Source organism: Geodermatophilus sp. SYSU D01119 (assembly GCF_054049975.1).
In genome coordinates this window covers 1-56628 of record NZ_JBJGYL010000019.1, presented here as the reverse complement: position 1 = coordinate 56628, position 56628 = coordinate 1, and the positions used below count along the sequence as shown (strand labels likewise).

Sequence of the window (56628 nt, the reverse complement as noted above, 5' to 3'; positions counted from 1 at the left end):
CGAACAGGGCACCCACCATGGCGCCGCCCACGGACCCCAGGCCGCCGATGACGATCATGACCAGGAAGTCGACCGAGACGGTGAGCGTGAAGACGTCGGGCGCCAGCCGGCCGTACGCCAGGGCGAGCAGGGCCCCGGCGAGGCCGGCGTAGCCGGAGGACACGACGAACGCCGAGGCCTTGTGCCGGGCCACCCCGATCCCCATGGCGGCGGCCGCCGTCTCGCTGTCGCGGACGTTCGCCCACGCCCGGCCGGTCCGGCTCGACCGCAGGTTGGCCGCCAGCCAGCAGGCCAGCAGGGTGAGGACGAGGAACAGGTACCAGAGCCGGTGCAGCCCCTCGAACTCCACGCCGGCGACGGCGAGGTAGTCCGGGTCGCGGTTGCTGAAGCTGAAGCCGCCGAGCGTGAAGGGTTCCACCGAGCGGCCGTTGAACCCGCCGGTCCAGGAGTCGAGGTTGAGCAGCAGGTGCCGGACCAGGAACACCAGGCCGAGGGTGGCCAGCCCGAGGTAGATGCCGCGCAGCCGGCTCGCGACCGGGGAGAACACGAACCCGACGAGCGCCGCCGCCGCGACGGCGAGCAGGAGCCCCACGACGGCGGGCAGCCCCGCGCCGGAGAGCGCGGGCGTGGACTCCGACGTGGCCCAGACGAAGACGTACGCACCGATCGCGGCGAACGCGGCGTGCCCGAGGGACAGCTGCCCGGCCACCCCGACCAGCAGGGTGAGGCCCACCGCCCCGACCATCGTGGCCATCACGAACAGGCCGAGCTGCAGCCAGAAGTCCTCGAGCACCAGGGGTAGGGCGACGGCTCCCAGGAGGAGGACGAGCCCGGCGATCCGGCGGGTCAGGTCAGACACGGACGGCCTCCCTGCTGCCGAGCAGGCCCTGGGGCCGCACCAGCAGGACCACGATCATCACCACGTAGGGCACGACGTCGCCGAAGCCCCTGCCGAGGAAGTGCAGGTCGTTCTCGTAGCCGACGGTGAGCGCGGTGACCAGGCCGATGACCAGGCCACCGAGCACGGCACCGGGGACCGAGTCGAAGCCACCCAGCACCCAGGCCGGGATGGCGAGGAAGGCCGACAGCGCCACCGGCGGCGCCACCCCGGGCGAGGGGAACGAGGTGAGGAAGATGCCGGCGAGCGCGGCCAGCACCCCCGCCAGCGCCCAGCCGGTCGCCCCGGTGCGGGAGAGCCGGATCCCCATCAGGGAGGCCGTGGGCCCGTCCGCGGCGGCGGCGCGCATCCCGATGCCGAGGCGGGTCCGGGCGAACAGGAACCAGAGCCCGGCGAACACCACGACCGCGACCCCGGCCGCGAGCACCCGGCCCGCGGGCAGGGCGATGCCGCCGAAGCGGACCACGTCGGCCCCCCACGGCGCCCCCAGCGGCAGCACCTGGTTGCCGATCCGGCGGGTCAGCTCGGTGAGCAGCAGGATGTCGACGCCCAGCATGAGGATCGCGGCCGTGCCGGGGTTGGGGTCGGCGAGGTTGCGCACCAGCAGCCCGTTGACGAGGACACCGACGACCGCGGCGCCGGCGATGCCGACGAGCACGGCGGGCCAGAAGCCGATGGTCGGCTGCGAGACGGCCACCAGGTAGGCGCCGAGCAGCACGACCGAGCCGTGGGCGAAGTTGAGCACCCCGGTCGAGGTGAACACGATCGCGAAGCCGGCCGCGATGAGGCTCAGCACCAGCCCGAAGGACAGGCCGTTGAGGACCTGGGTGAGGAAGTAGCTCATACGGCGGCCGCTCCCAGGTAGGCACGCAGCACCTCGGGGTCCTGCTGGACCTCCGCCGGGGTGCCCTCGGCGATCTTCTTGCCGAAGTCGAGGACGGTGACCCGCTCGGCGAGGCCCATGACGAAGGGCATGTCGTGCTCGACGAGCAGGATCGAGAGGCCGAGGTCGCGGCGGACCTGCCGGATCGTCTCGGCCATCTCCTGCGACTCCCCGTGCGTCATGCCGGCGACCGGCTCGTCCAGGAGGAGCAGTGAGGGCCGCGCGGCCAGCGCCCGCCCCATCTCGACGCGCTTGCGGTTGCCGTAGGACAGGCTGTGCACCGGCGCCCGGAGCAGCGGGGTCAGGCCGAGCAGCTCGGCGATGTCGCGGACGGTCCGCCGGTGCTGCCGCTCCTCCCGTCGCGCCCGCGGCGTCCGCAGGGCGCCGGTCAGCACACCGGAGCGCATCAGCCGGTGCCGGCCCACGAGCAGGTTGTCCTCGACGGTGTCCTCGAGGGCCAGGGAGATGTTCTGGAAGGTGCGCGCGACGCCCAGCCCGGCGGTCCGGTGCGCGGGCAGCGAGGTCAGGACGTCGTCGCCGTAGGTCACCCGGCCCTCGGTGGCCCGGTACGCCCCGCCGAGCACGTTGATGCAGGTGGACTTGCCGGCCCCGTTGGGCCCGATGAGGGCGTGCACCGTGCCGGGCTCGACGGTGAACGAGACCCCGGAGAGCGCCGCGATCCCGCCGAAGCGCACCGTCAGGTCCTCGACCGACAGCCGCTCCGGGCGCTCGGCGGTGGGGATCGCGGGCTCGGTCACCACCACGTCGGCCGCCCGGACCGGCACCGCCACGCCGAGGTAGCGCTCGCGGACGTCGTCGCTGGCCGCCAGCTCGTCGGCGCTGCCGGACGCCGTCACGCGCCCCACCTCGAGGACGTAGGCGCGGTCGGCGACCCGCAGACCCATGACCGCGTTCTGCTCGATCAGCAGGACGGCGGTCCCCTGCGCGTTGATCTGGGTGACGATGTCCCCGATCTGGTCGACCAGCAGCGGGGCCAGGCCCAGCGACGGCTCGTCGAGGAGCAGCAGCTCCGGGGAGGTCATCAGCGCCCGCCCCATCGCCAGCATCTGCTGCTGGCCGCCCGACAGCAGCCCGCCGAGCTGGGACCGCCGCTCGGCGAGCACCGGGAAGAGGTCGAAGACGCGGTCCCGGGCCTCGGTGCGGCTCCGGGCGTCGCGGACGGTGAAGCCGCCCGCCTGCAGGTTCTCCTCGACGGTCAGGTCGCGGAACACCCGCCGGCCCTCGGGCACCTGCACGACCCCCCGCCGGACCACCGCGGAGGCGTCCAGCCCGGCGAGGTCGGCGCCCCGGAAGCGGATCGTGCCGCCGGTCACCGCACCCCCGTAGGGGCCCAGCGCCCGGGAGATCGCGCGCAGCAGGGACGACTTGCCGGCGCCGTTGGACCCCAGGACGGCGACGACCTGTCCCGGCGCCACCTCCAGGGACACGTCCTCCAGCGCCGAGACGGCGCCGTCGTAGGACACGTCCAGGTGCTCCACGCTCAGCAGCGGTTGTGACATCGGCGTCCTCGAGGCTCGGCCGGTCGACCCGACGGGGTGATGACACGTGGTGCAGGTCACGGAGAAGCTAGAGGCGGCGTGGACGCACGTCAAGCAAGTGTCTAGCTTCTCCGGCATCCCACCCGCCTGTGCTGCAATCGGTGGCGGCGATCGAGGAGGCACATGAGCGCGCTGGAGGCCCTGGACGACGCGCCGGGACCCGGGCCGGCGTCGCCCGGCACGCACCGGCCGCAGTCGCTGCTGCTGAGCTTCTTCGGCGCCCTCGTCCTCGACGCGGGCCTCCCGCCGCTGCCCTCGGCGACCCTGCTCGACCTGATGGCGGACCTCGGGGTGGCCGAGGCCGCCGGCCGGGCCACCCTCAAGCGCATGACCCAGCGCGGCCTGCTCTCCCGCGGGCAGGTCGGCCGGACGGCGGAGTACACCCTCACGCCGCTCGCCGAGGACGTGCTGCGGGAGGCCACCGGCCGGGTCGACTCCCCCACGCCCTTCGAGCACCCCGAGGGCGAGTGGACGCTGCTGAGCTACTCGGTACCCGAGAGCCGGCGCGACCTGCGCCACCGCGTGCGCGCCCGGCTCACCTGGGCCGGCTTCGGCGGCCTCCGCGACGGGCTGTGGATCGCCCCGGGGAGGGTGGACGTCGCCGCCGTGCTCGGCCGGTCCGACCTCGCCGGGGTGACCGGACTCGCGGACGCCTTCGCCGCGCGCGCCCTCCCCGGCACCGACGTCGACCGCCTGGTGCACCGGGCGTGGGACGTGCCGGCCGTGCGCACGGCCCACCTGCGGTTCGTCGAGACGTGGAGCCGCCCGCCGGCGGTCGCCGGCTCCCTCGCCCAGCTCACCCTGCTCGGCGCCGACTGGCTCTCGCTCCTGCGTACCGACCCCGGGCTCCCGGCCGGGCAACTGGGTCCGGACTGGCCGGCCGCGACCAGCACGGCGACCTACCGGCGCGTCTCCACCGGCCTCGGACCCGCCGCCCGGGCCGCACTCGAGCGCAGCCTCCGCGCCAGCGGCCGCCTCGCCTGAGCCGACCGCCGCCGGCGATCAGCCGCCGGCCGTCCAGATCCGGGTCAGCATGTCCCGCAGCCGGTCGCGCTCCGCCGCGCCCAGCAGGCCCAGCGGGACCTCGACGGCGGCGTCGGCCGCCTCCCCGGCGGCCCCGAGGACGCGGCGGCCCTCCGCGGTCGGGACGACGAGGCGGGTGCGCCGGTCGCCCTCCGGGGACTGCCGCGCGACCAGGCCCGCGGCGACCAGCTCGTCGACCAGCAGCACCACCTGCGACGGGTCCAGCCCGAGCACCGCGGCCACCTCGCGCTGGCTGATCCCGTCCCCCGACTCGCAGGCGAGGGCCAGGACGGAGTACTGCCGCACCCGCAGACCGTGCGCCGCGAGGGCCGCGTTGGTGGCCCGGACGACCTGCCCGCTGGCGCGCGACAGGAGGAAGCCGAGGTCGTCGGCCAGGGGGTGGACCATGCACTCCTCCATCGTTGACAACCTCAATGATACCGACCTACGTTGCCCGCACTGACCCGTCCCAGGAGGAGAGCCCGTGGACCTGACCGGCAAGGTCGCCATCGTCACCGGCAGCGGGCGGGGCCTCGGCCTCGCCTACGCCACCGAGCTCGCCCGCTGCGGCGCCGCCGTCGTGGTCAACGACGTCGACGCCGCGGTCGCCGGGGCGGCCGTCGAGACCATCACCGGGTCCGGCGGCAGCGCCGTCGCCGAGGTCGTGCCCGTGGGCACCTCCGAGGCCGCGCAGGCGCTCGTCGACCGCGCGGTCAGCGAGTTCGGCCGGCTCGACGTGCTGGTCAACAACGCCGGCATCCTGCGCGACACGACGCTGTGGAAGATGACCGACGAGCAGTTCGACGCCGTCGTCACCACCCACCTGCGCGGCACGTTCACCTGCACCCGCGCCGCCGCGGTCCGGCTGCGCGAGCAGGGCGAGGGGGGCCGGGTCATCTGCGTGGGCTCCCCCACCGGGCAGGTCGGCAACTTCGGGCAGACCAACTACGCGGCGGCCAAGGCCGGCATCGTCGGCATGGTCCGCACCTGGGCGATGGAGCTGGCCCGCGCGGAGATCACCGTCAACGCGGTCGTGCCGGTGGCGGCCACCGCCATGACCGAGACCGTGCCCTTCCTGAAGCCCTACGTCGACGCGCTCGCCGCCGGCGAGCCGCTGCCCGCCTTCGCCCGCCAGCAGCTCGGCTTCGGTTCCCCGGAGGACGCCGCCGGCCTGGTCGCCTTCCTCGCCTCCGACGCCGCCGCCGGGATCACCGGGCAGGCCATCGGTATCGGCGGCGACCGCCTCGCCCTGTGGAGCCACCCCAGCGAGGTCGTCGTCGAGTTCGCCGACGGCACCGGCTGGTCCCCCGACGCCATCGCCGGCATCTGGCCGGAGCGGTTCGCCCCCTCCTCGCAGACGGTCGGCCAGCAGCTCCCGGAGCCCCCGAAGTGAACACCCCGACCGGGCTCGACCTCGACGCGCTCGTCGCGATCGACGTGCACACCCACGTGCACGCGGACACGCACGGCCACAAGGCGCTGGACGACGAGCTGGGCGCCGCGGCGGCGCAGTACTTCAAGGGCGACCCCTACGACCCCACCGTGCACGACATCGCCGCCGACTACCGCGAGAAGAAGATGGCGGCGGTCGTCTTCACCGTCGACGCCGAGGCGGCCACCGGCCAGATGACGCTGTCGAACGAGGAGATCGCCGAGGCCGCCGCGCAGCACCCCGACGTGCTCATCCCGTTCGGCTCGGTCGACCCCGCCCGGGGCCGTGCCGGCATCCGGCTGGCCCGCAGGCTGGTCGAGTCGCACGGCGTGCGGGGCTTCAAGTTCCACCCCAGCTTCCAGGACTTCGAGCCGAACGACCGCCGGCACTACCCGCTCTACGAGGAGCTGCAGAGCCTCGGCGTCCCGGCGCTGTTCCACACCGGGCAGACCGGGATCGGTGCCGGCCTGCCCGGCGGGCGCGGCATCAAGCTGCGCTACTCCGACCCGATGCTGCTCGACGACGTCGCCGCCGACTTCCCCGGCCTGACGATCATCATGGCCCACCCGTCGGTGCCCTGGCAGGACGCCGCCATCTCGGTCGCGACGCACAAGGCCAACGTCTACATCGACCTGTCGGGCTGGTCGCCGAAGTACTTCCCGCCGCAGCTGGTGCGGGCGGCCAACGGGCTGCTCAAGCGGAAGGTGCTCTTCGGCTCGGACTACCCGCTCATCCGCCCCGAGCGGTGGATCCGCGACTTCGAGGCCCTCGACGTCAAGGACGAGGTCCGGCCGCTGATCATGAAGGAGAACGCGATCCGCGCGTTGAACCTCGCCCCGGCCGCCCAGCGGTGAGGAACGCGGGCCTGGGCAGCTGGCCGGAGCGCCGGCTGCGCATCTCGCCGCAGAAGCCGGCGATCTGGTTCGAGGGGACCACGACGACCCACGGCGAGTTCGCGCACCGGGTGCGCCGGGCGGCCGCGGCCCTGGACGTCCTCGGCGTGCGGCGGGGCGACCGGGTCGCCTGGTTCGGCGCGAACCACCCCGCCGCGCTCGAGGTGCTCTACGCGTGCGGCCAGCTCGGGGCGATCTGGGTGCCGGTGAACGCCCGGTTCACCGCTCCCGAGGCGCGGTACGTGCTCGAGCACTCCGGCGCCACCGTCGTCGTCCACGGCCGGGAGCACGGGACGACGGCGGACACGCTGCGGGCGCAGGTGCCCGCCGTCCGCCACTGGGCGGCCGCGGAGAGCCCCGTGGAGGGCGGCGCGGACTCCCTCGACTGGCAGCAGCTGGTGGCCGAGGCCGAGCCCGTGCTCCGCGACGAGGCGGTCTCCCTCGACGACCCGTGCCTGATCATGTACACCTCCGGCACCACCGGCCGGCCCAAGGGCGCGACCCTCACGCACGGCAACATGACCTGGTCGTGCATCAACCAGGTCCTGGGGTTCGACTTCACCCCGGACGAGCGCACGCTGGGCCTGGCGCCGCTGTTCCACATCGGCGGGCTCAACGGCACGCTCAACCCCACGCTGCTGCGCGGCGGGTGCGTCGTCCTGGTCCGCGGCTTCGATCCCCCGGCCACGCTCCGGGTGATCGTCGAGCAGCGGGTGACGTCGTTCTTCGCCGTCCCGACCATGCTCGACGCGATCAGCCGGCAGCCGGACTTCGACACCGTCGACCTGTCCGCGCTGCGCACCATCGGCGCGGCCGGCGCCCCCCTGCCGCTGCCCCTCCTGCGCACCTGGCTGGACCGCGGCATCACCGTCCAGCAGGCGTACGGGATGACCGAGTCGGCGCCGGCCGGCACGGCGCTGGACAGCGCGGACGCCGTGGCCAAGGTCGGCTCGGCCGGCAAGTCGCAGTTCTTCGTCGACGTGCGGGTGGTCCGCCCCGACGGGAGCGAGTGCGCCCCCGGCGAGATCGGCGAGGTCGTGCTCTCCGGGCCCAACATCATGGCCGGCTACTGGAACGCCCCCGAGGCGACGGCGGCCGCGATCGTCGACGGCTGGTACCACTCCGGGGACGCCGGCTCGACCGACGAGGACGGCTACCTCTACATCCGCGACCGCTACCGGGACATGATCATCTCCGGTGGGGAGAACGTGTACCCGGCCGAGGTGGAGTCCGCCCTGCTCGAGCTGCCCGAGGTGCTCGAGGCCGCCGTCATCGGCGTCCCGGACCAGCGGTGGGGTGAGGTCGGCCTGGCCGTCGTCGTCCCGGCACCCGGTTCGGCCGAGGACCCCGAGGCGATCCGCACCGCCCTCCGCGCGCGACTGGCCGGCTTCAAGGTGCCGCGCCACGTCGAGTTCGCTCCCGAACTGCCCAAGACCGCCACCGGCAAGATCCGCAAGCCCGACCTGCGCGACCGCTACGTCCCCACCGAGGAGTCCCCCGCATGACCACCACGACGACCACCCTCGCCGAGCTGCCCGGCCTGAAGGGCACCGAGCTCGGCACCAGCGACTGGATCGAGGTCACCCAGGACCGGGTGAACACGTTCGCCGACGCCACCGGCGACCACCAGTGGATCCACGTCGACGTCGAGCGGGCCAACCGGGAGAGCCCCTTCGGCGGCCCCATCGGCCACGGCTACCTCACCCTGTCGCTGCTCATCCCGCTGTGGTCGCAGGTCCTCACGGTCACCGACACGACGATGGCCGTGAACTACGGGCTCGACAAGGTCCGCTTCCCGGCCCCCGTGCCCGTCGGCTCCAAGGTGCGACTCACCGCCACCCTCGCCGACGTCGAGGAGGTCAGGGGCGGTTACCAGCTCACCGTCTCGGCGGTCATCGAGCGCGAGGGCGGCGACAAGCCGGTCTGCATCGCCGAGCCGGTCTTCCGCTTCCTCGGCTGACCGCTCCCCGGGCTGACCGTTCCCCTCGGCCGACCGCCGCCCTCAGGCGCGGCCGGCCGCCCCGCTCCCCGCGCCGGCGGGGACCTCCGGGGCGACCGGCCGCCGGACGAGGACGAGGGCCAGCGCGCAGACGACGCACACGACCGCACCGACGCCCATGGCGACCCGGGCGCTCGTCGCGTCGACCAGCGCCCCCACGAGCAGCGCACCCACGGGGGCCATCCCGACGCTGCCGAGGGTGCGCAGGGCCGTCACCCGACCCAGCAGGGCCGGGAGACGGCAGCGGGTCGGCACCGGGTGCACTGACAGGATCGGTGGGTGACCGAGTACGACCTGCCCGGGATGCGGGTGCGCGAGCACACGGTGCCCGTGCCGCTGCACCGGGACGCCGACGACGGCGCGACGATCGACGTCTTCGTCCGGGAGCTCGTCCGACCGGGCAGGGACGCCGAGGACCTGCCGCTGCTGCTCTTCCTGCAGGGCGGCCCCGGCGGCAAGGGCCCGCGCCCGGTCGGCCGCGGGGACTGGATCGACCGGGCGCTGCGCGACTTCCGGGTGGTGCTGCTCGACCAGCGCGGCACCGGGCGCAGCACCCCCGTCACCGCGCGCCGGATCGGCGCCTTCGGCGACCCGGCCGCGGCCGCCCGCCACCTCATGGCCTTCCGGGCCGACTCGATCGTCGCCGACGCCGAGCACGTGCGGACGGCGCTCTACGGCGGCCGCAGCTGGACGACGCTCGGCCAGAGCTACGGCGGCTTCCTCACCCTGACCTACCTGTCGCGGGCGCCGCAGGGGCTCGACCGCTGCCTGGTCACCGGCGGGCTGCCGGGCCTGTCCGCCGACGCCCGCGAGGTGTACCGGCGCACCGGCCCGCGGGTGGCCGCCAAGACCCGCCGCTTCTACGAGCGGTTCCCCGGCGACGTCGAGCGGGTGGGCGCGGTCGCCGACCTGCTGGCCGCCGGGGACGTCCGGCTCCCCGACGGCGACCGGCTCACCGTCCGCCGGCTGCAGACCCTCGGCCACGCGCTGGGCACCGGGACCGGCGCCACGCAGCTGCACTGGCTGTTCGACGAGGCGCTCGTCGACGGCGAGCTCTCCGCGGGCTTCCTCGACGAGGTCGCGCGGCGCACGTCGTACTGGGACGACCCGCTGTACGCCGTGCTGCACGAGAGCATCTACGGCAGCGGGCCGGGCGCCACCGGCTGGGCCGCCGAGGCCGAGCGCGGGCCCGACCTCTCCCCCGACCTGCGCCCGCTGCCGTTCACCGGCGAGATGATCTACCCCTGGATGTTCGACGAGATCGCCTCGCTGCGGCCGTTCCGGGCAGCCGCGCACGCCCTGGCCGAGCTGCCGGAGCACCCGCCGCTGTACGACCCGGCGCGGCTGGCGGCCAACGAGGTGCCGGTGGACGCCGTCGTCTACTTCGACGACATGTACGTCGACGCCGAGCTGTCGCTGCGGACCGCCGACGCCGTCGGCAACGTGCGCACCTGGGTCACCAACGAGTTCGAGCACGACGGCCTGCGGGCCGGCGACGTGCTCGACCGCCTGCTCGGCCTCCGCGACCGCTGACCGACCGGCGCGGGCACGCGCTCAGGTCTGGCAGCGGGGGCACCACCAGGTGTGCCGGCCCTCCGGGTCCTCGCTCCCCTGCTCGCTGAACAGCAGCGCCGTCCCGCACCGCAGGCACGGCTGGCGGGTGCGGCCGTACACCCAGTACCGGCGGCCGGGCCGGGTGTCGCCGGTGGTCACGCGCCCGGGCCCGCCGGGCGCGATCGCGAACCGCATCGCCCGGATCGCCAGCCGCACGAGCGGCTCGGCATCGACCTCGCCGACGGGCGTGCGCGGCAGGTGCCCCCGCAGGAAGCACAGCTCGTTGACCCAGACGTTGCCCAGTCCGGCCACGGTGCGCTGGTCGAGCAGCGCCGACACCAGGGGCCGGTCCGGCTGGGCCGACAGCCGGCCGACGGCGTCGTCGACCAGGTCGTCGACGGAGCGCGCCGGGTCGAGCAGGTCGGGGCCCAGGTGACCGACGACGGACTCCTCCGCGTCGGTGGGCAGCAGCTCGACCACGGGCATGCGCAGCGCGGCCGCCGTGGGCCCGGTCGTCGTCAGCACCACCCGCGCGTCGGCCTGCAGGCGGCGGGGCAGGGAGCGCCCGGCCGCCAGGACGGTCCACTCGCCGTCCATCCGCAGGTGCGTGTGCAGCGTCAGCGCCACGCCGTCGTGGTCGAAGCGGGTGAGCAGGTGCTTGCCCCGGGCGGTCGTGCCGAGCACCTCCGCGCCGGTCAGGTCGACGGTGGCGTGCCGGGGCACGCGGAAGTCGCTGCCGCGGACGGTGGTGCCCGTCAGGACCCCGAGGCGCCGGGCGAGGCGGTGCACGGTGTCGCCCTCGGGCATCGGCTCCCCCTCGGATCGCGGGCGGCAGGACCGGCCGGACCCGCCAGGGCCGCCCCAGGAGGCGGTCAGGGGCCGCCCCGGATCACTCCGGAACGGCCCCTGACCTGCACTGTCGGGCTGACAGGATTTGAACCTGCGACCCCTTGACCCCCAGTCAAGTGCGCTACCAAGCTGCGCTACAGCCCGAGCGCCGGGCGGCTCGCACCGCCCGATCGCTGCGCCGACGAGGTTACCGCACGCCCTTCCCGACCCTCCGCGGTGGTCGGGTCGGGAATGCGCGACGGCCCCGGGGTGTCACAGTTGCTCGTGACAACCGGTACCCGCGCCGCGGTGGGACTCCGATCCGAGCGCGGTCCCGTGCTCGGGGCGGTCATGCTCAGCACCGCCCTCATCGCGCTCGACAGCACGATCATCGCCACCGCCGTCCCGGCCGTCGTCGACGACCTCGGCGGGTTCAGCCAGTTCCCCTGGCTGTTCAGCGTCTACCTGCTCACGCAGGCGGTGACCGTGCCGGTCTACGGCAAGCTCGCCGACGTCCACGGCCGCAAGCCGGTCCTGCTGTTCGGCATCGCGGTGTTCGTCGCCGCGTCGCTGTTCTGCGGCCTGGCGTGGTCGATGCCGGCGCTCATCGTCGGCCGGGCGCTGCAGGGCATCGGCGCCGGCGCCATCCAGCCGATCGGGATGACCGTCATCGGCGACATCTACACCGTCGAGGAGCGCGCCCGCGTGCAGGGCTACCTCGCCTCGGTGTGGGGCATCTCCTCGGTGCTCGGCCCCGCTCTCGGCGGCCTGTTCAGCGACGCCCTGTCCTGGCGCTGGATCTTCCTCGTCAACCTGCCGCTGGGCGCGCTGGCGTTCTGGGCGCTGTCCCGCCGGTGGACCGAGAAGGTGCAGCGCACCAGCCGCCGCCTCGACGTCGCCGGCGCCCTCCTGCTCTCCGCGGGCGCCGCGCTGCTGGTCCTCGGGCTGCTCGAGGGCGGCAACGCCTGGGCGTGGGCGTCCGCCCCGAGCGTCGCCGTCCTCACGACGGCGGTCGTGCTGCTGGCCGCCTTCGCGCTCGTCGAGCGGCGGGCGGCCGAGCCGGTGCTGCCGCCGTGGGTGCTGCGCCGCCGCATCCTGGCCACCGGCAACATCGCGGCACTCGGCCTCGGCGCGCTGCTCATCGGCCTGAGCTCCTACCTGCCCACCTGGGCGCAGGGCGTGCTGGGCGCGAGCGCGCTCGAGGCCGGCTTCGCGCTCGCCGCCCTCACCCTCGGCTGGCCCGTCGCCGCGAGCCTCGCCGGCCGGGTCTACCTGCGGCTGGGGTTCCGCACCACCGCGCTGCTCGGCGTCGCCCTGGTGCTGGTCGGCACCGGCGGGACGGCGTTCCTCGGCCCCGACGCGCACCTGTGGGAGGTCGGCGCCTGGATGTTCGTCACCGGCCTCGGCCTCGGGCTGTCGTCGTCGCCGCTGATCGTGGCGGTGCAGTCGGTGGTCGGCTGGGACCGGCGCGGCGTCGTCACCGCCACCAACATGTTCTCCCGCTCGATGGGCTCGGCCCTCGGCGCGGCGGTGTTCGGCGCCATCGCCAACACCACGCTGGCCGCCCGCTTCGCCGCGCCGCCGGCCGGGCTCGACGGCGAGGTGCCCACCGACGTCGACAGCACCACGGCGGCGCTCGCCCAGGGCGGCGCCGTCGCCGACTTCGCCCGGGAGAGCCTGCACGCCGCCTCGCACGGCGTGTTCGTGGCCACCGCGGTGACCGCCGTCGTCATCGCCCTCGCGGTGCTGGCCATGCCCCGCCGGACCGAGCCGCTGCGCTTCGACGACGAGGTGGACGACGCCCACGGCCCGGCGGGCGCCCCGGCGCCGGCGGCCTGAGACGGCGGAGGGCCGCCCGCGGACAGCGCACCCGCGGACGGCCCTCGTGCGGCCGGGACCGGCCCAGGGAGCCGGGGCCGGGGCGCCCGCCACCACGAGCGCGCCCGCCGTCGTGATCACTGTCAGCCTGCGGTGCACCACCACCCCCGTCCGCGGGCCGGATCCGCTCCGGATCGGGGTGGTGGACTCCTGCTGTGAGGTGCCTGCGAGGTCCCTGTGAGGATCGTCCGCAGGCCGCGCGCGGCGGCGCGGCCGGTCGCCCCCGGCGGTCGGCGGGCGACGACGCGCCGCGGACCGCCCGGGCCGGCTCAGCCCCGCTTGTCGGTCCCGCGGCCCTCGCGGACCTTCACCGAGATGTCGATCGGCGTGCCGTGGAAGCCGAACCGCTCGCGCAGCTTGCGCTCGAGGAACCGGCGGTAGCCGGCCTCGAGGAAGCCGGTGGAGAAGACGACGAACCGCGGCGGGCGGACGTCGGCCTGCGTCACGTACTTGATCTTCGGGGCGCGGCCGCCGCGGGCCGGCGGCGGCGTCTCCATGACCAGCTGGCGCACGTAGGCGTTGAGCTCCGCCGTCGGCACCCGGGTCTCCCACGACGCCAGCGCGGCCCGCAGGTGGTCGGCGAGCTTGCCGACGCCGCGGCCGCTCGCCGCCGAGATGTTCACCCGGCTGGCCCACTTGATGCGCGACAGGTCGCGCTCGATCTCGCGCTCGAGCTGGGCGTGGCGGTCCTCGTCGATCGCGTCCCACTTGTTGAAGGCGATGACCAGCGCGCGCCCGGCCTCGATCACCTGGGTGATCACCCGCTGGTCCTGCTCGCTGATGACCTCGTCGGCGGCCAGCAGCACGACGGCGACCTCGGCGGCCTGGATCGCGGCCTCGGTGCGCAGGCTGGCGTAGTACTCCATGCCGCTGGCGGTGTTCACCTTGCGGCGCAGGCCTGCGGTGTCGACGAACCGCCACTCCTCGCCGCCGAGGGTGATGATCGAGTCCACCGGGTCGACGGTCGTGCCCGCCACCGAGTCGACGACCGAGCGCTCCTCCTTGGCCAGCCGGTTGAGCAGGCTCGACTTGCCCACGTTCGGCCGCCCGACCAGCGCCACGCGGCGCGGGCCGCCCTCCTCGGGCTGCTCGCGCGGCGCCTCGGGCAGCGCGTCGAGGACCAGGTCGAGCAGGTCGCCGCTCCCCCGCCCGTGCAGCGCGCTCACCGGCTGCGGCTCGCCCAGGCCCAGCGACCACAGCTCGGCGGCGTTGGCCTCGCTGCGCTCGTCGTCGACCTTGTTGGCCACCACGATCACCGGCCGGTCGCTGCGGCGCAGGATGCGCGCGGCGGCCAGGTCGGTGTCGGTGGCGCCCACCTGGCTGTCGACGACGAACACGATCACGTCGGCGGTGCGCATCGCGAACTCCGCCTGCCGGCTGATCGACGCGCCCAGACCCTCGGCCTTGGGGTCCCAGCCGCCGGTGTCGGTGACGGTGAACCGCCGCCCGTTCCACAGCGCCTCGTAGGAGATGCGGTCGCGGGTCACGCCCGGGACGTCCTGCACCACCGCCGCGCGCCGTCCCAGCACGCGGTTCACCAGCGTCGACTTGCCCACGTTCGGCCGACCGACGATCGCCACCACCGGCAGCGGACCGCCGGTGCCCTCCTCGCTCATGCGTCCACTCCTCGTGCACCGGCCGCCGCGAGCGCGAGGTCGACCACCCGGTCGACGACGGCCTCGCGGTCGAGGTCGGTGCTGTCCACGACCACCGCGTCCGCGGCGGGCCGCAGCGGGCTGTCCGCGCGGCTGCTGTCGTACTCGTCCCGGCGGCGCAGGTCGGCCGCGAGCGCGGCGACCTCCTCCGGGGTGGTCAGGCCGAGCTGGGCCGCGCGCCGCTCGGCGCGCGCCTCCGGCGCGGCGGTCAGGTAGATCTTCACGGTGGCGTCGGGCAGCACGACCGTGCCGATGTCGCGCCCCTCGACGACGACGGCGTCGGCCGCGGCCACCAGGCTCCGCTGCTGGTCGACCAGCTGACGGCGCACGGCGGGCACCGCCGACACCGCGGACACGGTGCGGGTGACCTCGGCGCCGCGGATGCGCTCGGCGACATCGGTGCCGTCGACCTCCACCCGCTCGGTCTCCGCCGTCGTCCCCACCTCGATGCGGGCCGCGGCCACCACTCGGGCCACCGCCTCGGCGTCCTCGGGGTCGACCCCGGCGTCGAGCACGGCCACCGTGGCGGCGCGGTACATGGCGCCGGTGTCGAGGTAGGCCGCGCCCAGTCGGGTGGCGGCGGCGCGCGCGACGCTGCTCTTGCCCGTGCCCGAGGGCCCGTCGAGGGTGACCTGGCCGGCGAAGCGTGCGGCGCTCACGGGGCTCCCGCTCACTGGGCGATGTCCCGTCGCAGCGCCACGGCACCCCGCAGGTACACGTGCTGGATGTCGGCGCGCTCCCTCGGCGTCTCGACGTGCGCCATGAGCCGCAGCACCCGCGGCAGCGCGTGCGGCACGGCGATCTCCGTGGCGCACATCAGCGGGACGTCGCCCATGCCCAGCTCCCGCGCGGCCAGCGCCGGGAACTCCGACACGAGGTCGGGGGTGGCGGTGAACAGGATGCTGATGATGTCGGCGTGGTCGAGGCCGTTGCGGTCGACCACCTCGCTCACCAGCTCCCGGGTGGCCTCGAGCACCTGGTCGCGGTCGTCGGCGTCCACCTGTGTCGCGCCCCGGATGGCCCGTACGGCCACGTGCACCCTCCTCGATCGGTACCGGCTCCCGGATCTGGGGTGCCCGGTCGAGTCTAGGTGCGGCGCGCCACCCGCCTCCCCGCCGTCCGCCGGCCCGTACGGGCCGATAGCGCTACGAAGGCCCCTCTTGCCGCCTCCGCGCGCGGAGGGCCGACCTCGGTGGGGCGGCCGAGTTCGGGATAACGGCTCGTGGGACGTGCGGCACCACGAGCTGTGCCGTCGGGGTCAGAGCGGGCGGATGCCCCAGGTGCCGGTGACCGACTCCCCCGGCGCGAGCCGGCGGACCCCGCCGGTGCGCAGCGCGTCGGGCGCGCAGGTCATCGGCTCCACGGCCAGGCCGTACCGGCGCCGCGAGGCCGGCTCGACGACGTCGCCGGTGAAGACCTGCACGTGCGTGTACGAGGCGTCCATCCACACGGCGGCGCCGTGCCCGTCGGGCCCGGTGAACCGCACCTCGGCCGTGCCGTCGGCCTCCCGGGCGAGGTCGGTGAAGCAGTCGTCGATCCGCAGGCCGCCGAGCACCCGGCCGGCGCGCAGGTCGAACGGCGTCTCGTGCACCGACTCGGTGCCCACGGGCAGCAGCCGGTCATCGGTGAGCACCCGCGTGGCGGCCGGGAGGACCAGCGTGCAGTCGTCGACCCGCAGGCCCGCGGGCGCGGCCAGGTAGGGGTGGTGGCCCTCGCCGTAGGGCGCGTCGGCGTCGCCCTCGTTGGTCGCCGTCGTCGTCACGCGGAGCCCGTCGGCCGACAGCTCGTAACCCACCTGCAGGCGCAGCGCGAACGGGTAGCCCGGCTGCGGGTGCAGGAGGTGCTCGAGCACCACGGAGTCCGCCGAGCGGGCGAGCACCCGCCACGCGACGAAGCGCACCAGCCCGTGGATGGCCGTGCCGAGCGCGCGCTCGGTGACCGGGGTGACGTGCTCGGCGCCGTCCCAGGTGTAGACGCCGTCGCGCAGCCGGTTGGGCCAGGGCGCGAGCACGTGCCCGCGCACGTCCGGCGCGACCTCCCGCTCGGAGTACCCGTCGAGGACCGACCGGCCGGCGGCGGTGTAGGTGCGCAGGCCGCCGCCGACCTCGACGACGACGGCCTCCGCGTCCCCGCTGCGCAGGACGTGCTGCTCGCCGCTGGGGAGCACGCTCACCCGAGGCGCTCGCCGTCCACCGTGGAGAACAGGTGCACGTGGCCGACCCGCGGGGTGACCGCGATCCGGTCGCCCTTCATCGGGGGACGGCGGCCGTCGACGCGCACGGTGACCGGGTGGCGCTCCTCGCCGGCGAGCGCGGTGCCGTAGACGTAGGCGTCGGCGCCGAGCTCCTCGACCACCTCGACCTCCACCGGCAGGCCCGACCCGGTGACCTCGAGGTCCTCGGGGCGGACGCCGAGCACGACCGACGGCGCGTGCGCCTCGCCGAGGACGGCGCGCTCCACCGGGTGCACCTCGCCGCCCAGCCGCACGCCGCCGTCGGCGACGGGCAGGGTCAGCAGGTTCATGGCGGGCGAGCCGATGAACCCGGCGACGAAGACGTTGCGCGGCCGGTCGTAGAGGTCGCGGGGCCGGCCCACCTGCATGAGGACGCCGTCCTTGAGCACCGCGACGCGGTCGCCCATGGTCATGGCCTCGGTCTGGTCGTGGGTGACGTAGACCGTGGTGATGCCCAGGCGGCGCTGCAGCGAGGCGATCTGGGTGCGGGTCTGCACGCGCAGCTTGGCGTCGAGGTTGGACAGCGGCTCGTCCATGAGGAAGACCTGCGGCTGGCGGACGATCGCCCGGCCCATGGCCACGCGCTGCCGCTGGCCGCCGGAGAGCGCCTTGGGCCGCCGGTCGAGGTACTGCTCGAGGTCGAGCAGGCGGGCGGCCTCGCGCACCCGCTCGGCCGTCTCGGCCTTGCCGACGCGGGCCATCTTCAGGGCGAAGCCCATGTTCTCCGCGACGGTCATGTGCGGGTAGAGCGCGTAGTTCTGGAAGACCATGGCGATGTCGCGGTCCTTGGCGGCGACGCCGGTGACGTCGCGGTCGCCGATGAGGATGCGCCCGCCGTCGACGTCCTCGAGGCCGGCGAGCATGCGCAGCGACGTGGACTTGCCGCAGCCGGAGGGGCCGACGAGGACGAGGAACTCGCCGTCGGCGACCTCGAGGTCGAGGGCGTCGACCGCCGGGCGGTCCGCGCCGGCGTAGACCCGGGTCGCCGCGTCGTAGGTGACGGTGGCCAAGACGGTTCCTCTCTACTTGCCGAAACCGGCGGTGAGTCCGCTGAGCAGGTAGCGGCGGCCCACGAGGTACAGGACGAAGATGGGGACGACGGACAGTGTGACCGCCGCCAGCAGGCCCGGGACGTTGGTGCCGAACTGGCCCTGGAAGTCCCAGAGGCCCAGCGTCAGCACCCGGGTGTCGCGGGACTGGGTGAGGACGAGCGGGAAGAGGAAGCCGTTCCACGCGTTCAGCGCGGTGAACACCGCCACCGTGGTGATCGCGGGCTTGGCCAGCGGCAGCACCAGGTGGCGCAGCACCGCCAGCGGGCCGGCGCCGTCGAGGGTCTGCGCCTCGTAGAGCTCGGCGGGGATGTCGCGGAGGCTGTTGGTCATCACCAGCAGCGCCACCGGCAGGGCGAAGGCCGCCGTCGGCAGGATGATCGCCAGCAGGGTGTCGTACAGGCGCATCTGGGTGATGAGCAGGTACACCGGGATGATCGTCGCCTGCGCCGGGATGGCCAGACCGATGAGCATGACCGAGAAGATCCGCTGCACGGTGCGGCCGGCGTTGCGGGCCACCGTGTAGGCCGCCGGCACGGTCACCGCGACCACGATGGCGACCGTCGCGACCGTGACGATCACGTTGTTGAGCAGGTACTGCGCGAACCCGCCCTCCAGCACGGTGGAGTAGTTCTCCCCCGTCGGCTCGCCGGTGGGGGTCAGCGGGCTGGTGCTCAGGTAGTCCTGGCGGGTGCGCAGGCTGGCCGAGACCAGGTAGTACAGCGGGACGGCGACGATGACCAGCCAGATCGTGGCCAGGACGCCGGCCAGCCAGTTCGGCTTCTCACGCCGGCCGGCGGGGCGGCCGCGCCGGACGCGCCGCGGGGCGGCCGGGGGCACGGCGCCCGGCTCGGCCAGGGCTGCGGTGGTGGCCACGGTCAGGCCCCTTCCTGCTGGCTCTGCATGCTGCGGAAGCCGGTCGCCCGGGTGACGACGAGCGAGAGGCCCGCGCCCAGGACGAGCAGCAGCGTGGCGATCGCGCTGGCGTAGCCGAACTCGAAGCCGCTGAACCCGCGGATGTACATGTACAGCGGCGCGATGCGGGTGGCGTCCCCGGGACCGCCGCCGGTGAGGATGAGGATCGTGTCGAAGGTCGTGAACGACCCGACCAGCTGCAGCACCGTCGAGGTGACGATCGTGTACTTGAGCAGCGGCAGCGTGATCGTGAAGAACTGCCGGTAGCGGCCGGCGCCGTCGATGGTGGCCGCCTCGTAGAGGCTGGCCGGGATCCCGCGGGCCGCGGCCTGGAACAGCAGCGTGTGGAACGGGATGTACTGCCAGGCGATCACGAAGACCACCGTGTAGACGACGACGTCGGTGTCGCCGAGGAAGTTGAACCGGTCCAGCAGCGGCAGCGACTGGGTGACGCCGAAGTTCGGGTCGAGCACCGAGCGCCACAGCAGCGCGATCGCCGCCGTCGACAGCAGGAGCGGCAGGAAGAACAGCGAGCTGAGGACGGCGCGGTTGCGCTGCCGCCCGGCCGCCCAGACCCCGATCAGGATGGCGATCGGGGTCTGGACGACCCAGGACAGGACCATGAACAGGAGGGTCAGCCCCAGTGCGTCACGCGCCTCGGTGTCCTCCACCAGGCGGCTCCAGTTGCCCGCCCCGGAGAGCTCGGGGAACCCGAAGCCCGACCAGTCGGTGAAGCTGAGGAAAACGACCAGCACCATCGGCACCACGGCGAACAGCCCGAAGAAGGCGACTGCCGGCACCGCGTACCAGGCGGACGGACGCTGCTGCGCCGCCGGCGTGGAGGCCCGCTGCTGTGTCGCCGGCGCGTCCGGACGCTTCTGCGTCGTCACCGCGGACGACCCTCGTGTGGCCACGATCCGTCGTACTCCGTTCCGGTCAGGCAGCCAGGGCGTCGACGAAGCCCTGCGCGTCGATCTCGCCGAGGAAGAAGCGCGACAGCTGCTCGAGCATCACGGTGGCCTCGTCCGCGCTCAGGTCCTGGTCCCAGGAGAGCTGGAAGTTGGCCGCCTCGACCGTCTGGTCGTAGATGAAGGTCGAGTACTCGGCGTTGTCGGTCTCCTGCAGCTGCTCACGGACACCCTGCACCGGCGGGACGTCACCGGCCTCGATGAGGTCGGAGATGTACTCCTCGTCGGTCAGCGCGGTGGTGAGGAACTCCTCGGCCGCCTCGCGGTTCGGGGAGTCGGCGGTCAGCGAGTAGAAGTTCGACACGTTGCCCACCAGGTTCGACGGGTCGCCCGCGCCACCGGTCACGGCCGGGAACGGCGCCCAGCCGAGGCCACCGCCGGTGACGAAGTCGGGGCTCTGGCCGAGCTGGTTGGTGAACTCCCACGAGCCCATCAGGTGGAACCCGGCGTCGCCCTGGGCGAGGATCGTCGAGGCGCCACCGACGTCGTAGCCGACGGAGGCGAAGTCCTCGCCGAACGCGCCGCGCTCGATGAGGTCCTGCAGCAGGCCCATGGCCTCGAGGACCTCGGGCTGCTGCCAGCCGCCGTTCTCGCCGTCGCGGATGTTCTGGAAGACCTCCGGGCCGCCGACGCGGTCGAGCAGGTACTCGGCCCACATGAGCTCGGTCCAGGCCTGGCTGCCGGCCAGCGCGATCGGGGTGACGCCCGCGGCCTTGAGGCCGTCGACGGCGGCCAGCATCTCGTCCCAGGTGGTCGGGACCGAGACGCCCGCGGCGTCGAGGACGTCCTTGTTGTAGAAGAGGACGACCGGCTGCATGCCGCGCATCGGCAGGCCGTAGACGCTGCCGTCGAGCTCGGCGCCGGCCAGCACGCTGGGCAGGAACGCGTCGCGCAGCTCGGGGTTCTCGTCGAGCAGCGGGGTCAGGTCCTCGATCCGGCCCGCGTCGACGTACTCCTTGAGGTTGCCACCGCCCCAGTTGAAGAACAGGTCGGGGGCCTGCGGGGAGTTGATCGCGGTGCGCAGCCGCTGCTTGTACGGGTCGTTGCCGAACGTCGCCAGCTCGAAGTCGCCGGCCTCGGAGGACTCGTTGAAGCGGTCGATCGAGGCCTGCTCGATCGGGTTGAGGACCGTGTCCTGCAGGGCCCAGACCTGGCCGGCGTCGCCGCCGCCACCGCCTCCGCCGGCAGGGCCGGAGGAGCCGCAGGCGACCAGGCTCGCCGCGAGGAGGAGAGCGCCGGCAGTTGCGGTGCCTCGGGTCAGACGACGGGATGTCATCCCATGGCCGCCTTTCTGTTTCGACGTTGAAAACCGAAAGTTTCGGGGTGGTGCGGAAACGTAAGGCAGGTCACCCGGTGTGTCAACGCCGGGGTGGCGAGTCCAGGCGCGTGTCGTGGGTCACGATTCGGCCACACCGGTCCGGCTCGCGGGCTGACCTGCCCGGACGAGACGGGGCTGGCGGTTTCGGAGATGTTTCGATAGCTTCTCGGACCACGATCGTCCGGCACCGACGCCGGGTGGGCGGAGTACCGCCCCCCGTCCCACGGCAGGCTGGACCCCAGCGAACCGACGGAGGACGGACAGTGCCCGAGCAGACGGCCGGCCGCCCCACCCTCGCGAGCATCGCGGCCGCGGCCGGCGTCTCCCTGCCCACCGTCTCCAAGGTCGTCAACGGCAAGACCGACGTCGCCCCCGCCACCCGCCAGCGCGTCCTCGCCCTGCTGGACCAGTACGACTACGTGCCGCAGGCCCGCCGTGCGGTCGCCGAGCCCGAGAGCCCGCTGGTCGACGTCGTCTTCACCGCCCTGGACAGCCCGTGGGCGGTGGAGCTGCTGCGCGGCATCACCGAGAGCGGGCTGGAGATGGTCCTCGACTCCCTCGCCGCCCGGCCGCAGGGCGGGGACTGGGTGCGCTCGCTGATCGCCGGGGGCCGCCGCGGCGCCATCGTCGTCGCCTCCCGGATCACCGCCGCCGACCAGCGCCGGCTGGGCCGCTCGCACCTGCCGGTCGTGGTCATCGACCCCGCCGACATGCCGGGCCCCGACGTGCCCAGCGTCGGGGCCACCAACTGGTCGGGCGGGATGGCCGCCACCGAGCACCTGATCGAGCTCGGCCACCGGCGGATCGCGGTGATCGGCGGCCCCGAGGACTACCTGTGCAGCCGGGCGCGCATCGACGGCTACCGCGCCGCGCTCGACCGCGCGGGCATCCCGGCCGACCCCGCGCTGGTCCGGCACGGCAACTTCCACCACGACGGCGGCTACGAGCGGGCCCGCGAGCTGCTCGAGCTGCCCGACCGGCCGACGGCGGTGTTCGCCGGCAGCGACGAGCAGGCCTTCGGCGTCCTCGAGGCCGCGCGGCAGGCCGGCCTGTCGGTGCCCGACGACCTCTCCGTCGTCGGCTTCGACGACCTGCCGATGGCCCGCTGGTCCTCCCCTCCCCTGACCACCGTCCGCCAGCCGCTGGTCGACATGGGCCGCATGGCCGGCCGGATGCTGCTCGAGCTGATCAACGGCCAGGAGCTCGCCAGCCAGCGCGTCGAACTGGCCACCACCCTCGTGCCGCGCGCCTCCACGGCCCGGCGGCCCTGACCTCCCCTCCCCGGCCGGGCGGCACCAGCCCCGGCCGTCCTCCCCGCACGTCTGGAGTCCCCGCGTGACCGACCGTTCCCTGCTCGACGCACCTCCCGCCGGCGACTGGCGGGACCCGTCCCGGCCGCTGGCCGAGCGGGTGCGCGAGCTGATGGCGCAGATGACCCTCGAGGAGAAGGTCGCCCAGCTCTACGGCGTCTGGACGACGATCGACCAGGGCTCCGACGGCGGCGCCGACGTCGCCCCCAACCAGCACGAGTTCTCCGAGCCGCTGCCGCCGTGGGAGGAGCTCACCCGCCCGGGCCTCGGTCAGCTCACCCGCGTGTTCGGCACCGTGCCGGTCGAGCCGCTCACCGGCGCGAAGGTGCTCGCGGCCACCCAGCGCGGCATCGTCGAGGGCTCGCGCCTGGGCATCCCGGCGCTCGCCCACGAGGAGTGCCTGACCGGCCTAGCCGCCTGGCAGGCCACCGTCTTCCCGACCCCGCTGGCCTGGGGCGCCACCTTCGACCCGGCCACCGTGCAGCGGATGGCCGCCGGCATCGGCGAGCTCATGCGCTCCATCGGCGTGCACCAGGGTCTCGCGCCGGTCCTCGACGTCACCATGGACGCCCGCTGGGGTCGCACCGAGGAGACCATCGGCGAGGACCCGTACCTGGTCGCCGCGCTCGGTACCGCCTACGTGCGCGGCCTCGAGGGCGCCGGGATCGTCGCCACGCTCAAGCACTTCGCCGGGTACGCCGGCTCCGGCGCCGGGCGCAACCACGCGCCGGTGCGCCTCGGCCCGCGCGAGCTCGCCGACGTCGTCCTGCCGCCGTTCGAGACGGCGCTGCGCGAGGGCGGCGCCCGCTCGGTCATGCACTCCTACGCCGCCGTCGACGGCGTGCCGCCCGCGGCCGACCCGGCTCTGCTGACCGACCTGCTGCGCGACACGCTCGGCTTCGACGGCGTCGTGGTCGCGGACTACTTCGGCGTCTCGTTCCTCGAGACCACCCAGCACGTGGCCGGCTCCCCCGGCGAGGCCGCGCAGCTCGCGCTGGCCGCCGGCGTCGACATCGAGCTGCCCACCGTGCGCTGCTACGGCGAGCCGCTGCTCGAGCGGCTGCGCTCGGGCGAGGTGCCGGTGGAGCTCGTGGACCGGGCCGTGGAGCGGGTGCTGCTGCAGAAGGGCGAGCTCGGCCTGCTCGACGCCGGGTGGGACCCCGAGCCGCCGGTGCTGCGCGAGGGCGGCGCGCTGGACTTCGACCCGCCGCACCTGCGCGAGCTGGCCCGGGTGCTCGCCGAGCGGTCGGTGGTGCTGCTCGACAACCCCGCGGGCGTCCTGCCGCTGGCCGCGCCGGGCCGCCTCGCCGTCGTCGGCCCGTGCGCCGACCAGGTGCTGTCCCTGATGGGCTGCTACGCCTTCCCCAACCACGTCGGCGTCCAGCACCCCGACGTGCCGCTGGGCCTGGAGGTGCCCACGCTGCTCGACGCGCTGCGCGCCGAGTTCCCCGACGCGACGGTCGACACCGCCCTCGGCTGCCCGGTGCAGGAGGCCGACCGCAGCGGGATCGACGAGGCCGTGCGCGCCGCGCGAGGGGCCGACGTCTGCGTGGCCGTCGTCGGCGACAGCTCCGGCCTGTTCGGCCGCGGCACCTCCGGCGAGGGCTGCGACGCCGCCGACCTCGCGCTGCCCGGCGTGCAGCAGGAGCTGCTCGACGCGCTGCTGGAGACCGGCACCCCGGTCGTCGTCGTGCTGCTCACCGGCCGGCCCTACGCGCTGGGCGCGGTCGCCGGCCGGGCCGCGGCCGTCGTGCAGGCCTTCTTCCCGGGCGAGGAGGGCGCCGGTGCGGTCGCGGGCGTGCTCAGCGGCCGGGTGTCGCCCTCGGGCCGGCTGCCGGTGTCGGTGCCGCGCGGCCCCGGCGGGTCGCCGGCCACCTACCTCGCCCCGACGCTGGGCCGGGCCGGCGGGATCAGCTCGGCCGACCCGACGCCGCTGTGGCCCTTCGGGCACGGCCTGGGCTACACGACCGTCGAGTACTCGGGCCTGGAGCTCTCGGGCGACACCTGGGCCACCGACGGCGAGCTGACGGTCTCCTGCACGGTCCGCAACACCGGCGCCCGCGACGGCGCCGAGGTGGTCCAGCTGTACCTGTCCGACCCGGTGGCGAGCACCGTGCAGCCGCTGCGCCGGCTCGTCGGGTTCGCCCGGGTGGAGCTGCCGGCCGGGGCGTCGGCGCGGGTGTCGTTCCGGCTGCACGCCGACCGGGCGTCCTTCACCGGCCGCGACCTGCGCCGCGTGGTGGAGGCCGGCGACGTCGTCCTCGCCGTCGGCGCCTCCAGCGAGGACCTGCGGCTGCGGGCGACCGTGCCGCTGACCGGTCCCGACCGCGTCGTCGGCGCCGACCGGGTGCTCAGCACCCCGGTCACGGTGACGACGACGGCCGCGCCGCTGCGGGAGTCCCTGCCCCGCTGAGCGGGCCCTGCTCCCCCGCCCCGGCCGCGCACCGGCCGGGGCGGGGTGCCCTGCTCGGGGCCCGCGACCCCGCGGGCCCGCGGCTCCTAGAGCCCGACGAGCTCCTCGAGCGCCCCGACCTCGGCGCGGCTGAGCCGGCGGATCGAGCCGGTGCGCATGCGCTGCAGCGAGATGGGGCCGACGGCGGTGCGGGTGAGCCGGGAGACCGGCAGGCCGACGGCGGCCAGCAGCCGGCGCACGATGTGCTTGCGGCCCTCGTGCAGCACGACCTCCACGACCGACTGGCCGGCGTGGGTGTCGACCACGCGGAACGAGTCGACCTTCACCGGGCCGTCGTCGAGGTCGATGCCGGCGCGCAGCTTCCGGTGCAGGTCGCGGCCGACCGAGCCCGACACCTGCGCGAGGTAGGTCTTCTTCACGCCGTAGCTCGGGTGGGCCAGCCGGTGGGCGAGCTCGCCGTCGTTGGTGACGATCAGCAGGCCCTCGGTGTCCTGGTCGAGCCGGCCGACGTGCACCAGGCCCGGCGCGAGGTCGCCGATCATGTCGCCCACGGTGGGCCGGTCGCGGTCGTCGCTCATCGCGGTGATGACGCCGAAGGGCTTGTTGAGCGCGTAGGTGACCCGGTCGTCGCGCAGTTCGATGCGCTGCCCGTCGACGGAGATCTTGTCGGTGGCCGGGTCGACCCGCATGCCCTGCACGCGCACGACCGAGCCGTTCACGCTGATGCGGCCGGCGTCGATCATGTCCTCGCAGACGCGGCGGGAGCCGACGCCGGCGCGGGCGAGCACCTTCTGCAGCCGCTCCCCCTCGCGCTCGTCGGGTGCGGCGGCGGGCTCGCGGTCGCCGGGGTGGGCGGGGGCGAGCTCCATGTCCTCCGACCAGCCCTCCCCGCCGGGGGTGGCGGGCAGGTCGTCGGGATGCGGTGCGGTGTCCATCCCCTCCATCCTCCCACCCCGGCCCGCGGCCGCGGCCGGCGCCGGAGGGGTCAGCAGTTCTCCTGGCCGAAGGTGTCGACGGCCTCACCGGCGGACACGAGGTCGCCCTGCAGCCGGGTGGCCTCCTCGGCGAGGTCGGTGTTGGCCGACGGGTCGCTCAGGTCGGCCGACTCGATGAGGTCGGTGAAGGCCCGCCAGGAGCTCACCAGGTCGCCCCAGACCTCCTCGGCGTCGGCCGGCGGCCGGACCTCCTCGAGCTTGCCGACGGCCTCGTTGAGCACGTCGGGCGCGCTCTGCGGGTCGGAGTAGACGGCGTTGACGTCGTCGGTGATGTCCGACAGCAGGTCGGGCACCTGCTCGCAGAAGGCCTCGAGGCGCTGCTCGTCCTCCGAGGCGCCGCAGCCGGTGAGCAGCAGGGCGGGGACGGCGAGGGAGGCGACGAGCGCGCGGGCGGTGCGGCGGGAGCTCATGAGCCGACGGTAACGAGGGCGGCACCCGGTGCCACCGGCGGCCTCAGCCCTCCTGCTGCTCCCGGGCGAGCGCGGTGGCGTCGGGCAGCAGCGGGGCCAGCGGCGGCAGCTCGTGCAGGCCGGTGAGGCCCATCCGCTCGAGGAACAGCGGCGTCGTGCCGTAGAGCCCGCCGCCGCTGTCCGGGTCGGTGCCGACCTCGATGACCAGGCCGCGGGTGAGCAGGGTGCGCATGACGCCGTCGACGCCGACGCCGCGGATCGCCGAGATCCGCGCCCGGGTGACCGGCTGCCGGTAGGCGATGACGGCGAGGGTCTCCAGCGCCGCCTGGGTGAGCCGGCTGCGCCCGCCGCCGGTGAGCGAGCGCTCGACCACGGGCGCGAACTCCTCGCGGGTGTAGAGGCGCCAGCCCTCCCCCGCGCGGCGCAGCGCGATCCCGGCGCGCCGGGCGTCGTAGCCCCCGGCGAGCTCGGCCAGCGCCGCCCGCACCCGGGGCACGCCGACCCGCAGCGTCGCGGCCAGCGCCTCCTCCTCGACCGGGCCCTCGGCGACGAACAGCAGCGCCTCGACGCCGCCGCGCACCTCGTCGTCGTCGAGGTCGGCCTCGGGTTCCGGCTCGGGCTCCGGCGCCGGCGGCTCGGGCATGCCGGGCAGCACGAGCGGCTCGTCGGGGACGGGCGGCACGTCCCCGGCCGGCGGGGCGGGCCGCTCGGCCACCCGCGCGGCCAGCTCGGCGGCGACGGCGTCCCAGACGTCCGGGTCCGCGCCGGCGGCCGCCTCGTCCTCCCGCGTGGCCTCGAGCTCGGCGGCCAGCGCCTCCCAGGAGATCGGCCCGCGCTCGTCCTGCGGCCCGGTCACGAGGCGACCCGCTCGTCGGTGCGGTCGTCCCCCGCTCCCCCGAGGTCGGACACGGCGGAGACGGTGGCCGGGCCGGTCCAGTGCACGCGCAGCTCGCCGAGCGGGGTGGGCTGGTCGAACACGACCCGCTGCTGGCGGTAGAGCTCGAGCAGGGCGAGGAAGCGGGCCACGACCTCCAGCGTGGAGGAGCAGTCGACGGTGAGCGCCCGGAAGCTGACCGGACCGGCGCCGAGCAGGGCCGCGCGGACGGCGAGCAGCTGCTCGGCGACGCTGACCGGCGGGGCGTGCAGGTGGGTCACGCCGACGGTCGGCGGCTCCTTGGGCGCGAGCGCCTCCGCGGCCAGCGCGGCGAAGCGCTCGGGGGTGACGCCGAGCAGCACCTCGGGCAGCAGGCCCGCGAACCGGGGCTCCAGCGGCGCGGAGCGGGGGAAGCGCCGCACGCCCTCGCCCTCGCGCTCGCGCAGCACCGCCGCGGCCTCCTTGTAGGCGCGGTACTGCAGCAGCCGGGCGAACAGCAGGTCGCGGGCCTCGAGCAGCTCGAGGTCCTCCTCGTCGTCCACCTCCGCGGCGGGCAGCAGCCGGGCGGCCTTGAGGTCGAGCAGGGTGGCCGCGACGACGAGGAACTCACTGGCCTGGTCGAGGTCGAGCTCGTCGCCGAGCGCCCGCAGGTGGGCGATGAAGTCGTCGGTGACGACCGACAGCGCGATCTCGGTGACGTCGAGCTGGTGGCGGCCGATGAGCTGCAGCAGCAGGTCGAACGGGCCCTCGAAGTTGGTGAGCCGCACGGTGAACCGGCCGGGGTCGGCGACCTCCGGCGCGGCTGCGACCGCGTGCGTTGCCGTGCTCACGGAACGCAAGGCTATCCGGTGGCACCGACAGTTCCGGTCACCCGCGCGCCTCCAGGACCGCCTGTCGCGCGCGGGAGGCGCACTTCCGGCCCCCGGTCCCGCCTCTCGCGCGCGAGAGCTGACAGAGCGGGCCATCGTCGCGCCATCGGCCCCTCAGGGGCCTCTGTCGCGCTCATGGCCCCTGGCGGGGAGCCACCCCCCGTGTGCGGGACGTCAGCCCTTGAGGCGGCGGACGAGGACCGAGTCCTCGCCGTTGTCGGCCAGGTCGGCCAGCAGCACCGAGATCGCCTCGCGGACGATCCGGCCGCGGTCGGCGGCCACGCCGTGCTCGGCGCGCAGGGACAGCCGGGCGCTCTCCAGCGCCAGCAGGTCCTCGGCCGAGATGTAGACGGTGATCTTCTCGTCGTGCCGGACGCGCCCGGCGCCGGCCGCGCGTGCGGCCTTGCCGCGGGTGCGCGGGCCCGTGGCGGGCAGCGTGGCGGGCGCCGGCGCCCGGTAGGCGGCCAGCGGGTCGGCCGGCGCACCGCCGGGGACCAGCGTCAGCGGCGCCGCGGGCTGCTCGACCTCGGGCTCGGCCTCCGGCTCCGGACGGCGGCGCGTGGAGCGCAGCGCCGGGGACGCCGTGGTCGAGGAGAGGCTGGGCAGCTCGGTGACCTCCGCCGCGGGCGGGGTGTCGGTGCGCCGGAACAGCTCCGCAGCGCCCGGGAGCACGGGACGGCGGGTCACAGGGAGATGACCTCCTTCGCCAGGTCGCGGTAGGCGGCCGCACCCGACGAGGTGGGCGCCCAGGTGGTGATCGGCTGGCCGGCGACGGTGGTCTCCGGGAACCGCACGGTGCGCTGGATGACGGTCTGGAAGACGGTGTCGCCGAACGCCTCGACCACCCGGCTGAACACCTCGCGGCAGTGCACGGTCCGCGAGTCGTACATCGTGGCGAGGATGCCGTCGATCTCCAGCGACGGGTTGAGCCGCTCCTTGACCTTGTCGATCGTGTCCACGAGCAGGGCCACGCCGCGCAGGGAGAAGAACTCGCACTCCAGCGGGATTACCACGCCGTGCGCCGCGGTCAGGGCGTTGACCGTGAGCAGGCCCAGCGAGGGCTGGCAGTCGATGAGGATGTAGTCGTACTCGTCGCGCACGGAGTCCAGGGCGCGCAGCAGGGTCTGCTCGCGGGCGACCTCGCTGACCAGCTGCACCTCGGCGGCCGACAGGTCGATGTTGCTCGGCACCAGGTCCAGGCCGGGCACGTCGGTGCCCACGCGGACGTCGGCCAGCGTGGTGTGCCGCTCCATGAGGGCGTTGTAGATCGTGCGGTCGAGCTGCTGGGCGGGGACGCCGAGGCCCACCGACAGCGCGCCCTGCGGGTCGAGGTCGACCAGCAGCACGCGGCGGCCGTACTCCACCAGCGAGGCGCCCAGGTTGATCGTCGAGGTCGTCTTGCCGACGCCGCCCTTCTGGTTGCACATCGCGATGACGCGCGCCGGGCCGTGCTGCTTCAGCGGCGGGGGCTCGGGCAGCTTGCGCTGACGTGCGCGGGCCGGGTCCAGCCGCGAGGCGGCCGCCCCCATCTCGCCGCCGTCGGCCGGGAGTGCGAGAGCCTGACCGGCCACGTCCCCTCGGATCGCCATGAGTCGCCCTTCCTCCGTGCTCCCCGGCGGTGCCGGCCGCGGTCGGCCGGCCCGGTCCGCTCGGGTCCGGGGACGACGGTAGGGAGATCAACACCCGCGATCCACGGGACACGCCGATCGCTGGCGGATGTCGCCCAGGTTTCCGGATACCGGCGGGTAGCGGTGAGCAGTAACTGCCCAACGACGTGCCCCGTCGTCGTCAGGACAGCGCCCGCGGGTGGCTGCCCGCGTAGACCTCGCGCAGCTTGTCGACCGTCACGAGCGTGTAGACCTGCGTCGTCGTCACCGAGGCGTGGCCGAGCAGCTCCTGCACCACGCGCACGTCCGCGCCGCCGTCGAGCAGGTGGGTGGCGAAGGAGTGCCGCAGCGTGTGCGGGGAGACGTGCTCGGCCAGCGACGCGTCGCCGGTGCGCTCGGCCGCCGAGCGCAGGATCGCCCACGCGCTCTGCCGCGACAGCGGGCCGCCGCGGGCGTTGAGGAACAGCCGCCCGCCCCGGACGCCGCCCTTCCCGGCGGCGGCCAGGGCGGGGCGGGCCCGCACCAGGTACTCCTCGACGGCGCGCAGCGCGTAGCTGCCCACCGGCACGATCCGCTCCTTGCCGCCCTTGCCCGCCAGCCGCACCACCGCCTGGCCGCGGTCGAGGTCGTCGACGGCGAGCCCCACGGCCTCGGAGATGCGCGCCCCGGTGCCGTAGAGCACCTCCAGCAGCGCCCGGTCGCGCAGCCCGCGCGGCCCCTCGACCGAGCCCGCCGCCTCGATGAGCGCCACCACCGCCTCCACCGGCACCGCCTTGGGCAGCCGCCGCGCGGGCGCCGGCGGGCGGACCTCGGCGGCGACGTCGCCGGCGACCAGCCCGTCGAGCAGCGCGAACCGGTGCAGCCCGCGGACGGCGACGACGGCGCGCGCCGCGGAGGTGGCCGACAGCGGCGGGTGCTCGTCGTCCCCGGCGCGCAGCGCGGCGAGGAAGCCGGCGACGTCGCTCCCGGCCACCTCCCCCAGCCCGCGCACGCCGGCGTCGGCGAGGAAACGCGTGTAGCGGCGCAGGTCGCGGCGGTAGGAGGCGATGGTGTTGGCGGCCAGGCCGCGCTCGACGGTGAGGTGGTCGAGGTAGCCGGACACCACCCGCTCGACGTCGGGACCGGGCGACAGGACGGCGGTCAGGACAGCAGCTCCTCCCACGGCACGGCGGTCATGCCGTGCGCCTCCGCGACCTCCGGCAGCACCACCTCGCCGGCCACGACGTTGACCCCGTGGGCCAGCGCCGGGTCGTCGGCGACCGCCGCGCGCGTGCCCTTCCCGGCCAGGGCCATGACGTAGGGCAGCGTCACGTTGGTCAGCGCGTAGGTGGAGGTGTTGGGGACCGCGCCCGGCATGTTCGCCACGCAGTAGAACACCGACCCGTGCACGCGGAAGGTCGGCTCGTCGTGTGTCGTGGGCCGGCTGTCCTCGAAGCAGCCGCCCTGGTCGACGGCGATGTCCACGAGCACCGAGCCCGGCTTCATCCGCGACACCAGCTCGTTGCTCACCAGCGTCGGCGCCTTGGCGCCGGGGACGAGCACGGCGCCGATCACCAGGTCGGCGTCGAGGACGGCCCGCTCGACCTCGTAGGAGTTGGAGGCGACCGTCTGCAGGTGCCCGCGGTAGATGGCGTCGGCCGCGCGCAGCTTGTCGACGTCGCGGTCGAGGACGACGACCTCGGCCTGCATGCCCAGCGCGATCGTGGCGGCGTTCATCCCGGACACCCCGGCGCCGATGACGACGACCTTCGCCGCGTAGACGCCCGACACCCCGCCGAGGAGCACCCCGCGGCCGCCGTGCGCCCGCTCGAGGCTGTGCGCGCCCACCTGCGGGGCCATCCGGCCGGCGACCTCGCTCATCGGCGCGAGCAGCGGCAGCGCACCGTTCGCCGTCTGCACGGTCTCGTAGGCGATCGCGGTCGTGCCGGAGGCCACGAGCGCGTCGGTGCACGCCTTGGACGCCGCGAGGTGCAGGTAGGTGAACAGCGTCTGTCCCGCGCGGAGCCGGCCGTACTCCTCCTCGATCGGCTCCTTGACCTTGAGCAGCAGGTCGGCGTCGGCCCAGACGTCGTCGGCGCTGCCGACGATCCGCGCGCCGGCGGCGGTGAAGTCGGCGTCGGGGATGGAGCTCCCCTCGCCGGCGCCCCGCTCGACGAGCACCGTGTGCCCGGCCCGGGTCAGCTCGGTGACCCCGGCGGGGGTCAGCGCGACCCGGTACTCCCTGTTCTTGACCTCGCGAGGCACCCCGACGTGCATGCGATCCGCTCCCGTTCTGCGACGGCCGGACCGAGGTCGTCGGTCCCGCGCCTGTGACGTGGCTCCCGGTGGGGAACCAGATCGGACCCTAGCCAGCGCCCGGGCTGCCGCCAGTCCGCGCAGCGCCGACGATGGCGCGAGTCCCCGTGCGTCCACCCGGAAGGCTGATCCATGCGCCTGTACGCCGCCCGACCCGACCACCGGCTGCGCCAGCTGCTCGCCGACGCGGGGCTGCTGGCCTGGGTCGTGCTGTGGGTGCTCGTGGCGCGCACGGTGCACGGGGCGGTCCTGGTCCTCGCCGAGCCCGGCCGCGCGGTGGAGGACCTCGGCTCCTCGGTGGCGGACAGCATGGGCTCGGCGGCCGACGCCGCGCAGGACGTGCCGGTGGTCGGCGAGGAGCTGTCGTCGCCGTTCGACGCGCTCGGCGACGCCGCGGGCTCGGTGCGCGGCGCCGGGCAGGCCGCGCAGGACGCCGTCGGCACGCTCGCGTCCGTGCTCGCCGTCGTGCTGGTGGTCCTGCCGGTGGGCTGGCTGCTGCTGCGCTGGCTGCCGTGGCGGGTGGGCTGGGTCCGGGAGGCGACGGCGGTGTCCCGGCTGGCCGGCGGCCCGCAGCCGGACCTGCACCTGCTCGCCGCGCGCGCCGTGGCCACCGCTCCCCTGCCCCGGCTGGCCGCGCTGCCGCCGGGCACCGGGGCGGCGTGGCGGGCCGGCGACCCCGCGGCGGTGCGGGCGCTGGCGGCGCTGGAGGCCGGCCGGCTGGGCCTGCGGCTGCCCGCGCCCGACGGGCCCGGCTCCGGCGCCACCGCTCCCCCGCGCTCGGGTTGACATCGCTCCCGCCGGTGCCGATGTCCCGGGCGGATCGGGAGGTGTCGGTGGGACGAGCGGGACGCACGCGGGGACGACGGCGGGGCCGCCGGGGCGCGTCGGCCGCCGGCATCGCCGGGCGCGTGACCGCCGCCGCGGCCGTCGGGCTGGTGGCGCTGTCGGCGCCGGCCACCGAGATCGCCGCGGAGGTGAGCGCCTCCTGGGCGCCGTTCCGCAACGCCGGCACCGCCGACGGCCCGGAGCCCGCGCCGGTGCTCACCCCGCGGGCCGTCACGGCCCTGCCGGAGCCCGCCGTCGACACCCCGGTGCTCGCCCTGCCGGTGCCGCGCCGCACGGACGTCCAGCTGCCCGCGCCGATGGTCCCGCACGGCGAGCCGCTGGAGCTCACGCCGCCGCCCGCGCAGTGCGGCGGCTACGGCAGCCTGCGGCAGATGGCGCCGGGCGTCGTCCCCGGCCCCGGCTCGGCCACGGTCACCTGGCAGGCCGACGGCCGCGAGACCGTGCAGGGCTACCGGGTGACGGCGGTCAGCCAGCGGCTGGTGGCCGGCGAGCAGCCCGCTCCCCCGCGGGTGGACGCGTCCCAGCGCGCCGGCTGCGGCGAGGTGAGCGCGGTGCTCACCGGCCTGACGCCGGGCGTCCCCTACGTGTTCTGGCTCGAGGAGGCCGTGCTCGACCTCGACACCCAGGTGGTGGAGTACGTGCAGGTCGGCTGGTCGAGCCCCGTCGTCATCGGCTGACCCGGCGCGAGATCTGCACACTCGGGGCTTTCCGGCGCGCGAGAGCCCCGAGTGTGCAGATCTCGCTGGTCAGGTGGCGTCGAGCGGGCGCAGCCGCGGCCGCGCGGCGCGGTGCTGGGCGGCGGCCAGCAGGCCGATGACGGCGGCCGAGTTGCGGATCGCGCCGTCGAACACCCGCTGCACCGCCTCGGCGAGCGGCACGCGCTCGACCGTCATGTCGAGCTCCTCGTGCTCGACGGTGAAGCCGTCGGGCCGGCCGACGTCGGACAGGCCCTCGGCGAGGTAGACCAGCACCTGCTCGTCGCAGAAGCCGGGCGTGCTGAACGTCGTCGTCAGCAGCGACCAGCGCTCGGCCGACAGCAGCGCCTCCTCGGCGAGCTCGCGCTGGCCGGTGACCAGCGGGGCCTCGCCGTCGGCGTCGCGCAGCCCGGCCGGCAGCTCCCACAGGTAGCCGCCCACCGGGTGCCGGTACTGCCGCACCAGGACGACGTTGTCGTCGTCGTCCAGCGCGACGACGGCGACCGCGCCGGGGTGGCGGACCACCTCGCGCACGCTGTCGCCGCCGCCGGGCATCGCGACGGTGTCCTTGACCAGCTGGATCACCCGGCCCTCGTAGACGGTCTCGGTGCCGAGGACGCGGTAGTCGCCCTCGGCGGCCGGCTCCGTCATCAGATGCCCACCTTCTCCGCTTCCTCGACCGGCACGGGGAGCCGCGCGGACTCCTGGCGCTCGATCGCGGCCGCCACGAACGCGGCGAACAGCGGGTGCGGTCGGGTCGGGCGGCTCTTGAGCTCCGGGTGGGCCTGGGTGCCGACGAAGAACGGGTGCACCTCGCGCGGCAGCTCGGCGAACTCGACCAGCAGCCCGTCGGGCGAGGTGCCGCTGAACACCAGGCCCGCCTCGGAGAGCCGGTCGCGGTAGGCGTTGGCCACCTCGTAGCGGTGCCGGTGCCGCTCGGTGATCTCCGTGGAGCCGTAGGCCGCGGCGGCCTGCGAGCCCTTCCGCAGGGACGCCGGGTAGCTGCCCAGGCGCATCGTGCCGCCGAGACCGCGCTCGCCGGCGATGACGTCGACCTGGCTGGCCATGGTCGCGATCACCGGGTCCGGGGTGTCGGGGTCGAACTCGGCGGAGTTGGCCTGCTCGAGGCCGGCGACGTCGCGGGCGTACTCGATGACCATGCACTGCAGGCCCAGGCACAGGCCCAGCGTCGGGATGCCGTTCATGCGGCTGTAGCGGATGGCGCCGAGCTTGCCCTCGATGCCGCGCACGCCGAACCCGCCGGGGATGCACACGCCGTCGACGTCGCCGAGCGCGGCCGCCGCCCCCTCGGGGGTCTGGCACTCGTCGGAGGGCACCCAGCGGATCTGCACGCGGCTGCGGTGGGCGAAGCCGCCGGCCCGCAGCGCCTCGCTCACCGACAGGTAGGCGTCGGGCAGGTCCACGTACTTGCCGACCAGCGCGATGGTCACCGTCTGCCTCGGCCGGTGGACGCGGTCGAGCAGGTCGCCCCAGACGGTCCAGTCGACGTCGCGGAACGGCAGGCCGAGGCGGCGCACGACGTAGGCGTCGAGGCCCTCGCGGTGCAGCACCTTGGGGATGTCGTAGATCGACGGCGCGTCGGGGCAGGCGATGACGCCCTCGGTGTCGACGTCGCACATCAGGCTGATCTTGCGCTTGAGCGCGGTGCCGATCTCGCGGTCGGCGCGGCAGACCAGCGCGTCGGGCTGGATGCCGATGTTGCGCAGCGCCGCCACCGAGTGCTGGGTCGGCTTGGTCTTGAGCTCGCCGGACGGCGCGATGTAGGGCACCAGCGAGATGTGCAGGAAGAAGCAGTTGTCGCGGCCGATCTCGTGCCGCACCTGGCGGGCGGCCTCGAGGAAGGGCAGCGACTCGATGTCGCCGACCGTGCCGCCGATCTCGGTGATGACGACGTCGACGCCCTCGCCGTCCTCGTCCGTGGCGGCGCCGGTCTCGGCCGCGGCGAGGATCCGGGACTTGATCTCGTTGGTGATGTGCGGGATCACCTGCACGGTGTCCCCGAGGTACTCCCCGCGCCGCTCCTTGGCGATGACGTCGGAGTACACCTGCCCGGTGGTGACGTTCGAGCGCGCGCCCAGGTCGGTGTCGAGGAACCGCTCGTAGTGACCGACGTCGAGGTCGGTCTCGGCGCCGTCCTCGGTGACGAAGACCTCGCCGTGCTGGAACGGGTTCATCGTCCCGGGATCGACGTTCAGGTACGGGTCCAGCTTCTGCATGGTCACCCGCAGGCCTCGGGCGGACAGCAGCGCGCCGAGCGAGCTGGCCGTCAGGCCCTTGCCGAGAGAGGAGACAACTCCACCGGTGACGAAGACGAACTTCGTCGGCTGGGAGTTGTGGAGGAGCCCGCGATCACGTGTTCCAGGTCGACCCACGGGAGGCAACCGTAACACCTCCGGCCGGTTCCCCCGCGGTGCCGTCGGCCACGTCCCCCCGGTGGGTGGACGTGGCCGCCAGCGCCACCAACAGGGGCACCAGCAGCGCCGCGGCGGCCGCCGGGAGCGCGACCCCGGAGTCGTTGACCGCGGCGCCCAGGGCGAGGCTCAGGGCGGCGGCGACCAGCCCGGCGCGCAGCACCGCCGCGTCGGGGCGGGCGAGCCCCGAGCCGCCGTCGCGCAGCAGGCCCGGGCCCTGCAGCGGCCCGCGCCGGAGCCGGCCGCGGACCGGCCGGCCGCGGACCAGCCAGAGCGCGGCGACCAGGGCCACCGGCAGCACCCAGGACAGCGCGCTGCCGAACAGGATGTCGACGTTGGCCTGGGCCTTGCGGCTGACCACCGTCCACGCCTCGCCGGTGAGCAGTTGCTCGACGAACCGGCCCAGGTGGCTGCGCTCGTCGGCCGGGCGGGTCCAGTCGAGGACGGCGAGCGCGCCGACGGCGACCACCCCGGCGGCGAGCACCGCGCCGAGGCGCACCACCGTCACCCGCACGCCGGTGAGCAGCATGGCCAGCAGCAGGAAGCCCGGCAGCGCCGCGAGGACGCCGCCGAAGTCGCGGCCGAGCGAGGGCGTGCCGACGAGCACGGTGAGAGCCGCCCCGGCGACGAGCACCACGGCGCCGGTGACCCGCCGCTGCCGCCGCCCGGCGTCGTCCCTCCCCCGCCCGGCCCGGCGGCCGGCGGCGGTGGCCAGCACGGCGGTGGACAGCAGCGCGGCGGCGGCGAGCAGGCCCGAGCTCAGGTTGCCGTACCCGGTGAACCGCCCCGCGACGATCGCGTCGTAGCCGAGCAGCCCGTCGAGCTCCAGCGGCGAGCCGGCCGACACGTCGCCGACCAGCGTGGCGAGCGTGACGCCGAGGACGGCCAGCGGCGGACCGAGCCGCCGGCGCCGCCACGGCCCCAGCAGCGCGAGCGCGGTCACCACCGCGGTGGCCAGCAGCACCGACCCGGCCAGCGCCCAGCGGGGGGCGCCGGTCCGCTCCCAGGGCACCAGCCCGGCCAGGTAGGTGGCCACCGGCAGCGACGCGGCGGCGAGCGCCGCGACCTCCAGCAGCGGCCGCAGCCGGGGCCGGGCCCGCCCGCGGAGGCCCAGCACCAGCAGGCCGAGCGCCACGACGGCGGCGTCGGCGACGACCAGCCCGACGAAGAAGGTGCCGGTGCTGCGGTGGTGGGTGACGGCGGCGGTGTTGGCCCGCTCGAGCTCGGCGACCGCCTCCGCGGTGCCGGGACGCCCCTCGGCGACGGTCAGCGGCTGCCCGTTGACCGACGCCGGCCGCTCGGCGTCGAGGGCGCGCAGCACGGTGGGCGCGACGTCGATGAGCTGGGTGAACGGCGCCCGCCCGGTGCTGGCGGAGGTCAGCCAGCCCGGCCCGGTGAACCCCGGCCCCGACGCGATCACCACGTGCAGCTGCGGGCGGCCGTCGTTGACCTCCGAGACGCCCTGCAGGACCAGCAGCGTCTCGCCGGGCAGCGCGGCGACGGCGGCCCGCAGCCGCGCCACGGCGTCGTCGATGCCCGCGAGCGCCGCCTCGCGGGAGGCCGGCTCGGTGCCGGTCTCGCTGCCCTCGGGCGCCGGGACGCCGGCGTCGACCAGCCCGTCGAGGGACACCAGCGTGAGCGGGCAGGGCTCGAGCAGCGCGGCGACGGCGGCCGGGTCCTCCGGCAGGGCCTCCTCGCGGGTCAGCCCCACCCCGGGCGCGGCCACGGCGAGCGAGGCGGCCCGGCCGACGGTCGTGGCGCAGCCGACGGCGGTGCCCAGCGCGCCGGGCTCGGCGCCGAAGCGGGCGGTCGCCGGGTCCTCGGCGACGGCGCGCACCGCGGTCAGCGGGTCGGCGAGACCCACCTCCGCCAGCCGCTCCTGCAGGCCGCAGTGCGACAGCTGCGGGCTGGCCGGCGGGCCCGCGGGCACCGGCTCCCGCGACGGCGTCGCGCCGGGCCCGGCCCCCGGCTCCCCGGGCAGCGGCACGGTGGGCAGCGGGACCGGCGGCGCCGCCTCGTCGGGCGCGGGGAAACGGGCGCGGTTGCCGGCGCCGAGGGTGGCCCAGCCGTCGAGCAGGCAGGTGGTGGAGCGCGCCGCCCGCACCGAGCTCGCGCCGATCGGCGAGGTGTCGGCCAGCTCCCACAGCGCGGGCGTCGCCTCCGGGTCGACGTCGTCCCACACCAGGCCGGGCACGCCGACGACGAGGACGCGGTCGGCCGACGGGTCGCCGGCCGCCGCCGCGGGGCCGGCGCCCGGCAGCGCGAGCGCCAGCACCCCCAGCACCGCGAGCAGCAGGACGGCGGCCCGCCTCATGCCGCGCCGCTCTCCGGCGGGCCCAGCAGCTCGCGGTAGACGGCGGCCAGCGTGCGGGCGGTGGCCGCCTCGTCGGGCCACCCGGCGGCCCGCTCGCGCCCGGCCCGGGCCAGCGCGGCGGCGCGGGCGGGGTCGGCGAGCAGGCCGGTCACGGCGCCGGCCAGGGCGGCGGCGTCGCCGGGCGGGACCAGCACCGCGGCGTCGCCGAGCAGCTCGGGCAGCCCGCCGGTGCGGGTGGCCACCAGCGGCGTGCCGGTGCGCAGCGCCTCCTGGGCGGTGAGCGAGCGCGCCTCCCAGCGGGAGGGCAGGACGACGAGGTCGGCGGCGGCGAGCAGGTCGGCGACGTCGTCGCGCCGGCCGAGCAGCACGACCGGCAGCGCCTCGGCGGCGATCCGGGCCGACAGCTCCGCCTCCAGCGGCCCGTCGCCGGCGATCGCGACCAGCGGCCGCGGCTCCCCCGTCCACGTGGCGGCGGCGTCGAGGAGGACGTCGTAGCCCTTCTGCGGGTGCAGCCGGCCGACGGCGAGCACCAGCGGGCGCCCGTCGGCGAGGCCGAGGCCGGCGCGGACCTCCGCGCGCGACCGGGCGGGCGGCGGCAGCGCGGGCGCCGAGACGGGCGCCACCCGGACGTCGCGGGCGCCGAGGCGGTGCGCGTTCTCGGCGAGGTCGGTCGAGGCCGCCAGCACGACGTCGGCGGCGCGCACGGTGGACCGCTCGGCCCGGGCGAGCACGCGGCGCAGCGGTCCGGCGCGGTCGGGCAGGGCGTTGTGCAGGGTGACCACCAGCCGGCGCGGCGGCCCGCCGCGCACCGCGGCGGCGGCCACCAGCCCGGCGCGCAGGCCGTGGGCGTGCACCAGGTCGGCGCCGGCCAGGGCGCGGCGCAGGGCGAGGACGGCGCGGGCGTCGGCGAGCGGGTCCAGGCCGGCGGAGATCTCGACCGGGCGGAACCCCGCGGCGGCGGAGAAGCCGAACAGCGCGTCGGTGGCGGCGGGCCCGCAGACGGTGACCGCGGCGCCGGCGCCGGCGAGCGCGGGCAGCACCGAGCGCACGTGGGTGCCCACGCCGCCGGTGCTCGTGGCCAGCACCTCGGCGACGCGGCGGCCGGCCAGCGGTCCCGGCGGCAGCTCCGGCGGCGCTCCCGCGTCAGTCACCGTGCACCTCCGTCCCCCCGGGCGTCCGCAGCCCGCGCACCGCCGCCAGCAGCGGCCGGCGCGCCGTGACCATCATGACCGCCGCCGCCACGGCGGTCACGGCCGCCGCGGCGAGCAGCCCGGCCCCGACGGCGCCGGGCAGGGACCCGCCGGGCACGGGGTCGGCGCCCAGCACGCGGGCCGTGAGCAGGCCGGCGGCGGCCCCGGCCAGCGCGGCGAGCAGGGCGGGCAGGCCGGTGCGGGCCACCCCGGCCAGCCCGCCGGGGGCGACCCGGGCGGTGACGGCGAGCAGCGCGAGCCCGGCCACGGTGACGCCGGCGCTGTGCCCGGCGGCCAGGGCCAGCGCCCGGTCGGCGGGCGGCAGCAGCGCGGACAGGACGACGTCGGCGGCGACGGCGAGCAGCCAGCCGCCGAGCACGCACGCCGTGGGCGCCTTCCACAGCCCGCGGGCGTAGAGCGCGCGGGTCAGCACGGCGACCAGCCCGTAGCCGGCCAGGCCCGGGGCGAAGCCGAGGATCGTGTCGCGCAGGGCGGCGACGTCGGCGTCGGGCCCGCCGACGAGGAAGACCCGCGCCATGGGACCGGCGACGGCGGCGAGCACCGCGGCGGCGCCGAGCGTGGCGACGAGGACCAGCGTGGTCACCGGCGCGAGCGCGCGGCGGTACCCGGCCTCGTCGCCGGTACCGGCCCGCTCGGCGAGCAGCGGGTAGGCCGAGGTGGCCAGCGGGACGGCGACCGCGGCCCACGGCACGAGGAACAGCGTGAGCCCGGCGGTGTAGGCCACCTGGGTGCCGTCGGGGGCGCCGCTGGCCAGCCGGATGGCGACGGCGGCGACCAGCTGCTGCCCGGCCAGGGTGAGCACCCCGGCCAGGGCGAGCCGGCGCACCCGCGGCGCCACGCCCACCGGGAACCGCAGTGAGGGCCGCAGGCCCAGCCGCAGCCGGCGCAGCGGCAGCAGCAGCGGGAGGGTCAGCGCGACCACGCCGAGCGTCGTCCCCACCCCGAGGACCAGCTCGGCCGGCGCCGTCAGGCCCTCCACGTCGCGGGACCCGCCGAGCAGCGCGAACAGCGCGTACGCCCCGGCGACGACGACGCTGGACAGCAGCGGCGCGACCGCGGGCGCGGCGAACCGGCGGTGCGCCTGCAGCACGCCGGTGAGCACGACGGCGAGGCCGTAGAGCACCACCTGCGGCGCGAACACGAGCAGGAACCGGGCGGCCAGCGCCACCTCGGCGTCGGTGCCGCCGCCGAGCAGCAGCCGGGCGATCGGCCCGGCGAGGACGGCGACCAGCGCGGCCAGCGGCACGAGCACCAGCAGCGTCCAGCCGAGCAGGGCGCTCGCGGTGCGGCGGACCTGCTCGCGGTCACCGGTGGCGATGCCGCCGGCGAGCATCGGCACCACGAGGGAGGCCAGCGCTCCCCCGGCCACCACCTCGAAGACGATGTTCGGGACGGTGTTGGCGGCGGTGTAGGTGTCGCCGGTGCTGTCGAGGCCGACGGCGTTGGTGAACACCAGCGTGCGGCCGAAGCCGGCCAGGCGGGCCAGCACGGTGAGGACGGCGATGAGGACCGCCGCGCCGGCCACGCCCTGGGCGACCCGGCGTCCCGTCGTCGCCGGCCCCGCGGTGCTCACGTAGGGCGGCGGCCGAGCCGGTCCAGCTCGCGCAGCCCGGGGGTGGCCTCGATGACCCGGGTGAAGCTGACCCGCTCGCTGGCCAGCGTCAGGGCGGTGACGACGGCGAGCGCACCCGCCCGCGCGGGGCGCGACGGCACCTGCGACAGCCGCAGGCCGAGCAGCGCGCCGAGCGCGTTGGCGCCGGCGTCGCCGAGCATGACCCGCTCGCCGAGGTCGTCGGGCAGCACGGCGAGCGCCGCGCCCAGCGGGCCCGCGACGAGCCCACCGGCCGGCCCGCCGAGGCCGGCCGCGGCGGCGAGCGCCCCGGCCTTGGCCGCGCGGCCGGGACGCAGGTCGAGCAGGTTGACCAGGTTGGCGGTCCCGGCCACCAGGCCGGTGGTGAGGACGGCGTCGGCGAGCCCCCGCTCGCGGCGGCTGAGCAGCGCGGTCACCGCGGCCGCCGCGCCGATGCCGGCGACCTTGACCGCGCCGGCCGAGACCCGGCCGGCGCGCAGCGCGCGCAGGTGCCCGGCCAGGCCCTTGTCCCGGGCCTGCTCGGGCCGCGCGCCGGCGAGGTCGTCGTAGCCGCCGACCAGCCCGGACACCGCCCCCGCCACGACGGCGGCGGCACGCGTGCCGGCCGGCGCGCCGAGGGCGGCCCCGGCGGTCGCGGCGGCGGCGAGCGCCGGCCCGCCGAGCAGGGTCACCGGGCGGCCGGCGTAGTTGGTCCGCCGCCACGGCGCTCCGGCCGGTCGGGCGTCGAGCGCGCGGCCGGCGGCCAGGCCCGCCCTCGCCGCGGCCGCCCCGCCCAGCGCGGCCAGGAGCGGGCGGGTGGTCACGGGGTGGTGGCCGGCACCGGCGGCACCGGCTGGGCGTCCTCCCCGGTGCCGTAGGCGCCGGAGGTGCCCTCGCTCTCGCTGCCCAGCGCCAGCACGGTGCTGACCTGGCCGGAGGGGCTGGTCACGTTGTCCACGGTGGAGACGGCCGAGGCGGTCTCGGGGTCGGCGCGCACGACGCCGACCAGCCCGTCCTCGCCGGCGGAGGCGGCGTCGCCGGCCACCACGGCGCCGGAGCCCGCGGCGTCGAGGGCGGTGACCAGGTCGACCAGCACGTCGTTGCGGTCGGCGGCGTCGTCGCCGGAGAGGGTGCCGGAGGTGAGCACGACGGCGAAGTCGGCCGGGGCGAGCGACGCGGAGTCCTGGGTGAGCACGTCCAGAGCCTGCAGGCCGGCGACCACGGTGGAGATCCCGGCGGCGTCGGGCGCGGGCCCGCCGGCCGGGACCATGAGCACCTCGGCGAGCAGCGCGCCGACCAGCTGGGCGGTGTCGTCGGTCTCGGGCAGCTCGACGCCGGCCGGGCGGCCGGCGGGGGTGGTGACGTAGCTCTGCAGCGCCGGCTCGCTGGCCGGGTCGCTGTACTCGGGGGCCAGCGTGAGCTGCCCGGCCACCGTGCCGCCGGCCTCGGTCACCAGCGCGGTGACCTCCTCGACGGTGTCGGTGGTGACGTCCTCGGAGGCCAGCACGAACAGCACGCTGCGGCCGGTCAGGGCGCCCTGCACGAGGGCGGGGGCGACGGCGGACTCGAAGGCCTGGCTGCCGTCGACCTGGGCCTGCAGACCCTGGGTGGTGTCCTCGAGCTCGCGCTTGTCCTCCTGCAGCGAGGTGACCTGGCCCTGGAGGTTGTCCAGCAGCGGGCCCGACAGCTGGGTCGCGCCGATCACCAGCCCCAGGGCGATCGCGAGGAACACCGCGATCAGGGAGACCAGGTGGTAGCGGAAGTCGATCACGAGAAGAGGTTCTCCAACCAGAACACGAAGCTGTCCCACTGGTCGACCAGCAGGTCGAGGTAGATCCGCCCGGCGGTGGTGACGGCGACGGCGGCGACGATGGCGACCAGCGCGGCGAGCACGAGCACGACGAGCGCGGCGGTCGAGATGCGGCTGCGGTAGAGCCGGCTCACGCCCTTGGCGTCGACGAGCTTGCCGCCCAGGCGCAGCCGGGTGAGGAAGGTCGAGGCCATGCCGCCGCGGCCCTTGTCGAGGAACTCCACGAGCGTGGCGTGGGTGCCGACGGCGACGATGAGCTTGGCGCCCTTCTCGTCGGCCAGCAGCATCGCGATGTCCTCGCTGGTGGCCGCGGCCGGGAAGGTGATGGCGTCCACGCCGAGGTCCTGCACGCGCTGGAGGCCGGGGGCGCGGCCGTCGGCGTAGGCGTGCACGACCACCTCGGCGCCGCTGCGCAGGACGTGGTCGCTGACCGAGTCCATGTCGCCGATGATCATGTCCGGCTGGTAGCCGGCCTCGACGAGCGCGTCCGCGCCGCCGTCGACGCCCACCAGCACCGGCCGGTAGTCGCGGATGTAGGACCGCAGCGCCTGCAGGTCCTCCTTGTAGTCGTACCCGCGGACGACGACGAGGACGTGCCGGCCCTCGATGGCGGTCCGCACGTCGGGGACGCCGACGCCGTCGAGCAGCAGCGCGCGCTCGCGCTTCATGTACTCCATCGTGTTGGTGGCGAACGCCTCCAACTGCGTGGACAGCCCGGCCTTCGCGTCGGCCATGGCGGCGGCGACGGTGTCGGGGGTCTGCTCGGTGCCGGTGGCGACCGGCTGCCCGTCGGGGCCGTAGAGCACGTTGCCCTCGACGCGGACCTGCGCGCCCTCCTTGAGCGCGCCGAAGACCTCCTTGCCGACGCCGTCGACCAGCGGGATCCCCGCCGCGGTGAGGATCTCCGGGCCGAGGTTCGGATAGCGACCGGAGATGCTCGGCGCGGCGTTGACCACGGCACCGACCCGGGCGGCGACGAGGGAGTCGGCGCTCACGCGGTCGATGTCGACGTGGTCGATGACGGCGATGTCGCCGGGCCGCAGGCGCTTGGTGAGGTTCTTCGTGCGACGGTCCAGCCGGACGGTGCCGCTCACCCCGGGTTCGGTCTCCTGGGCCCGGCTCCGTCGCAAGGTGCCGATGCGCATTGACCGATGCTCCCACGCACGCCTGGAGGGGCCGACCTCCGACGCGCATGGGCGACGACCTGCTCACGGAGGGTGTGCGACACCACGGACAGCGCGACACGCCCGGCGCATGCTCCCCACCAGCACCGCCGACAGCACCCCCGACGCTGTCTAGCGTTCGTCGCTGTGACTCGTGGGGCTCCAGCCGTCAGCGTCCCGGCGACCCGTCCCGGGGCCGCGGACGGGGGCGCGGACGGGGGCGCGGACGGGGGCGCGGACGGGAGCGCGGACGGGAGCGCCGCGGTCGTCCGCGCGGTCCCGGGTGCCCGCCCGGTGCCCGCCCCGCCGCGGGGCGCGGCGCCGGCTCCCGCGGCTGCACCGGCGGACCGGACGCCGCCCGCCGCTCACCCGGCGGACCGGACGCCGCCGCCCGGGCAGGCCCCCCGGGGTCCCGGCCAGGCCGCCGCCCCCGCCGCTGCCCTCGTCACTCCCCCTGCCGCTCCGCCCGTCACCGCGCCCGTCACCGCGCCCGTCACCGCGCCGGCCACCGCCCCGGCGGACCGGACGCCGGCTGCCGTCGAGGCCCCCGCCCCCGCCCCGGCTCCCCCGGCCGACCGGCGCGCCCCGGCGCCGGCAGGCGGCGGGCGCGCGGCCCGGCGGCGGGAGCGGCGCGGTCCCGGCGTGCGGGAGCGGCGCCGGCTGGAGACCCACGACCGGATCGTCGAGGCCGCCGCCGCGCTGTTCGCCGAGCGCGGCTTCGACGCGGTGAGCGTCGTGGAGATCGCCCAGCGGGCCGGCGTCGTCGAGAAGACGGTGTTCAACCACTTCCCGGTCAAGGAGGGCCTGGTGCTCGCCACTGACCCGCCGATGCGCCGCGCGCTGCTCGCCGCCGTGGCCGGACGGCCGGCGGGTGAGTCGGCGGCCGCGGCGGCCGGCACGTTCGTCGTCGCGGCGATGACCTCGCTCGGCGACCCGGAGGCCGCGGCCGGGGTGGCCGCGATGGCGCGCATCGTCCGCGGCTCGCGGACCCTGCAGGCGCGCGAGCGGGAGATCCTCGGGGAGATCACCGCGGCGCTGGCCGCGCAGATCCGGGAGGAGACGGGATCGGGCGACGGCTCGGTCGAGCCGGAGCTCACCGCGGCGGCGGTCACCGCGCTGTACGGGCGGCTGCTGGAGCTGGCGCGCGACCGGGTGCTGGCCGGGGTGACCGGGCCGGAGCTGGCCGCGGAGCTGCGCGCCGCCGGCCGCCGCGGGCTGTCGCTGCTGCAGTTCGGCCTGGCCGGGTACGCGAAACGCCGCTGACGGGCGATCCCGGAACGGCGCCGCGTCTGCCAGGGTGCGCGGCGTGCGCCTGCGCCGGACCACCCTCCTCCTGCCCTGCGTCGCGCTGGCCACGTCCGGCTGCGCGCTGCTGACCGCCGTCGCCGCGCCCGACGAGGAGCGCCCGGTCGCGGTGTCCGCCCCGACGCCGTCGCTCCACGTCCCGCCGCCGCCCGCGCCGGTGGGGGTGGGTGCGGCGCGGCTGGCCGACCGCTCCGGCGACCTGGCGTTCACCGCGTCGGTGCGGGTGACCCGCTCGCCGGTGTCCGTCGGCCTCCCGCCGCTGCCGGGCTCCTCCGCCGTCGACTGCGCGCTCCCCGACGACGGCTCGGTGCGCTCCCTCGTCGTCGAGGTCGGGTTCGCCAACGAGACGTTCGCCATGGCCGGGCTGGCGGCGACCGTCGAGCTCACCGCGGCCGACGGCGGCGCCCCGCGGGCGGGCACGGCGGTGTTCGTCGGGTCGTCGGCGCCGGGCACGCGCTGGTGCCAGGACGGGACGACGGCGCCCACCCGCGACGGCTTCGGCCTGTCCGCCGGGGCCGGGGGCGGCGCCTCGGCGAGCGTCCACGTCGTCGCGCGCGACGCGGCGCCGACTAGCGACCTGGTGCTGCGGATCTCGGGGCTGCGCAACGAGGCGGGCTCGAACGCCACCGGACCGTGGGACCGGGTGACCGTGTCCGCCGGGGCCTGCGCCGACGACCCGGCGGCGCTGTGCGTGCCGCTGGGCTGAGACCCCGGCGTCAGGCCGGCAGCTGCAGGGCCCGCAGCAGCTGGTCGGCGCGGTCGCCGGGGAGCTCCGGGTCCCGGGTGAACAAGGCGACGGCGACCATGTACTCGTCCTCGCCGGCCCAGCCGCGGCCCTCGGCGGCGATCCGCCGGATCTGCTCGCGCACCTTCGGCTCGCTGCTGTAGGGCCCGTAGTCCAGGCCCATGGCGAGGAAGTTGACCACCCGGTAGCCGAGGTCGGCGGCGGTGCCCACGGTGGTGACCGGGTCGGCGTAGCTCGCGACCGCGGTGACGACGTGGTCGTAGCCGGCCTTGAGCAACTGCAGCGTGAGGTCGTTGCCGCGCTCCCCGCCCCACAGCTCGGGCATGAGGATGTCGCGGTCGGGCGCCGGGATGTAGGGCGGGTTGGAGATCGCCGTGGTCACCGGCTCGCCGCCGGAGGCGTCGGCCTGGTCGAAGAAGTCGCCGAGCTCGACGGTGTAGCGGTCGGCCACGCCCCGCTCGGCGATGTTGGCCCGCGCCGCCGCGACCGAGTCGGCGCTGATGTCGTAGCTGCGGATGCGCAGGCCGGGCAGTCCCGCGACGACGTCGGCGATGGCGGAGGCGTCACCGGTGCCGAGCTCGACCACCGGCGCGGACTCCCAGCCCAGCTGCTCCCGGTACTGCTGGAGCAGCATGCACACCGAGAACCCGTAGTGCGCCGACTCGTCGGCCGAGCTGAAGCAGCTCATCGGGCACCCCCCGCGGGGCGTCGGGGGGCGGTCCGGGATCGGGCATCGGTGCGCACGGGGAACGCCTACCCGGCGATCTCGATCGACACTCCTGCGTCCCACCACCCGGTGGCACGCGACCGGGCGGCGCGGCGCCTACTCCGCCCGGGCCGCGGCCGCGACGGCGAGCAGCTCGCGGGCGTGCGCCTGGCCGGTGTCGCTGTCGGTGAGGCCGGAGAGCATCCGGGCGAGCTCGCGCACCCGGTCCTCGCCGTCGACGGCGCGGATGTCGGTGGCGGTGACGCCGGCCGCGGTGTCCGGGGACTTGTCGACGACCAGGTGGGTGTCGGCGAACGCGGCCACCTGCGCGAGGTGGGTGACGACGACGACCTGGTGGTCGCGCGCCAGCCGCGCCAGCCGGCGCCCGATCTCGCCGGCCGCCTGCCCGCCGACGCCCGCGTCGACCTCGTCGAACACCATCACCGGCACCGGGTCGGCCCCGGCGAAGACCACCTCGATGGCCAGCATGACGCGGGAGAGCTCACCGCCGGAGGCGCCGCGGTGCACCGGCCGCGGCGGGGCACCGGGGTGGGCGGCCATGAGCAGCGCGACCTCGTCGATGCCGTCGGGGCCGGGCTCGTCGGGGTGGCTGTCGATCGAGAAGGACACCCGGGCGCTCTTCATCGCCAGGCCGGCGAGCTCGCGGCCCACCTCGGCGGCGAACCCGTCGGCGGCGGCGCGGCGGCCGGCGGAGATCCGGGCGGCGAGGTCGTCGACCTCGGCGCGGGCGGTGTCGCGGGCGGCCTCCAGCGCCTCGAGGGCCTCGTCGGAGACGTCGAGCGCCGACAGCTTGGCCCGGGCGTCGTCGGCCCAGGCCAGCACCCCGGCCAGCCCCTCCCCCGGGTCGGCGTACTTGCGCACCAGGGCGGTGAGCGCGGCCCGCCGGTCGAGGACCTCGGCCAGCCGCGCGGGGTCGGCGTCGAGGTCGGCGACGTAGCCGGCGAGCTGCACGCTGACGTCGGAGACGACGGCGACGGCGTCGGCGAGGTCGCGGGCCAGCAGCACCAGCGCCGGGTCGTCGGTGGTGGACAGCGCCCGCTCCGCGGCGGCGAGCGCGGCAGTGGCGTCCTGCGGCAGCCCCTCCGCGCCGAGGTCGCCGGTGACGTCGCCGACCAGGGCCATGCGCGCCTCGTCGACGGCGGCCCGCAGCGCGTCGGCGTCGCCGAGCCGCTTGGCCTGCGCGTCGAGGGCCTCGTCCTCGCCGGGCTCGGGCGCCAGCCCCTCGATCTCCTCGAGGCCGTGGCGCAGCACCTCGGCGGCCTGGGCGAGCTCGCGGGCCTGGCTGCGGCGTCGGTCGAGGTCGGCCGACAGCTCGCGCCAGCCGGCGTAGGCCGTCCGGTAGGACTCCAGCAGCTGCAGGTGCGCGGGGCCGGCGTAGCGGTCGAGGGCGTGCCGCTGCTCGGCGGGGCGGGACAGCCGCAGCTGGTCGCTCTGCCCGTGCACGGCGAGCAGGCCCTCGGCGAGCTCGGCCACGACGCCGACCGGCACGCTGCGCCCGCCCAGGTGCGCCCGGGACCGGCCCTCGGCGCTCACGGTGCGGGCGAGGATGAGCGACCCGTCGTCGTCGGGCTCGGCGCCGGCCTCGGCGGCGCGCTCCCACACCGGGGAGCCCTCGGGCAGTTCCAGGCGCCCCTCGACGCCGGCCCGCCCGGTGGCGCGGACGCGGCCGGGGTCGGCGCGCCCGCCGAACAGCAGCGTCAGGCCCGTCACGACCATCGTCTTGCCGGCACCGGTCTCGCCGGTGACCACGGTGAGGCCGCGGCCGAGCTCGAGGGTGACGTCGTCGATGGCGCCCAGGCCGCGGATGCGCAGCTCGGTCAGGCGCCCGAGGTCGTGCGGCGCGCGGGCCGCCGGGGCGCTGCCGTCTCCGGCGGGCGCGGCCTGCCCGGCCGCCGCCGCGGGGCCGGTGTCCGTGGAGCCGGTGTCCGTGGAGCCGGTGTCCGTGGAGCCGGTGTCCGTGGAGCCGGTGTCCGTGGGCGCGGCGGTACGCCGGGCCCGGGGACCGCGCTCACGCGTCGGGGTCCGCGGAGCCACCGCGCACCTCCTCCCGTGCCGGGCCGCGGCCGGGAGCCGGCGGGAGCGACACCACGTCGCGGGTGAGCACGTTGCGCGACGGCGTGAGCTCGTGGCCCGGGTCGTGCCGGCGCACCTCGCGGAAGCCGCGCACGGGCAGGCCGAACTTGGCCACCAGCCGGTCGCCGAAGGTCGCGGGGTGCACGCGGGCGATGCGCACCGGGCGGGCGGCCCGGCGCACGTCGACGCGGCCGCCGTCGGGGACGTCGAAGGCGCGGCGGCCGTCGGCGGAGACGCGGGCGCGGTTGCCGTCGGGCGGGATGGAGACCGACAGGACGGCGTCCGGTGAGGTCACCAGGGGCCGGGCGAAGAGGGCGTGCGCGTTGGTGGGCACGAGCAGCATCGCCTCGACGTCGGGCCACACGACCGGGCCGCCGGCGGAGAACGCGTAGGCGGTCGAGCCGGTGGGCGTGGCGAACAGGACGCCGTCGCAGCCGAAGCTGGTCAGCGGCCGGCCGTCGATGGAGATGACGACGTCGAGGACGCGCGAGCGCTGCGCCTTCTCCACCGAGACCTCGTTGAGCGCCCAGGTGCCGCCGACGACCGCGCCGGTGGCGTCGATGACGTCGACCTCCACCGCCAGCCGCTTCTCCACCGAGTACTCGCAGCGCTCGATGGCGGTGAGGGTCTCCTCGACGGCCTCGGGCTCGGTCTCGGCGAGGAAGCCGACGCGGCCGAGGTTGACGCCCATGAGCGCGGCGTGGCTGTAGCGGGCGAGCTCGGCGGCGCGCAGGAAGGTGCCGTCGCCGCCGAAGACCATGACGATCTCCGCGCCCCGGGCGGCCTCGGCGTCGGCCGGGACCACCTCGGCGTCCTCGATGCCGAGGTCCTCCGCCTCGTCCTCGAGGACGCGCACGACGATGCCGGCGCGCGCGAGCCGCGCGGCGGAGCTGCGGGCCAGTTCGACGATGTCCTCCCGCCCGGTGTGCACGGCGAGCAGCACGTGCCGCGTACCCCCGGGACGCCATCCGCCCTGGCCGGCCTCGCTCATCGGTCCTCCCCGCTCGTGGCTGTCCTCCTGCGCCTGCTGCACCCGCGTCCCGTCCCAGCGTCCCCGAGGATCGCCGCCCGCGCCCGGCCCGGTCACCGGGGTCCCTCCTCGACGGCCCGGACGACGTCGGCCTCCTCCGGCGGCGGCGCGTCGCGGCGGAGCCAGAGGAAGAACTCGACGTTGCCCGACGGCCCCGGCAGCGGGCTGGCCACCACCCCGGCGGTGCCCCAGCCCAGCTCCGCGGCCGCGCGGGCGACGGTGAGCACGGCGTCGGCGCGGTGCGCCGGGTCGCGCACGACCCCGCCGGCGCCGAGCCGCTCGCGCCCCACCTCGAACTGCGGCTTGACCATGGGCAGCAGGTCGGCCCCCTCCGTCGCGCAGGCGGTGAGCGCCGGCAGCACGAGCCGCAGCGAGATGAACGACAGGTCGGCGACGACCAGCTCGGCCGGCCCGCCGACGTCCTCCGGCGTGAGCGTCCGGACGTTGGTGCGCTCGTGCACCCGCACCCGCTCGTCGGTGCGCAGCGACCAGGCCAGCTCGCCGTAGCCGACGTCCACGGCGACCACCTCGCGCGCGCCACGCGACAGCAGGACCTCGGTGAAGCCGCCGGTGGAGGCGCCGGCGTCGAGTGCCCGGCGGCCGGCGACCTCCACGGGGAACGCCCCGAGGGCGCCGAGGAGCTTGTGCGCGCCGCGGGACACCCAGCGCTGCTCGTCGGGGTCGGTGCGCACGACCACCGGCGTGGCGGCGTCGACGCCGGTGGCCGGCTTGGTGGCGGCCTGCCCGGCGACGGCGACGCGCCCCTCGGTGATCAGCTCGACGGCGTGCTCGCGGGAGCGGGCCAGGCCCCGCCGCACGAGTTCGGCGTCGAGTCGGCTGCGGCGTGGCATCAGAGCTGGTCGATCGTGGCGAGCTCGCGGGCCAGGCGGTCGTGCTCGGCCTCGAAGACGGGCACGTGTTCGGCGACCGGCAGCTCGGCGAGGCCCTCCAGCACCGACGCGGACGCGCGGGCCGGATCCGCGGCGGGACCGGGCCGCGGCGGGCCCGGGACCGGTCGCGGTCGGCTCGGCTCGGTCATCGCGGGGACCTTCCGGGAGGCAGTGGGGAGGCCGGTCGGGCACCCCGGGGCGCGGGGGCCGCGGCGTGGGGGACGCGGTGTCCCCGGCCCGCGCGAGACTACCGGCCGCGGACGACACCGTCGGTCGCCAGCAGGGAACGGCGGGCGCTCCCGCGGGCGCCCGGCGGGAGGTCGCTCGGGCCCCTCGCCCGCTCGTGACGGAGCCCGCCGGGGACGGCCGCGAGGCCCCGCACGACCCGGTCCGGCCGGGCCCACCGCACCGGGCGTCGCTCACCGCGGCGCCAGGTCCCAGCCGGCCAGCGCCGCACGGGCCGGGTCGTCCCCCGCCCGCACCCGGACGCCGGCGTCCTCTCCCCCGCTCTCGCGCGACCAGGCCGCCACGCACAGCGCCCGCAGCCCGTCGAGCCCGTCCGTGTCCGCACCGCTCGCGTCCCGGTCGCTGCCGGCCGAGCGCAGGACCCACGTGCCGTCACCGTCGGCGGCCGCCACCCACGCGCCGCAGCGCCAGCCGCCGTCCGCGGCCGTCACCGCCGGATGGGCGACCAGGACGCCCCGGGCGTCGGGTGCGAGGAGGTCGGGCCGGTGGTCCGGCCGGGCGGCCAGCAGCGTCGCGGGCACCGTGACGCCGCTGAGCACGAGCAGGCTCGCCGCGCCCGCGCGGTGGCTGCCCTCGATGTCGGTGTCGAGCCGGTCGCCGACGACCAGCGGCCGCTGCGCCCCGGTGCGGCGCACGCACTCGGCGTGCATCGCCGGGTCGGGCTTGCCGCTGACCAGCGGCTCGACGCCCGTGACGTCCCGCACCACCCCGACCATCGCCCCGTTGCCCGGCAGCGGCCCGCGCGGCGAGGGGATGGTGGCGTCGGCGTTGGTGGCCACGTGCCGGGCGCCCCGCCGGACGGCCACGACCGCCTCGGCGACCTGCAGCCACCCGACCTCGCGGCCGTAGCCCTGCACCACGGCCACCGGGTCGTCCTCGGCCCGCTCCACCACGGTCAGCCCGGCCGCACGCAGCGCCGCCGCGACCCCGGGACCGCCGACCGGGAGCACGCGGGCGCCGGCCCCGAACAACCCCACGACCACGGACGCGGCGGCCTGCGAGCTGGTGATCACCTCATCGGGGACGGCCGGTACGCCCAGCTCGGTGAGGTGCGCGGCCACCTCCTCCGGCGGGCGGGCCGCGTTGTTGGTGACGAACCCCAGGCGCATCCCGGCCGCGCGCGCGGCCGCCAGGCCCTCCGGGACGCCGGGGACCGCGTCGGGGCCGACGTACACGACGCCGTCGAGGTCGAGCAGCGCCACGTCGAAGAACTCGGCCGGCGGGCGGCTGCTGCCGGCCGCCAGGGCCGGCGGCGCTCCGGCGCTCACGCCGCCCCCGGCCCGGAACCGCGGCGGGCGCGCACGCCGCGCAGCGCGCGGGCGTAGTGCGGCAGGTCCGGCCGCAGCGCGACGGCCAGCGCGAGGTGCTCGGCGGCCAGGTCCAGGTCACCGGACCGGCTCGCGGCCAGGCCGAGCCCGAACTGGGCGTAGTCGTCGGTCGGGTTGACCGCGGCCAGCTCGCCGAAGCTGTCGACGGCCTCGCGGTAGCGGCCGGCGTCGTACTGGGCGCGGGCGAGCGCCTCGAGCACGCTGCGCGAGCCGGGCTCGGCCTCGGCGGCGCGGGTCAGCAGCGTGGCCGCGGCCGCCGGATCGCCGTTGCTCAGCAGGTCGAGCCCCCGGCGGTACCACTCGTAGACCCCGCCCTGGGGCCCCGTGCTGCCGGCCTCCCCCTCGGGCGTGGTCTCCGCCCCCGCGTCCTCCGGCGGTCCTGCTGTCGACACCGATGCCCTCCCGATCTCCCGCGGTCGCCCCCGCCCGCCCCCGGTGACCGGTCGCGTCGGCGGGCCGGGGACGGCGGCTCCTACGATCCGGTGGTGCAGTCGTCGTCGGCGGGTCCCCCGCTCCCCGTCCCGACGGGGCTCGACGTCCGACCCTTCCGGGCCCTCACCTACCGGCAGCAGGACCCCGGGCACCTGGCCCGGGTGAGCTCGCCAGCCTACGACCTGGTGACGCCGGACGGCGCCGAGCGACTGGCGGCCGCCGACCCGCACAACATCGTGCGCCTGATCCTGCCCGGGGGCACGTCCGGTCCGGGGACCGCCGGCGCCCGCGGCCCGGCCGCGGCCGGGGACGTCGCCGCCCGCGCCGCCGCCACCTTGCGGGACTGGGAGCGCGACGGGGTCCTGGTCCGCGACGCGGAGCCCGCCCTGTGGCGCTACGAGATGCGGCCGGTGACGGGGGCGCCGACGGTCGGCTGGCTCGGCGCCGTCGCGGTGGCCGCCGCCGGCGGCCGGGCCGTGCTGCCGCACGAGGACACCTTCCCCGCCGCCGTCGAGGGCCGCCGCGCGCTGCTCGCGGCGACCGCGACCGACCTCGAGCCCATCGTGCTGGCGCACGACCCCGAACCGCAGGTCGCCGCGCTCACCGTGTCCGTCGGCGGCACCGACCCCGACCTCGAGGTCGTCGACGACGACGGCGTCGCGCACCTGCTCTGGCGCGTCACCGACCCCGCGGTCCTGCAGGACCTGACGGGCGCCCTGGGCCGGACCGGCGCCGTGATCGCCGACGGCCACCACCGCTTCGCCGCCGCGCAGGCCCTGCACCGCACCCACCCCGACGGCGACTGCCGCGTCCTGGCCCTGCTGACCCCCATGGGCACCGGCGGCCTGCGGGTCGAGTCGATCCACCGGGTCGTGCCGGACCTGGACCTGGCCGGGGCCGCCGACGAGGCCGCCCGCGGTTTCGAGGTGGCCGACGTGCCCGTCACCGGCGGCCCCGGGGCACTCTCCGCGTTGGCGGCGTCCCTGCTCCCCGACCTCGACGGCTTCCTCGTCACGGACGGGGAGCGCCTGCTGCACCTGACCGGGCCCAGCGCCGAGGTGCGCGCGACGGTGCCCGCCGAGGCACCGCCGGCGTGGCGCGGCCTCGACGTCGTGCTGGCCACCACCGGCCTGGTCGGCGCGCTGTGGGGCCGCAGCGACGAGCCCGGGTCGCTGCTGGTGGCCCACAGCGTGCCCGAGGCGCTCCGCCTGGCCGGTGCGCGGTCCGGGGTGGCCGTACTGCTGCGCCCGCCCTCGCCCGCCGATGTCGCCGCCGTGGCCCGGGCGGGTGCGCGCATGCCGCGCAAGTCCACGCTGTTCGTGCCGAAGCCGCGCACCGGGCTGGTGCTCCGCCCGCACGGCGGCTGACCGCACGTCGGTCACGCCGTGCGGACGCTGCCGCCGGCCGACGAGCGCGGCACCTTCCGCCCGCGCCGGCAGTTGACCTCGACCACCGAGGCGGTGCCGGCACCCGTCCGCCAGAAGCGCCGCTGCAGCGCGCCCTCCACCTCCACCACGTCGCCGGCCTCCCAGGCGGCGATGCGGCGCTGCAGCGCCCGGTCGTAGGTGATGCAGGTGAGGACGTCGACCGAGGAGCCGCGGGCCCGGGGCTCGGGCCGGCGGACGACGAGGCGGAAGGTCACCAGGGGGTCGCCGCTGGGCAGGGTGCGGAGCTCCGCGGGCGCCGAGAGGCGCCCGCGGAGCACGACGTCGTTGCGGTCGATCACGGCCACGCTCATGACCGCAGCGTGGTGCCGTCCTGCCCCCGGCCGAGCGCGGCCGGGACGGCTGTGGACGGGAGTAGCCGGTGTGGACGACGCCGGGGGGATCGTCGGTGGTCAGTGCCCGGGCTGGTCCTCCGCCGGCGGGTCGACCTCACCGAGCAGCTCGGCCACCTCGCGCTCGACGTCGGCGTCGAAGTTCAGCTCGCCCGGGCCGGCCGATTCGGCCTCGTCCTCGTCGTCCGAGAGCTCGTCGTCCGAGAGCTCGTCGTCCGAGAGCTCGTCGTCCGAGAGCTCGTCGTCCGAGGCCTCGTCGTCCGAGGCCTCGTCGTCCGAGGCCTCGTCGTCCGCGTTCTCGGTGTCCGCGTCCGGGTCACCGGAGACAGGCCGCGCGTCCGCGAGGTCGGCACGGTCCAGTCCGGCGAGCGGGAGTTCCTCCTCGCCGAAGGCGATGTCGTCGTCCTCGGGCTCGGTGGCCGCGACGACCTCGCGCCACGCGGCCGCCGACGGGTCCCCGGAGGCGGCGAGCAGGTCGGCGTAGGCGGAGGCGAGCCGCCGGGTGCTCTCGTCGCCCAGGTCGACCCCATCCGGGGTCGGCCGCCCGCCCAGGGCGCCCTCGAGCACCAGACGCGCAGCGGCGACCTCACCGAGGTCCTGGCGTGCACCGGCCTCGACCAGTTGCAGCTCGACGGTCTCCTCGCGGTCCGGGCGATCGGCGAGCGCCTCGCGCACCAGCCGCAGGGCGACCTCGGGCCGGCCCAGGGCGCGCTCGCAGTCGGCCAGGACGGCCCGGTACCCCTCCTCGCCGCTCATCCGGCGGTAGGCCCGCAGCTCGCGCGACGCCTCGGCGTAGTCGCCGGCGTGGTAGGCCGCGACACCAACGGCCTCACGGACGACGGCGAGTCGCGACGCGCGGTCCCGGGCGGCGCGGGCGTGGGCCAGCGCGAGCTCCGGGTCCTCGTCGACCAGGGTGCCGGCGACGACCAGGTGCTTGGCGACCTTCTCCGCGTTGCGCGCGTCGAGACCACGGAGCGCCGCACGGACCGACGGATCGAGATCGCGCGGGTCCGCCCAGTCAGGCAGGTCCGGGCCGGGGGTGGCCGGCGGGGTCCGGTCGCGGTCCGGGCGCGGACGGCGGTCGTCCGTGGGCCGACGGTCGCGCCAGTCCCTGCCGCCGGCACGGTCGGAGCGTCCGCCGCCACGCTGCTCCGGCCGGCCCCTGCCGGCCTCGTGGCCACCGGCTCGCGCGGGACGCTCGCCCTGGGGTCGGCGGTCACGCCACTCGGGGCGGGACCCCTCGTCCTGGCGCCGCTTGCGGTCCTCCGACGACCGGGGGCCGCGCGGCGCGTCGTCCCGTCGGGCAGCGGGACGGCCGCCCTCGACGCGATCACTGCCCGGACGCCGGTCGCGCCAGCCGCCGGTGGAGCGGTCACGGGCCGGACCGACGTCGTTGCGACGCTCCTGCCACGACCCCGACGACCGCTCGCCCTCGGGACGCCGGTCGCGCCAGCCGCCCCCGCCGCCGGACGGCCGCCGGTCCTGCCGGTCACCCGCCGGACGGTCGGCAGCGGGCCTGCGGTCCCGCCAGTCCCCGGAGGAGCGGGCCGGGCGCCGGTCCTGACGGTCGTCGCCGCCGCGGTCGCTGTCGGGGCGACGGTCCCGCCAGTTGCCGCCGGCCCGCTCGGTGCCGGCACGACGGTCGCGCCAGTCCCCGCCACCGCGGGTTCCGGCGACCGGACGGCCGGAGCGGTCACCCTGGGGGCGGTCCGCACGGGCGCCCTGCCCGCCGCGGGAGGACCCGCTCTCACGACCACCCGCCGTTTCGTCACGTCGGGAGCCGTAGCCGCTCGAGTTGCGCCCCGCCCCCGTGGGGCGGCCTCCCGATCGCGGGCCCTGTCGGTCGTCGCGGCCGGACCGGCCCTGACCGCGGGCGTCCTGGCCGTCGGGCCGGCCACGGCCGGCGGAGCCTCGTCGGGGAGATGTCATGGAGTCGTCAGTACCTCGTACGGCGGGGAGCACTCCTGCGAGCGCCCGGTGGAATGGAGTCTGCGGACAACGCACGAAAACGGGGGCCGGAGCCAATGGCTCCGACCCCCGTCTCGAATGGTTGTCCGGCGGCGTCCTACTCTCCCACCCCGTCTCCAGGGCAGTACCATCGGCGCTGAGAGGCTTAGCTTCCGGGTTCGGAATGGATCCGGGCGTTTCCCTCTCGCCATGGCCGCCGTAACACTGT

The 56628-nt window shown here is 76.2% G+C and carries 53 protein-coding genes, 1 tRNA gene and 1 rRNA gene (1 of these 55 only partly in view); 14 read left to right on the top strand and 41 right to left on the bottom strand.

The features are described from left to right. The 3 genes in view from ACI79X_RS15375 to ACI79X_RS15365 are tightly spaced (each overlapping or abutting the next) and all read right to left on the bottom strand, a layout consistent with a single transcriptional unit that may run on beyond the window. Window positions 1-859: the 5' portion of a branched-chain amino acid ABC transporter permease gene (locus tag ACI79X_RS15375; RefSeq protein WP_457026282.1), read on the bottom strand. 317 nt of this gene lie to the left of the window's left edge; 859 of the gene's 1176 nt are visible here — the first part of the coding sequence; it begins with the start codon at window positions 857-859; the stop codon falls past the left edge of the window. After that, window positions 852-1742, bottom strand: a complete 891-nt coding sequence (locus tag ACI79X_RS15370) for a branched-chain amino acid ABC transporter permease (RefSeq protein WP_457026281.1) — start codon at window positions 1740-1742, stop codon at window positions 852-854. Before ACI79X_RS15370 ends, ACI79X_RS15375 begins: the two co-directional genes overlap by 8 nt. Next, entirely contained in the window at window positions 1739-3301 is a 1563-nt protein-coding gene (locus ACI79X_RS15365) for an ATP-binding cassette domain-containing protein (RefSeq protein WP_457026280.1), read from the bottom strand. The genes ACI79X_RS15370 and ACI79X_RS15365 overlap by 4 nt, the downstream gene beginning before the upstream one ends. Window positions 3302-3463: 162 nt before the next feature. Between ACI79X_RS15365 and ACI79X_RS15360 the strand changes: the two genes are divergently transcribed. Continuing rightward, window positions 3464-4324, top strand: coding sequence for a PaaX family transcriptional regulator (locus ACI79X_RS15360; RefSeq protein WP_457026279.1), 861 nt, complete (start codon window positions 3464-3466; stop codon window positions 4322-4324). Between the two features lie 18 nt (window positions 4325-4342). Here ACI79X_RS15360 and ACI79X_RS15355 read toward each other — a convergent pair whose 3' ends face one another. Further along, window positions 4343-4771, bottom strand: coding sequence for a MarR family winged helix-turn-helix transcriptional regulator (locus ACI79X_RS15355; protein WP_457026278.1), 429 nt, complete (start codon window positions 4769-4771; stop codon window positions 4343-4345). Between the two features lie 76 nt (window positions 4772-4847). Between ACI79X_RS15355 and ACI79X_RS15350 the strand changes: the two genes are divergently transcribed. The 4 genes from ACI79X_RS15350 to ACI79X_RS15335 are packed head-to-tail and all read left to right on the top strand — an operon-like array spanning window position 4848 to window position 8648. After that, the gene (locus tag ACI79X_RS15350; protein ID WP_457026277.1) at window positions 4848-5756 is read left to right on the top strand and encodes an SDR family oxidoreductase; all 909 of its coding nucleotides are present in this window, start codon (window positions 4848-4850) and stop codon (window positions 5754-5756) included. Continuing rightward, window positions 5753-6649 carry an amidohydrolase family protein gene (locus tag ACI79X_RS15345; RefSeq protein ID WP_457026276.1) on the top strand — a complete coding sequence of 299 codons (897 nt, stop codon included), beginning with the start codon at window positions 5753-5755 and terminating at the stop codon, window positions 6647-6649. The genes ACI79X_RS15350 and ACI79X_RS15345 overlap by 4 nt, the downstream gene beginning before the upstream one ends. Then, window positions 6646-8193 (top strand): acyl-CoA synthetase, encoded by a 1548-nt coding sequence (locus tag ACI79X_RS15340; protein ID WP_457026275.1) that lies wholly within the window; start codon window positions 6646-6648, stop codon window positions 8191-8193. Before ACI79X_RS15345 ends, ACI79X_RS15340 begins: the two co-directional genes overlap by 4 nt. Continuing rightward, a complete protein-coding gene (locus tag ACI79X_RS15335; RefSeq protein ID WP_457026274.1) occupies window positions 8190-8648 on the top strand; it encodes a MaoC family dehydratase in 459 nt (152 codons plus the stop codon). Before ACI79X_RS15340 ends, ACI79X_RS15335 begins: the two co-directional genes overlap by 4 nt. Window positions 8649-8690: 42 nt before the next feature. On the opposite strand, the gene ACI79X_RS15330 is transcribed toward ACI79X_RS15335, so the two are convergent. Beyond that, on the bottom strand, window positions 8691-8903 hold the full coding sequence (locus ACI79X_RS15330) for a hypothetical protein (RefSeq protein ID WP_457026273.1): 213 nt from the start codon (window positions 8901-8903) through the stop codon (window positions 8691-8693). Between the two features lie 63 nt (window positions 8904-8966). On the opposite strand from ACI79X_RS15330, the gene ACI79X_RS15325 reads away from it, so the two are divergent. After that, a complete protein-coding gene (locus ACI79X_RS15325) occupies window positions 8967-10220 on the top strand; it encodes an alpha/beta fold hydrolase (protein WP_457026272.1) in 1254 nt (417 codons plus the stop codon). A gap of 21 nt (window positions 10221-10241) precedes the next feature. On the opposite strand, the gene ACI79X_RS15320 is transcribed toward ACI79X_RS15325, so the two are convergent. Both ACI79X_RS15320 and ACI79X_RS15315 read right to left on the bottom strand, forming a co-directional pair. Next, window positions 10242-11048, bottom strand: coding sequence for a DNA-formamidopyrimidine glycosylase family protein (locus tag ACI79X_RS15320; RefSeq protein ID WP_457026271.1), 807 nt, complete (start codon window positions 11046-11048; stop codon window positions 10242-10244). A 112-nt stretch (window positions 11049-11160) separates the two neighbouring features. Beyond that, window positions 11161-11234, bottom strand: a tRNA-Pro gene (locus ACI79X_RS15315). A gap of 144 nt (window positions 11235-11378) precedes the next feature. Between ACI79X_RS15315 and ACI79X_RS15310 the strand changes: the two genes are divergently transcribed. Then, window positions 11379-12908: an MDR family MFS transporter gene (locus ACI79X_RS15310; RefSeq protein ID WP_457026270.1), complete on the top strand. Its 1530-nt coding sequence runs from the start codon at window positions 11379-11381 to the stop codon at window positions 12906-12908. Between the two features lie 308 nt (window positions 12909-13216). On the opposite strand, the gene der is transcribed toward ACI79X_RS15310, so the two are convergent. The 8 genes from der to ACI79X_RS15270 all read right to left on the bottom strand — a co-directional run bounded on the left by der (window position 13217) and on the right by ACI79X_RS15270 (window position 21043). Next, window positions 13217-14563, bottom strand: a complete 1347-nt coding sequence (der, locus tag ACI79X_RS15305) for a ribosome biogenesis GTPase Der (protein ID WP_457026269.1) — start codon at window positions 14561-14563, stop codon at window positions 13217-13219. Beyond that, a complete protein-coding gene (cmk, locus tag ACI79X_RS15300; RefSeq protein ID WP_457026268.1) occupies window positions 14560-15261 on the bottom strand; it encodes a (d)CMP kinase in 702 nt (233 codons plus the stop codon). The genes der and cmk overlap by 4 nt, the downstream gene beginning before the upstream one ends. A gap of 11 nt (window positions 15262-15272) precedes the next feature. Then, window positions 15273-15635 carry a chorismate mutase gene (gene aroH / locus ACI79X_RS15295; RefSeq protein WP_457026267.1) on the bottom strand — a complete coding sequence of 121 codons (363 nt, stop codon included), beginning with the start codon at window positions 15633-15635 and terminating at the stop codon, window positions 15273-15275. Between the two features lie 225 nt (window positions 15636-15860). Continuing rightward, the gene (locus ACI79X_RS15290) at window positions 15861-16775 is read right to left on the bottom strand and encodes an aldose 1-epimerase family protein (RefSeq protein ID WP_457026266.1); all 915 of its coding nucleotides are present in this window, start codon (window positions 16773-16775) and stop codon (window positions 15861-15863) included. Next, a complete protein-coding gene (locus ACI79X_RS15285) occupies window positions 16772-17845 on the bottom strand; it encodes an ABC transporter ATP-binding protein (RefSeq protein WP_457026265.1) in 1074 nt (357 codons plus the stop codon). The genes ACI79X_RS15290 and ACI79X_RS15285 overlap by 4 nt, the downstream gene beginning before the upstream one ends. Window positions 17846-17857: 12 nt before the next feature. Next, on the bottom strand, window positions 17858-18760 hold the full coding sequence (locus ACI79X_RS15280) for a carbohydrate ABC transporter permease (protein ID WP_457026264.1): 903 nt from the start codon (window positions 18758-18760) through the stop codon (window positions 17858-17860). Between the two features lie 2 nt (window positions 18761-18762). Beyond that, on the bottom strand, window positions 18763-19689 hold the full coding sequence (locus ACI79X_RS15275) for a carbohydrate ABC transporter permease (protein WP_457026263.1): 927 nt from the start codon (window positions 19687-19689) through the stop codon (window positions 18763-18765). A gap of 46 nt (window positions 19690-19735) precedes the next feature. Beyond that, on the bottom strand, window positions 19736-21043 hold the full coding sequence (locus tag ACI79X_RS15270) for an extracellular solute-binding protein (RefSeq protein WP_457026262.1): 1308 nt from the start codon (window positions 21041-21043) through the stop codon (window positions 19736-19738). A gap of 305 nt (window positions 21044-21348) precedes the next feature. On the opposite strand from ACI79X_RS15270, the gene ACI79X_RS15265 reads away from it, so the two are divergent. Together ACI79X_RS15265 and ACI79X_RS15260 are read left to right on the top strand one after the other, a co-directional pair. After that, window positions 21349-22356, top strand: coding sequence for a LacI family DNA-binding transcriptional regulator (locus tag ACI79X_RS15265; protein ID WP_457026261.1), 1008 nt, complete (start codon window positions 21349-21351; stop codon window positions 22354-22356). Between the two features lie 64 nt (window positions 22357-22420). Beyond that, window positions 22421-24808, top strand: coding sequence for a beta-xylosidase/alpha-l-arabinosidase (locus ACI79X_RS15260; RefSeq protein ID WP_457026260.1), 2388 nt, complete (start codon window positions 22421-22423; stop codon window positions 24806-24808). A gap of 86 nt (window positions 24809-24894) precedes the next feature. On the opposite strand, the gene ACI79X_RS15255 is transcribed toward ACI79X_RS15260, so the two are convergent. From ACI79X_RS15255 to ald, 8 genes are all read right to left on the bottom strand, one after another. Further along, entirely contained in the window at window positions 24895-25743 is an 849-nt protein-coding gene (locus tag ACI79X_RS15255; RefSeq protein WP_457026259.1) for a pseudouridine synthase, read from the bottom strand. A gap of 50 nt (window positions 25744-25793) precedes the next feature. Then, a complete protein-coding gene (locus tag ACI79X_RS15250; RefSeq protein ID WP_457026258.1) occupies window positions 25794-26213 on the bottom strand; it encodes a hypothetical protein in 420 nt (139 codons plus the stop codon). 43 nt (window positions 26214-26256) lie between these two features. After that, window positions 26257-27069, bottom strand: coding sequence for an SMC-Scp complex subunit ScpB (scpB, locus tag ACI79X_RS15245; RefSeq protein ID WP_457026257.1), 813 nt, complete (start codon window positions 27067-27069; stop codon window positions 26257-26259). Further along, window positions 27066-27917, bottom strand: coding sequence for a segregation and condensation protein A (locus tag ACI79X_RS15240; protein ID WP_457026256.1), 852 nt, complete (start codon window positions 27915-27917; stop codon window positions 27066-27068). Before ACI79X_RS15240 ends, scpB begins: the two co-directional genes overlap by 4 nt. 213 nt (window positions 27918-28130) lie before the next feature. Next, window positions 28131-28643, bottom strand: coding sequence for a hypothetical protein (locus tag ACI79X_RS15235; RefSeq protein WP_457026255.1), 513 nt, complete (start codon window positions 28641-28643; stop codon window positions 28131-28133). Next, window positions 28640-29545 carry a ParA family protein gene (locus ACI79X_RS15230; protein ID WP_457026254.1) on the bottom strand — a complete coding sequence of 302 codons (906 nt, stop codon included), beginning with the start codon at window positions 29543-29545 and terminating at the stop codon, window positions 28640-28642. The genes ACI79X_RS15235 and ACI79X_RS15230 overlap by 4 nt, the downstream gene beginning before the upstream one ends. Before the next feature lie 199 nt (window positions 29546-29744). After that, window positions 29745-30725 carry a site-specific tyrosine recombinase XerD gene (locus ACI79X_RS15225; protein WP_457026253.1) on the bottom strand — a complete coding sequence of 327 codons (981 nt, stop codon included), beginning with the start codon at window positions 30723-30725 and terminating at the stop codon, window positions 29745-29747. Further along, a complete protein-coding gene (gene ald / locus ACI79X_RS15220; protein ID WP_457026252.1) occupies window positions 30704-31807 on the bottom strand; it encodes an alanine dehydrogenase in 1104 nt (367 codons plus the stop codon). The genes ACI79X_RS15225 and ald overlap by 22 nt, the downstream gene beginning before the upstream one ends. Window positions 31808-31990: 183 nt before the next feature. On the opposite strand from ald, the gene ACI79X_RS15215 reads away from it, so the two are divergent. Continuing rightward, window positions 31991-32644 carry a hypothetical protein gene (locus tag ACI79X_RS15215; RefSeq protein ID WP_457026251.1) on the top strand — a complete coding sequence of 218 codons (654 nt, stop codon included), beginning with the start codon at window positions 31991-31993 and terminating at the stop codon, window positions 32642-32644. A 122-nt stretch (window positions 32645-32766) separates the two neighbouring features. Further along, window positions 32767-33381 carry a fibronectin type III domain-containing protein gene (locus ACI79X_RS15210; protein ID WP_457026250.1) on the top strand — a complete coding sequence of 205 codons (615 nt, stop codon included), beginning with the start codon at window positions 32767-32769 and terminating at the stop codon, window positions 33379-33381. Window positions 33382-33450: 69 nt separating this feature from the next. Here the strand turns inward: ACI79X_RS15210 and ACI79X_RS15205 are convergent, their stop codons facing one another. From ACI79X_RS15205 to steA, 8 genes are read right to left on the bottom strand one after another with little or no spacing between them, the layout of a single operon-like run. Continuing rightward, entirely contained in the window at window positions 33451-34050 is a 600-nt protein-coding gene (locus tag ACI79X_RS15205) for an NUDIX domain-containing protein (RefSeq protein ID WP_457026249.1), read from the bottom strand. Then, window positions 34050-35792 carry a CTP synthase gene (locus ACI79X_RS15200; protein ID WP_457026248.1) on the bottom strand — a complete coding sequence of 581 codons (1743 nt, stop codon included), beginning with the start codon at window positions 35790-35792 and terminating at the stop codon, window positions 34050-34052. Before ACI79X_RS15200 ends, ACI79X_RS15205 begins: the two co-directional genes overlap by 1 nt. Further along, window positions 35770-38145, bottom strand: coding sequence for a hypothetical protein (locus tag ACI79X_RS15195; protein ID WP_457026247.1), 2376 nt, complete (start codon window positions 38143-38145; stop codon window positions 35770-35772). Before ACI79X_RS15195 ends, ACI79X_RS15200 begins: the two co-directional genes overlap by 23 nt. Further along, window positions 38142-39296 carry a glycosyltransferase family 4 protein gene (locus ACI79X_RS15190; protein WP_457026246.1) on the bottom strand — a complete coding sequence of 385 codons (1155 nt, stop codon included), beginning with the start codon at window positions 39294-39296 and terminating at the stop codon, window positions 38142-38144. The genes ACI79X_RS15195 and ACI79X_RS15190 overlap by 4 nt, the downstream gene beginning before the upstream one ends. Continuing rightward, window positions 39289-40929 (bottom strand): murein biosynthesis integral membrane protein MurJ, encoded by a 1641-nt coding sequence (murJ, locus tag ACI79X_RS15185; protein WP_457026245.1) that lies wholly within the window; start codon window positions 40927-40929, stop codon window positions 39289-39291. Before murJ ends, ACI79X_RS15190 begins: the two co-directional genes overlap by 8 nt. Further along, window positions 40926-41750 carry a hypothetical protein gene (locus tag ACI79X_RS15180; protein WP_457026244.1) on the bottom strand — a complete coding sequence of 275 codons (825 nt, stop codon included), beginning with the start codon at window positions 41748-41750 and terminating at the stop codon, window positions 40926-40928. Before ACI79X_RS15180 ends, murJ begins: the two co-directional genes overlap by 4 nt. Beyond that, the gene (locus ACI79X_RS15175; protein WP_457026243.1) at window positions 41747-42697 is read right to left on the bottom strand and encodes a copper transporter; all 951 of its coding nucleotides are present in this window, start codon (window positions 42695-42697) and stop codon (window positions 41747-41749) included. Before ACI79X_RS15175 ends, ACI79X_RS15180 begins: the two co-directional genes overlap by 4 nt. Continuing rightward, window positions 42694-43830, bottom strand: coding sequence for a putative cytokinetic ring protein SteA (gene steA, locus ACI79X_RS15170; protein WP_457026242.1), 1137 nt, complete (start codon window positions 43828-43830; stop codon window positions 42694-42696). Before steA ends, ACI79X_RS15175 begins: the two co-directional genes overlap by 4 nt. Before the next feature lie 711 nt (window positions 43831-44541). Here steA and ACI79X_RS15165 point away from each other — a divergent pair. Continuing rightward, complete coding sequence (locus ACI79X_RS15165; protein ID WP_457026241.1) at window positions 44542-45162, top strand: TetR/AcrR family transcriptional regulator; 621 nt, start codon at window positions 44542-44544, stop codon at window positions 45160-45162. Window positions 45163-45205: 43 nt separating this feature from the next. Then, window positions 45206-45910: a hypothetical protein gene (locus tag ACI79X_RS15160; protein WP_457026240.1), complete on the top strand. Its 705-nt coding sequence runs from the start codon at window positions 45206-45208 to the stop codon at window positions 45908-45910. A gap of 10 nt (window positions 45911-45920) precedes the next feature. On the opposite strand, the gene ACI79X_RS15155 is transcribed toward ACI79X_RS15160, so the two are convergent. The 7 genes from ACI79X_RS15155 to ACI79X_RS15125 all read right to left on the bottom strand — a co-directional run bounded on the left by ACI79X_RS15155 (window position 45921) and on the right by ACI79X_RS15125 (window position 52635). Continuing rightward, window positions 45921-46637 (bottom strand): methylase, encoded by a 717-nt coding sequence (locus ACI79X_RS15155; RefSeq protein ID WP_457026239.1) that lies wholly within the window; start codon window positions 46635-46637, stop codon window positions 45921-45923. 135 nt (window positions 46638-46772) lie between these two features. Continuing rightward, entirely contained in the window at window positions 46773-48710 is a 1938-nt protein-coding gene (gene recN / locus ACI79X_RS15150; protein WP_457026238.1) for a DNA repair protein RecN, read from the bottom strand. Then, a complete protein-coding gene (locus ACI79X_RS15145) occupies window positions 48685-49740 on the bottom strand; it encodes an NAD kinase (protein WP_457026237.1) in 1056 nt (351 codons plus the stop codon). The genes recN and ACI79X_RS15145 overlap by 26 nt, the downstream gene beginning before the upstream one ends. A gap of 92 nt (window positions 49741-49832) precedes the next feature. Further along, window positions 49833-50630: a TlyA family RNA methyltransferase gene (locus tag ACI79X_RS15140; protein ID WP_457026236.1), complete on the bottom strand. Its 798-nt coding sequence runs from the start codon at window positions 50628-50630 to the stop codon at window positions 49833-49835. Further along, window positions 50630-50818 (bottom strand): hypothetical protein, encoded by a 189-nt coding sequence (locus ACI79X_RS15135; protein ID WP_457026235.1) that lies wholly within the window; start codon window positions 50816-50818, stop codon window positions 50630-50632. The genes ACI79X_RS15140 and ACI79X_RS15135 overlap by 1 nt, the downstream gene beginning before the upstream one ends. A gap of 270 nt (window positions 50819-51088) precedes the next feature. After that, the gene (locus ACI79X_RS15130) at window positions 51089-52183 is read right to left on the bottom strand and encodes an HAD-IIA family hydrolase (RefSeq protein WP_457026234.1); all 1095 of its coding nucleotides are present in this window, start codon (window positions 52181-52183) and stop codon (window positions 51089-51091) included. Further along, a complete protein-coding gene (locus tag ACI79X_RS15125) occupies window positions 52180-52635 on the bottom strand; it encodes a tetratricopeptide repeat protein (protein ID WP_457026233.1) in 456 nt (151 codons plus the stop codon). The genes ACI79X_RS15130 and ACI79X_RS15125 overlap by 4 nt, the downstream gene beginning before the upstream one ends. Before the next feature lie 90 nt (window positions 52636-52725). Between ACI79X_RS15125 and ACI79X_RS15120 the strand changes: the two genes are divergently transcribed. Next, a complete protein-coding gene (locus ACI79X_RS15120) occupies window positions 52726-54042 on the top strand; it encodes a DUF1015 domain-containing protein (protein ID WP_457026232.1) in 1317 nt (438 codons plus the stop codon). An 11-nt stretch (window positions 54043-54053) separates the two neighbouring features. Here ACI79X_RS15120 and ACI79X_RS15115 read toward each other — a convergent pair whose 3' ends face one another. From ACI79X_RS15115 to rrf, 3 genes are all read right to left on the bottom strand, one after another. Next, window positions 54054-54413: a single-stranded DNA-binding protein gene (locus ACI79X_RS15115; protein WP_457026231.1), complete on the bottom strand. Its 360-nt coding sequence runs from the start codon at window positions 54411-54413 to the stop codon at window positions 54054-54056. 99 nt (window positions 54414-54512) lie between these two features. After that, window positions 54513-55208, bottom strand: coding sequence for a hypothetical protein (locus ACI79X_RS15110; RefSeq protein ID WP_457026230.1), 696 nt, complete (start codon window positions 55206-55208; stop codon window positions 54513-54515). 1296 nt (window positions 55209-56504) lie between these two features. After that, window positions 56505-56621: ribosomal RNA gene (gene rrf, locus ACI79X_RS15105) — 5S ribosomal RNA — on the bottom strand. Between the last annotated feature and the right edge of the window lie 7 nt (window positions 56622-56628).

Bases quoted from the DNA above. Each gene is read 5' to 3' on its own strand.
- der (WP_457026269.1), bottom strand. From the start codon at position 14,563: ATGAGCGAGGAGGGCACCGGCGGTCCGCTGCCGGTGGTGGCGATCGTC.
- ACI79X_RS15110 (WP_457026230.1), bottom strand. From the start codon at position 55,208: ATGAGCGGCGAGGAGGGGTACCGGGCCGTCCTGGCCGACTGCGAGCGC.
- ACI79X_RS15145 (WP_457026237.1), bottom strand. From the start codon at position 49,740: ATGAGCGAGGCCGGCCAGGGCGGATGGCGTCCCGGGGGTACGCGGCAC.
- ACI79X_RS15250 (WP_457026258.1), bottom strand. From the start codon at position 26,213: ATGAGCTCCCGCCGCACCGCCCGCGCGCTCGTCGCCTCCCTCGCCGTC.
- ACI79X_RS15195 (WP_457026247.1), bottom strand. From the start codon at position 38,145: ATGAGGCGGGCCGCCGTCCTGCTGCTCGCGGTGCTGGGGGTGCTGGCG.
- ACI79X_RS15140 (WP_457026236.1), bottom strand. From the start codon at position 50,630: ATGCCACGCCGCAGCCGACTCGACGCCGAACTCGTGCGGCGGGGCCTG.
- ACI79X_RS15370 (WP_457026281.1), bottom strand. From the start codon at position 1,742: ATGAGCTACTTCCTCACCCAGGTCCTCAACGGCCTGTCCTTCGGGCTG.
- ACI79X_RS15115 (WP_457026231.1), bottom strand. From the start codon at position 54,413: ATGAGCGTGGCCGTGATCGACCGCAACGACGTCGTGCTCCGCGGGCGC.
- ACI79X_RS15270 (WP_457026262.1), bottom strand. From the start codon at position 21,043: ATGACATCCCGTCGTCTGACCCGAGGCACCGCAACTGCCGGCGCTCTC.
- ACI79X_RS15360 (WP_457026279.1), top strand. From the start codon at position 3,464: ATGAGCGCGCTGGAGGCCCTGGACGACGCGCCGGGACCCGGGCCGGCG.
- ACI79X_RS15205 (WP_457026249.1), bottom strand. From the start codon at position 34,050: ATGACGGAGCCGGCCGCCGAGGGCGACTACCGCGTCCTCGGCACCGAG.
- ACI79X_RS15230 (WP_457026254.1), bottom strand. From the start codon at position 29,545: ATGGCGATCCGAGGGGACGTGGCCGGTCAGGCTCTCGCACTCCCGGCC.
- ACI79X_RS15365 (WP_457026280.1), bottom strand. From the start codon at position 3,301: ATGTCACAACCGCTGCTGAGCGTGGAGCACCTGGACGTGTCCTACGAC.
- ACI79X_RS15320 (WP_457026271.1), bottom strand. From the start codon at position 11,048: ATGCCCGAGGGCGACACCGTGCACCGCCTCGCCCGGCGCCTCGGGGTC.
- ACI79X_RS15155 (WP_457026239.1), bottom strand. From the start codon at position 46,637: ATGAGCTGCTTCAGCTCGGCCGACGAGTCGGCGCACTACGGGTTCTCG.
- ACI79X_RS15215 (WP_457026251.1), top strand. From the start codon at position 31,991: ATGCGCCTGTACGCCGCCCGACCCGACCACCGGCTGCGCCAGCTGCTC.
- ACI79X_RS15355 (WP_457026278.1), bottom strand. From the start codon at position 4,771: ATGGTCCACCCCCTGGCCGACGACCTCGGCTTCCTCCTGTCGCGCGCC.
- ACI79X_RS15255 (WP_457026259.1), bottom strand. From the start codon at position 25,743: ATGGACACCGCACCGCATCCCGACGACCTGCCCGCCACCCCCGGCGGG.
- ACI79X_RS15335 (WP_457026274.1), top strand. From the start codon at position 8,190: ATGACCACCACGACGACCACCCTCGCCGAGCTGCCCGGCCTGAAGGGC.
- ACI79X_RS15135 (WP_457026235.1), bottom strand. From the start codon at position 50,818: ATGACCGAGCCGAGCCGACCGCGACCGGTCCCGGGCCCGCCGCGGCCC.